General features: G+C 71.4%; 59 protein-coding genes and 3 tRNA genes (2 of these 62 only partly in view). 29 read left to right on the top strand and 33 right to left on the bottom strand.

Going from position 1 to position 55391, the window contains the following annotated elements; genetic code table 11:
- The 4 genes from EDF31_RS01910 to EDF31_RS01895 all read right to left on the bottom strand — a co-directional run.
- Nucleotides 1-117, bottom strand: partial view of an MFS transporter gene (locus EDF31_RS01910; protein ID WP_347812689.1) — the 5' end (the start) only. 1227 nt of this gene lie to the left of the window's left edge; the window shows 117 of its 1344 coding nt (coding positions 1-117); its start codon is at nt 115-117; its stop codon lies beyond the left edge, outside the window.
- Entirely contained in the window at nt 114-770 is a 657-nt protein-coding gene (locus EDF31_RS01905) for an HAD hydrolase-like protein (RefSeq protein WP_131844984.1), read from the bottom strand. The genes EDF31_RS01910 and EDF31_RS01905 overlap by 4 nt, the downstream gene beginning before the upstream one ends.
- A 213-nt stretch (nt 771-983) precedes the next feature.
- On the bottom strand, nt 984-1679 hold the full coding sequence (gene nucS, locus EDF31_RS01900; protein ID WP_111083752.1) for an endonuclease NucS: 696 nt from the start codon (nt 1677-1679) through the stop codon (nt 984-986).
- A 9-nt stretch (nt 1680-1688) separates the two neighbouring features.
- On the bottom strand, nt 1689-3083 hold the full coding sequence (locus tag EDF31_RS01895; RefSeq protein ID WP_243649806.1) for an MFS transporter: 1395 nt from the start codon (nt 3081-3083) through the stop codon (nt 1689-1691).
- A 118-nt stretch (nt 3084-3201) separates the two neighbouring features.
- On the opposite strand from EDF31_RS01895, the gene EDF31_RS01890 reads away from it, so the two are divergent.
- Both EDF31_RS01890 and EDF31_RS01885 read left to right on the top strand, forming a co-directional pair.
- Nucleotides 3202-4335 (top strand): LacI family DNA-binding transcriptional regulator, encoded by a 1134-nt coding sequence (locus EDF31_RS01890; protein WP_207896093.1) that lies wholly within the window; start codon nt 3202-3204, stop codon nt 4333-4335.
- A 280-nt stretch (nt 4336-4615) separates the two neighbouring features.
- Nucleotides 4616-5155 carry a hypothetical protein gene (locus EDF31_RS01885; protein ID WP_131844983.1) on the top strand — a complete coding sequence of 180 codons (540 nt, stop codon included), beginning with the start codon at nt 4616-4618 and terminating at the stop codon, nt 5153-5155.
- Nucleotides 5156-5253: 98 nt separating this feature from the next.
- On the opposite strand, the gene EDF31_RS01880 is transcribed toward EDF31_RS01885, so the two are convergent.
- The 3 genes from EDF31_RS01880 to EDF31_RS01870 all read right to left on the bottom strand — a co-directional run bounded on the left by EDF31_RS01880 (nt 5254) and on the right by EDF31_RS01870 (nt 9325).
- Complete coding sequence (locus tag EDF31_RS01880; protein ID WP_131844982.1) at nt 5254-6426, bottom strand: hypothetical protein; 1173 nt, start codon at nt 6424-6426, stop codon at nt 5254-5256.
- Nucleotides 6427-6494: 68 nt separating this feature from the next.
- Nucleotides 6495-7805: an MATE family efflux transporter gene (locus EDF31_RS01875; protein ID WP_131845184.1), complete on the bottom strand. Its 1311-nt coding sequence runs from the start codon at nt 7803-7805 to the stop codon at nt 6495-6497.
- A gap of 182 nt (nt 7806-7987) precedes the next feature.
- The gene (locus tag EDF31_RS01870; protein ID WP_131844981.1) at nt 7988-9325 is read right to left on the bottom strand and encodes a solute carrier family 23 protein; all 1338 of its coding nucleotides are present in this window, start codon (nt 9323-9325) and stop codon (nt 7988-7990) included.
- A gap of 81 nt (nt 9326-9406) precedes the next feature.
- On the opposite strand from EDF31_RS01870, the gene EDF31_RS01865 reads away from it, so the two are divergent.
- Nucleotides 9407-11371, top strand: coding sequence for a M13-type metalloendopeptidase (locus tag EDF31_RS01865; RefSeq protein WP_131844980.1), 1965 nt, complete (start codon nt 9407-9409; stop codon nt 11369-11371).
- Nucleotides 11371-12309, top strand: a complete 939-nt coding sequence (locus EDF31_RS01860; protein WP_131844979.1) for a serine hydrolase — start codon at nt 11371-11373, stop codon at nt 12307-12309. The genes EDF31_RS01865 and EDF31_RS01860 overlap by 1 nt, the downstream gene beginning before the upstream one ends.
- Nucleotides 12310-12318: 9 nt before the next feature.
- On the opposite strand, the gene EDF31_RS01855 is transcribed toward EDF31_RS01860, so the two are convergent.
- The 3 genes from EDF31_RS01855 to EDF31_RS01845 form a co-directional block, all read right to left on the bottom strand.
- Nucleotides 12319-13674, bottom strand: coding sequence for a hypothetical protein (locus tag EDF31_RS01855; protein WP_131844978.1), 1356 nt, complete (start codon nt 13672-13674; stop codon nt 12319-12321).
- 59 nt (nt 13675-13733) lie between these two features.
- Nucleotides 13734-14153 (bottom strand): GNAT family N-acetyltransferase, encoded by a 420-nt coding sequence (locus EDF31_RS01850; RefSeq protein ID WP_131844977.1) that lies wholly within the window; start codon nt 14151-14153, stop codon nt 13734-13736.
- A gap of 125 nt (nt 14154-14278) precedes the next feature.
- Nucleotides 14279-14986, bottom strand: a complete 708-nt coding sequence (locus tag EDF31_RS01845; RefSeq protein WP_131844976.1) for a DUF4232 domain-containing protein — start codon at nt 14984-14986, stop codon at nt 14279-14281.
- Nucleotides 14987-15087: 101 nt separating this feature from the next.
- Between EDF31_RS01845 and EDF31_RS01840 the strand changes: the two genes are divergently transcribed.
- Complete coding sequence (locus tag EDF31_RS01840) at nt 15088-15363, top strand: hypothetical protein (protein WP_123294504.1); 276 nt, start codon at nt 15088-15090, stop codon at nt 15361-15363.
- A gap of 3 nt (nt 15364-15366) precedes the next feature.
- On the opposite strand, the gene EDF31_RS01835 is transcribed toward EDF31_RS01840, so the two are convergent.
- Together EDF31_RS01835 and EDF31_RS01830 are read right to left on the bottom strand one after the other, a co-directional pair.
- On the bottom strand, nt 15367-15771 hold the full coding sequence (locus EDF31_RS01835) for an NUDIX domain-containing protein (protein WP_279388922.1): 405 nt from the start codon (nt 15769-15771) through the stop codon (nt 15367-15369).
- Nucleotides 15772-15803: 32 nt separating this feature from the next.
- Nucleotides 15804-17126 carry a glutamyl-tRNA reductase gene (locus tag EDF31_RS01830; RefSeq protein ID WP_123294506.1) on the bottom strand — a complete coding sequence of 441 codons (1323 nt, stop codon included), beginning with the start codon at nt 17124-17126 and terminating at the stop codon, nt 15804-15806.
- Nucleotides 17127-17164: 38 nt separating this feature from the next.
- Here EDF31_RS01830 and hemE point away from each other — a divergent pair, with 38 nt between their 5' ends.
- The 12 genes from hemE to EDF31_RS01770 all read left to right on the top strand — a co-directional run bounded on the left by hemE (nt 17165) and on the right by EDF31_RS01770 (nt 27344).
- Complete coding sequence (gene hemE, locus EDF31_RS01825) at nt 17165-18271, top strand: uroporphyrinogen decarboxylase (protein ID WP_131844975.1); 1107 nt, start codon at nt 17165-17167, stop codon at nt 18269-18271.
- Nucleotides 18268-19608 (top strand): FAD-dependent oxidoreductase, encoded by a 1341-nt coding sequence (locus EDF31_RS01820; protein WP_131844974.1) that lies wholly within the window; start codon nt 18268-18270, stop codon nt 19606-19608. Before hemE ends, EDF31_RS01820 begins: the two co-directional genes overlap by 4 nt.
- A 100-nt stretch (nt 19609-19708) precedes the next feature.
- Nucleotides 19709-19963 (top strand): hypothetical protein, encoded by a 255-nt coding sequence (locus EDF31_RS01815; protein ID WP_017887727.1) that lies wholly within the window; start codon nt 19709-19711, stop codon nt 19961-19963.
- On the top strand, nt 19960-20418 hold the full coding sequence (locus tag EDF31_RS01810) for a phage holin family protein (RefSeq protein WP_111083766.1): 459 nt from the start codon (nt 19960-19962) through the stop codon (nt 20416-20418). Before EDF31_RS01815 ends, EDF31_RS01810 begins: the two co-directional genes overlap by 4 nt.
- 32 nt (nt 20419-20450) lie before the next feature.
- On the top strand, nt 20451-20681 hold the full coding sequence (locus EDF31_RS01805; RefSeq protein ID WP_111083767.1) for a DUF3618 domain-containing protein: 231 nt from the start codon (nt 20451-20453) through the stop codon (nt 20679-20681).
- Between the two features lie 67 nt (nt 20682-20748).
- Nucleotides 20749-21492 (top strand): hydrogen peroxide-dependent heme synthase, encoded by a 744-nt coding sequence (gene hemQ, locus EDF31_RS01800; protein WP_243649804.1) that lies wholly within the window; start codon nt 20749-20751, stop codon nt 21490-21492.
- Complete coding sequence (locus tag EDF31_RS01795) at nt 21489-22724, top strand: ferrochelatase (RefSeq protein ID WP_131844973.1); 1236 nt, start codon at nt 21489-21491, stop codon at nt 22722-22724. The genes hemQ and EDF31_RS01795 overlap by 4 nt, the downstream gene beginning before the upstream one ends.
- Nucleotides 22721-23680, top strand: a complete 960-nt coding sequence (gene hemC, locus EDF31_RS01790) for a hydroxymethylbilane synthase (RefSeq protein ID WP_131844972.1) — start codon at nt 22721-22723, stop codon at nt 23678-23680. Before EDF31_RS01795 ends, hemC begins: the two co-directional genes overlap by 4 nt.
- Nucleotides 23569-24432 carry a uroporphyrinogen-III synthase gene (locus tag EDF31_RS01785; protein WP_131844971.1) on the top strand — a complete coding sequence of 288 codons (864 nt, stop codon included), beginning with the start codon at nt 23569-23571 and terminating at the stop codon, nt 24430-24432. The genes hemC and EDF31_RS01785 overlap by 112 nt, the downstream gene beginning before the upstream one ends.
- Nucleotides 24429-25484, top strand: coding sequence for a porphobilinogen synthase (hemB, locus tag EDF31_RS01780; RefSeq protein ID WP_260154506.1), 1056 nt, complete (start codon nt 24429-24431; stop codon nt 25482-25484). Before EDF31_RS01785 ends, hemB begins: the two co-directional genes overlap by 4 nt.
- Entirely contained in the window at nt 25481-26812 is a 1332-nt protein-coding gene (gene hemL, locus EDF31_RS01775; RefSeq protein WP_131844970.1) for a glutamate-1-semialdehyde 2,1-aminomutase, read from the top strand. The genes hemB and hemL overlap by 4 nt, the downstream gene beginning before the upstream one ends.
- 67 nt (nt 26813-26879) lie before the next feature.
- Nucleotides 26880-27344 carry a DIP1984 family protein gene (locus EDF31_RS01770; protein ID WP_123339224.1) on the top strand — a complete coding sequence of 155 codons (465 nt, stop codon included), beginning with the start codon at nt 26880-26882 and terminating at the stop codon, nt 27342-27344.
- Nucleotides 27345-27571: 227 nt separating this feature from the next.
- On the opposite strand, the gene EDF31_RS01765 is transcribed toward EDF31_RS01770, so the two are convergent.
- The 5 genes from EDF31_RS01765 to EDF31_RS01745 all read right to left on the bottom strand — a co-directional run bounded on the left by EDF31_RS01765 (nt 27572) and on the right by EDF31_RS01745 (nt 32112).
- Complete coding sequence (locus tag EDF31_RS01765; RefSeq protein ID WP_131844969.1) at nt 27572-28165, bottom strand: hypothetical protein; 594 nt, start codon at nt 28163-28165, stop codon at nt 27572-27574.
- Nucleotides 28166-28307: 142 nt separating this feature from the next.
- Nucleotides 28308-29138, bottom strand: a complete 831-nt coding sequence (locus tag EDF31_RS01760; RefSeq protein ID WP_243649803.1) for an ATP-binding cassette domain-containing protein — start codon at nt 29136-29138, stop codon at nt 28308-28310.
- Nucleotides 29139-29157: 19 nt separating this feature from the next.
- Nucleotides 29158-29865 (bottom strand): GntR family transcriptional regulator, encoded by a 708-nt coding sequence (locus EDF31_RS01755; RefSeq protein ID WP_123294516.1) that lies wholly within the window; start codon nt 29863-29865, stop codon nt 29158-29160.
- An 88-nt stretch (nt 29866-29953) separates the two neighbouring features.
- Nucleotides 29954-30931 (bottom strand): acryloyl-CoA reductase, encoded by a 978-nt coding sequence (locus EDF31_RS01750; protein ID WP_131844968.1) that lies wholly within the window; start codon nt 30929-30931, stop codon nt 29954-29956.
- A 152-nt stretch (nt 30932-31083) separates the two neighbouring features.
- Nucleotides 31084-32112 (bottom strand): 6-phosphofructokinase, encoded by a 1029-nt coding sequence (locus tag EDF31_RS01745; RefSeq protein WP_111083779.1) that lies wholly within the window; start codon nt 32110-32112, stop codon nt 31084-31086.
- A gap of 88 nt (nt 32113-32200) precedes the next feature.
- Here EDF31_RS01745 and EDF31_RS01740 point away from each other — a divergent pair, with 88 nt between their 5' ends.
- The gene (locus EDF31_RS01740) at nt 32201-33226 is read left to right on the top strand and encodes a DNA-3-methyladenine glycosylase 2 family protein (RefSeq protein ID WP_243649800.1); all 1026 of its coding nucleotides are present in this window, start codon (nt 32201-32203) and stop codon (nt 33224-33226) included.
- A gap of 96 nt (nt 33227-33322) precedes the next feature.
- Here EDF31_RS01740 and EDF31_RS01735 read toward each other — a convergent pair whose 3' ends face one another.
- Genes EDF31_RS01735 through EDF31_RS01725 form a run of 3 tightly spaced genes read right to left on the bottom strand, consistent with a single transcriptional unit; the run spans nt 33323 to nt 35773 of the window.
- Entirely contained in the window at nt 33323-34180 is an 858-nt protein-coding gene (locus EDF31_RS01735) for an NAD-dependent epimerase/dehydratase family protein (RefSeq protein WP_131844967.1), read from the bottom strand.
- Nucleotides 34181-34236: 56 nt separating this feature from the next.
- The gene (locus EDF31_RS01730) at nt 34237-34749 is read right to left on the bottom strand and encodes a GNAT family N-acetyltransferase (protein WP_131844966.1); all 513 of its coding nucleotides are present in this window, start codon (nt 34747-34749) and stop codon (nt 34237-34239) included.
- Between the two features lie 13 nt (nt 34750-34762).
- Nucleotides 34763-35773, bottom strand: a complete 1011-nt coding sequence (locus EDF31_RS01725) for a TerC family protein (protein WP_123294520.1) — start codon at nt 35771-35773, stop codon at nt 34763-34765.
- 116 nt (nt 35774-35889) lie between these two features.
- On the opposite strand from EDF31_RS01725, the gene EDF31_RS01720 reads away from it, so the two are divergent.
- Genes EDF31_RS01720 through EDF31_RS01710 form a run of 3 tightly spaced genes read left to right on the top strand, consistent with a single transcriptional unit; the run spans nt 35890 to nt 37795 of the window.
- Nucleotides 35890-36579, top strand: a complete 690-nt coding sequence (locus EDF31_RS01720; protein ID WP_131844965.1) for a YceI family protein — start codon at nt 35890-35892, stop codon at nt 36577-36579.
- A complete protein-coding gene (locus tag EDF31_RS01715; protein WP_123294523.1) occupies nt 36576-37091 on the top strand; it encodes a sigma-70 family RNA polymerase sigma factor in 516 nt (171 codons plus the stop codon). The genes EDF31_RS01720 and EDF31_RS01715 overlap by 4 nt, the downstream gene beginning before the upstream one ends.
- Entirely contained in the window at nt 37088-37795 is a 708-nt protein-coding gene (locus tag EDF31_RS01710; protein ID WP_123937209.1) for a zf-HC2 domain-containing protein, read from the top strand. Before EDF31_RS01715 ends, EDF31_RS01710 begins: the two co-directional genes overlap by 4 nt.
- A gap of 164 nt (nt 37796-37959) precedes the next feature.
- Here EDF31_RS01710 and EDF31_RS01705 read toward each other — a convergent pair whose 3' ends face one another.
- Entirely contained in the window at nt 37960-38436 is a 477-nt protein-coding gene (locus EDF31_RS01705; protein WP_131844964.1) for a MarR family winged helix-turn-helix transcriptional regulator, read from the bottom strand.
- 153 nt (nt 38437-38589) lie between these two features.
- Between EDF31_RS01705 and EDF31_RS01700 the strand changes: the two genes are divergently transcribed.
- Nucleotides 38590-38850, top strand: coding sequence for a DUF4190 domain-containing protein (locus EDF31_RS01700; RefSeq protein WP_165901299.1), 261 nt, complete (start codon nt 38590-38592; stop codon nt 38848-38850).
- Nucleotides 38851-38929: 79 nt separating this feature from the next.
- The gene (locus tag EDF31_RS01695; protein ID WP_131844962.1) at nt 38930-42502 is read left to right on the top strand and encodes a bifunctional proline dehydrogenase/L-glutamate gamma-semialdehyde dehydrogenase; all 3573 of its coding nucleotides are present in this window, start codon (nt 38930-38932) and stop codon (nt 42500-42502) included.
- Nucleotides 42503-42517: 15 nt separating this feature from the next.
- On the opposite strand, the gene EDF31_RS01690 is transcribed toward EDF31_RS01695, so the two are convergent.
- From EDF31_RS01690 to EDF31_RS01675, 4 genes are read right to left on the bottom strand one after another with little or no spacing between them, the layout of a single operon-like run.
- Complete coding sequence (locus EDF31_RS01690) at nt 42518-42715, bottom strand: hypothetical protein (RefSeq protein WP_123339214.1); 198 nt, start codon at nt 42713-42715, stop codon at nt 42518-42520.
- Between the two features lie 10 nt (nt 42716-42725).
- Entirely contained in the window at nt 42726-43268 is a 543-nt protein-coding gene (locus tag EDF31_RS01685; protein ID WP_131844961.1) for a dihydrofolate reductase family protein, read from the bottom strand.
- Nucleotides 43269-43326: 58 nt separating this feature from the next.
- Nucleotides 43327-43668, bottom strand: coding sequence for a hypothetical protein (locus tag EDF31_RS01680; RefSeq protein WP_131844960.1), 342 nt, complete (start codon nt 43666-43668; stop codon nt 43327-43329).
- On the bottom strand, nt 43665-44660 hold the full coding sequence (locus EDF31_RS01675; RefSeq protein WP_131844959.1) for an SDR family oxidoreductase: 996 nt from the start codon (nt 44658-44660) through the stop codon (nt 43665-43667). Before EDF31_RS01675 ends, EDF31_RS01680 begins: the two co-directional genes overlap by 4 nt.
- A 91-nt stretch (nt 44661-44751) precedes the next feature.
- Between EDF31_RS01675 and EDF31_RS01670 the strand changes: the two genes are divergently transcribed.
- Entirely contained in the window at nt 44752-45489 is a 738-nt protein-coding gene (locus EDF31_RS01670) for a hypothetical protein (protein ID WP_131844958.1), read from the top strand.
- Here the strand turns inward: EDF31_RS01670 and EDF31_RS01665 are convergent.
- From EDF31_RS01665 to EDF31_RS01650, 4 genes are read right to left on the bottom strand one after another with little or no spacing between them, the layout of a single operon-like run.
- Nucleotides 45461-46234, bottom strand: coding sequence for a DUF2071 domain-containing protein (locus tag EDF31_RS01665; RefSeq protein ID WP_207896094.1), 774 nt, complete (start codon nt 46232-46234; stop codon nt 45461-45463). The two genes, EDF31_RS01670 and EDF31_RS01665, sit on opposite strands and share 29 nt — an antisense overlap.
- Nucleotides 46231-47064: a nitroreductase family protein gene (locus EDF31_RS01660; protein WP_131844957.1), complete on the bottom strand. Its 834-nt coding sequence runs from the start codon at nt 47062-47064 to the stop codon at nt 46231-46233. Before EDF31_RS01660 ends, EDF31_RS01665 begins: the two co-directional genes overlap by 4 nt.
- A 22-nt stretch (nt 47065-47086) precedes the next feature.
- Nucleotides 47087-47461 carry a hypothetical protein gene (locus EDF31_RS01655; protein ID WP_131844956.1) on the bottom strand — a complete coding sequence of 125 codons (375 nt, stop codon included), beginning with the start codon at nt 47459-47461 and terminating at the stop codon, nt 47087-47089.
- A 10-nt stretch (nt 47462-47471) separates the two neighbouring features.
- On the bottom strand, nt 47472-47909 hold the full coding sequence (locus EDF31_RS01650; RefSeq protein WP_111083794.1) for an Lrp/AsnC family transcriptional regulator: 438 nt from the start codon (nt 47907-47909) through the stop codon (nt 47472-47474).
- A gap of 246 nt (nt 47910-48155) precedes the next feature.
- Between EDF31_RS01650 and ddaH the strand changes: the two genes are divergently transcribed.
- Together ddaH and rocD are read left to right on the top strand one after the other, a co-directional pair.
- A complete protein-coding gene (ddaH, locus tag EDF31_RS01645) occupies nt 48156-49058 on the top strand; it encodes a dimethylargininase (protein WP_131844955.1) in 903 nt (300 codons plus the stop codon).
- Nucleotides 49058-50287 (top strand): ornithine--oxo-acid transaminase, encoded by a 1230-nt coding sequence (rocD, locus tag EDF31_RS01640; protein ID WP_131844954.1) that lies wholly within the window; start codon nt 49058-49060, stop codon nt 50285-50287. Before ddaH ends, rocD begins: the two co-directional genes overlap by 1 nt.
- A 105-nt stretch (nt 50288-50392) precedes the next feature.
- Here rocD and EDF31_RS01635 read toward each other — a convergent pair whose 3' ends face one another.
- Entirely contained in the window at nt 50393-51385 is a 993-nt protein-coding gene (locus tag EDF31_RS01635; protein ID WP_131844953.1) for an SDR family oxidoreductase, read from the bottom strand.
- Nucleotides 51386-51763: 378 nt separating this feature from the next.
- Here EDF31_RS01635 and EDF31_RS01630 point away from each other — a divergent pair, with 378 nt between their 5' ends.
- On the top strand, nt 51764-52774 hold the full coding sequence (locus tag EDF31_RS01630) for an aldo/keto reductase family protein (protein ID WP_131844952.1): 1011 nt from the start codon (nt 51764-51766) through the stop codon (nt 52772-52774).
- Nucleotides 52775-52842: 68 nt separating this feature from the next.
- Here the strand turns inward: EDF31_RS01630 and EDF31_RS01625 are convergent.
- The 3 genes from EDF31_RS01625 to EDF31_RS01615 form a co-directional block, all read right to left on the bottom strand.
- Nucleotides 52843-52915, bottom strand: a tRNA-Phe gene (locus tag EDF31_RS01625).
- A gap of 1 nt (nt 52916) precedes the next feature.
- A tRNA-Asp gene (locus EDF31_RS01620) sits at nt 52917-52993 on the bottom strand.
- A gap of 53 nt (nt 52994-53046) precedes the next feature.
- Nucleotides 53047-53119 (bottom strand) — tRNA-Glu (locus EDF31_RS01615).
- A 258-nt stretch (nt 53120-53377) separates the two neighbouring features.
- On the opposite strand from EDF31_RS01615, the gene EDF31_RS01610 reads away from it, so the two are divergent.
- Both EDF31_RS01610 and EDF31_RS01605 read left to right on the top strand, forming a co-directional pair.
- Complete coding sequence (locus EDF31_RS01610; RefSeq protein ID WP_131844951.1) at nt 53378-54655, top strand: M23 family metallopeptidase; 1278 nt, start codon at nt 53378-53380, stop codon at nt 54653-54655.
- Between the two features lie 33 nt (nt 54656-54688).
- A protein-coding gene (locus EDF31_RS01605; protein ID WP_131844950.1) for an NlpC/P60 family protein crosses the window boundary here: on the top strand, nt 54689-55391 show its 5' end (the start). It continues 755 nt past the right edge of the window; the window shows 703 of its 1458 coding nt (coding positions 1-703); the start codon lies at nt 54689-54691; the stop codon falls past the right edge of the window.

The raw sequence follows: 55391 nt of genomic DNA, 5'->3' as shown, positions 1-55391 counted from the left end.
GACGATGGCGGCGGGCAGCACCCACGCGGCGGCACGCAGCCCCTGCCGCGTCGCGCCGGTCCGGCCGCGCCCGCTCGTCGCGTCGGTCCCGCCCGTCGCGTCGGTCCTGCCCGTCACGGCAGCAGGATCGGGAGCAGGTCCAGCGGGGTGGCGGCCGTGGCGATGGTGCCCTCGGCCTCGGCGGGGGAGCCGTACCCCCACTCGGCGAAGACCACCGGGACACCGTGCACCGTGGCGCCCTCGACGTCGTGCACCCGGTCGCCGATGAGTACCGGACGGCTGATGTCGAACCCTCGGGCGTCGAGGCGGCGCAGGGCTTCCTCGACGACGTCGGCCTTGCTCGATCGGACCTCGTCGTCGCTGGCGCCCGTGATGATGTCGATGTCCCCGGTGAGCCCGTAGTGCTCGAGGATGTACGTCGCCGGCGTCTCGGGCTTGCTCGTCGCGGTCGAGATCGGCAGCCCCGCGTCGTGCAGCGTCCGGAGCACGACGTCGATGCCGGGGAACATCGTCGAGTCGAGGGCGCCGTGCGAGAAGTAGTGCTCGCGGTACACGGCGAGGGTGTGCTCCGCCTGCGCCTCGTCCATGCGCATCGCGACCCGGAACGTGTCCATGATCGGCGGGCCGACGAACGACATCAGGGTGTCGTGGTCGGGCACCGGCACGCCCACGGTGCGGAAGGTGTGCGTCAGGCTCTCGAGGATGCCCGGCGCGGAGTCGCTGATGGTGCCGTCGAGGTCGAACAGGATGGCGGAGAACGGGCTGGTCATGTCCTGCCCACCCTACCGGCGGTGGTCGACGGGACCATCCTGGTGCCGCGCGCGACGGGGCGGACGTGCGCCGGGCCTCCCGGTCGGGCGGCGGCGGCGGTCGGGCCGTCGGGCGGAACCAGGTTCCGGACACAGCACCACGCGATTCCGCGGTTCCGTGTCCGGAACCTGGTTCCGGCGGCAACGCACCAACACGCACGCGCCGCACCGCACTCAGAACAGGCGGGTGTGCCCGCCCTCGATACCGCGCATCGCGTCGTAGTCGAGCACGAGGACGCGGATGCCGCGGTCCTCGGCGAGGGTGCGCGCCTGCGGCGCCACGGTCTGCGCCGCCAGCACGCCCTGCACCGGACGCAGGTGCGGGTCGCGGTTCATGAGCTCGAGGTACCGCGTGAGCTGCTCGACCGCGTCGATGTTGGCGTTGCGCTTCATCTCGACGGCGACGCTTGCCCCGGCGTCGTCGCGCGCCAGGATGTCGACCGGCCCGATGGCGGTCATGTACTCGCGGCGGACCAGCGTGTGGCCGTCGCCGAGCAGTTCGATCTGCTCCGCGAGGAGCTGCTGCAGGTGCGCCTCGACCCCGTCCTTCACCAGGCCCGGGTCGACGCCGAGGTCGTGGGTCTGGTCCGCGATGACCTCGTGGATGGACACGATCAGGCGGTCCTGGGTCTTCTTCTGCGTCACCGTCCAGACCTCGGTGATGCCACCGACGGTCTGCTCCTCGTCCGGCTCGCTCATCTCGATCGAGCACGGCGGGCTCATCCAGTTCAGCGGCTTGTAGCTGCCACCGTCGGAGTGCACGAGCAGTGAGCCGTCCGCCTTGAGCATGAGCAGACGGGTCGCGAGCGGCAGGTGGGCTGAGAGCCGTCCGGCGTAGTCGACGGAGCAGCGGGCGATGACGAGACGCACCCGGGAAGCCTAACGGGCGTCGCGTCCCGACCCGGACGGCGCGCTCGTCGCGTCAGCAGTGCTGGTTGCGTCGGCAGCGTTCGTCGTGTTGGCAGCGTTCGTCGCGTTGTCGGCGCTGCCGGCGTTGTCGGCGCTGCCGGCCGGGAGGCGCGGCTCGCCCCCGCCGTGTCCGTCGCCGCTCCCGCGGGTCGGCCGGGCGGCGGCGCCGGTCTCACGGGCAGCACCCGACGCGAGTCCCGCCGCGATGATGAACACGAAGACGACCAGGAGCGCACCGAGCAGTCCGACGTGCTCGCCGAGGAACCCGATGAGCGGAGGACCGGCCAGGAATGCCACGTACCCGATGGTCGCGACGGCGCTGACCTTGGCGGCGGCTGTGCGGGGGTCGTCGGCGGCGGCCGACATGCCCATCGGGAAACCGAGGCTGGCACCGAGGCCCCAGAGCACCACACCCACAATCGCGAGCGGCACGTTGTCGATGAAGATGAGCATGCCGAGTCCGACCACCGCGACGGCGGCGCTGATCCGCAGGATCGGGACGCGCCCGAACTTGTCGATGAGGGGGCTGCCGGCGACCCGGCCGACGGTCATCGCGGCGAGGAACACCGTGAGCACGCCGGCACCGGCGGCGTTGTCGAGGCCGTGCCCGTCGATCATCGCGAGCGGCAGCCAGTCGTTCGCGGAGCCCTCGGCCAGGGCCATACCGAGCACGATCACACCGATGAGGATCGTGGACGGCTGCGCCCAGACCTGCATGCGGGTGAGCGGCGTCGCGACCGGGCTGGTGTCGGTGGAGACCTGCTCGGCGAAGCGGTGCTCGTCCTGGAACTTCGTGACGGCGACGAGCATCACGGCGCTCGTGATGACGACCAGCACGATGAAGTGCACGGACACCGGGATCTCGAGCCGCTCGGCCAGCGCTCCGAGCCCGGCGCCCGCCAGCGTTCCGAGGGAGAACGCTGCGTGGAACAGCGGCATGATCGTGCGCCCGCCGGCCTTTTCGGCTGCGGCACCGGACACGTTCATCGACACGTCGCACAGGCCGTTGCCGAACCCGAAGGCGATCAGGGCGATCCAGATGGCGGCGAAGCCCCAGCCGAGCGTGACCGCGATGCCAGCGAAGACCATGCCGAGCGCCAGGCAGGCGGCGGCGATCTGGATCCCGCGCCGCGCGCCGAGCTTGGCGACGATGTGGCCGGCGAAGGTCAGGCCACCGATCGAACCGACGGCCATGCCGAGCACGAGCAGCCCCATCTCGAACGTGCTCGCGCCCAATGAGTCGCGGACGCTCGGGATCCGGCCGAGCCACGTCGCGATGTCGAGCCCGGACAGGGTGAACACCACGAACACCGCGATGATCCAGGCCCTGGTGGTCGGAACGGTGCGGGTGGACGGCGTCGTCATGGTGGTCCCATCGTGCTTCGTTGCTGGTGGTCGTGGTGCGGGTCGCGCTGCGCGTTTTGTTCGGTGTCGGTCGTTATCGAATCGATTCGACCGCTTGTTCCCGCTACGCTAACCGGCGATGGACGAACCGGCAACAGCACTCGGCGCGTCGCCTTCCCGCGGCGGCGGCACCCGTCCGTCGCGCCCGACGCTGGCCGCGGTCGCCCGTGCCGCCGGTGTCGCGCCGTCGACGGCCTCGCTCGCGTTCAGCGGCAGCGGCCCGGTGTCCGAGGACGCCAAGGCCCGAGTCCTCGCCGCCGCCGCAGAACTCGGCTACGGCGGCCCCGACCCCCGTGCGCGTTCGCTCCGCCGAGGGCGTTCGGGCGTCATCGGTGTCGTCATGGACGAGCGTCTGAGCGATGCCTTCCGTGACCCCGTCAACGTCCTGACGCTCGACGGCATCGCCGAGGTCGCCGGGGCTGCGGGCGCTTCGCTCTTGCTCGTCCGGAGTCCGCTCGATGACGAACAGGGAGCCGGCCCCCTCGTCGATGCCCCGATGGACGCCGTCGTGCTCGTCGGGTGCAACGTCCGGATCGACCCGGCCGTGGCGGTGCTGCGGCGCCGGCAGATCCCCGTCGTCGCGATCGAGGCGGACGAGATCGAGGGTGCCGTCCCTGTTCAGCTCGACAACCGGGATGCCTCGCGCCGTGCTGCTGCGTACCTGCAGGACCTCGGGCACACTGCGGTCACGGTGGTGACGCTGCCGCTCGACGCTGCTCGTCGGCGGGGGCCGATCGACGACGACCGGTTCGCCTCGGGCATCGCGTTCACGACGCTCGAACGGCTCCGGGGCGTGCGCGAGGTCTACCCCGCCGTCGTGGCGGTCGAGACGGCGGGGAGCTCGGTGGAAGAAGGACGCCTGGCCGGCGTGGAGCTGTTCGCGGCGGACGGGCCACGGCCGACCGCGGTCATCGCGCAGAGTGACCTGATCGCCGTCGGGGTGATCTCGGCTGCCCTCGACGCCGGGCTGCGGGTGCCCGAGGAAGTCAGCGTCGTCGGGTTCGACGGCATCACGGTGGACGACAGCCTGCTGCACCGGACCCCGATCCGGCACCTGACCACACTCGTGCAGCCGTTCGTGCAGAAGGGCCAGGCTGCCGCTCGTGCTGCGCTGGCGATGCTCGAGGGGGCGGAGCCGCAGCCGGCGTCGTTCGTCTCGGAGTTGCGGGTGGGGGACACGACGGGGCCGCCGGCCCATGCTGGTACCTACTAGCGACGGCATCTCGCCCGCCGGCCCGAGGCATCGGGTCTAGACCTCTCGATCGGTCGGGCGCTCTGCGCATCACGTCGGGTCTGCAGTGGGTGATCAACGCGTACACGCTGCTGTTTGCTTCACTGATGTGCAGGGTGCCGGAGGGGGCGACCATGGCTAGAGGTGTTGCCGGAAGGCCCGGCCGTCACAGCGGCAACGCTTCGAGGCGCTCGATCGGTCAGAATAACAACGTGGACGGTGATATACAGAAGGTCACTATTGTCTGTGAACGGAGTTCTCCATGTCACGATTGCCCACCATCATCATCACCTCCACACTGACCGGCGCATTGCTCGCAGGGGTGTTCGCCGGTCCAGCGCAGGCCGCTCCGGCCTCGCCGAACTGGACGGTTGACGGGATCACGATCACCGGGATTCCAGCCCTGTCCGCGAAGTCAGCGGCGACGAGGTCCGACGTGTTGGACTACGTCGCAACTCACCAGACTGCGGTCACCTCGCACGCCGAGTCGGGTGAGCTCATCGCAGTCGCACCCGTTGGTGCGGCGACCGGCCGCATCAGCGAACGCAACACCTGCAAGAGCGGGGATGCCTACTGGGCGGCTGCGGCGACCCCGTACACGAACAACTGCTTCTACGGTTCTGCCGGCAAGTGGACCTTCTCATCGAAGGGTACGAAGTCGTACCGCTTCCGGACTGGGAACTACTCTGCGCGCGGCGCGTGGTTGATCGACGGAACGACGAAGTGGGGTGTCCGCCAGGCGCCCGGGTCGGTGAACACCCTCACGGGTACCGCCTGGGTGAAGGGCGCTCAGATCTACTGAGCGCCCGTCGTTTCGCGGACGGCCCCGTTCCCCTGTAGGGGCCGGCACCGCGTTGAACGAGGGGTGCGGTAGCGCTTGCGGACGACTCTTGAAGGCGGTCAGCGCCGCCGCACCCCGAGCCCCACCACCGCAACCAGGTTCACCGCACTCCCCACCAAGAACCCCGTCGTCCCACCCGCGACGCCAGCAACGGGTCCGAGCACCGCCATGAGCACCGCCCCGACGACGAACCCGGCGACCGAGGCCAGCGCGACCTGCCGCGACCTCCCCGACGCGAGCAACAGCGCAGCCGGCACGAGCCCGACGGTGAACACCCACACCCCGACCATCAGGTACCGCAGGTCGTCCACGGCAGCAGCCCCCTCGGCGGGGTAGACGATCGGCAGGAACCACCCGGCGAGCAGCGCCACCAGTCCGAACACGACGGCAGAAGCAGCAGCGAACCCGACGACGAGCAGGAGCGCCCCACGCGAGCGCAGCGATCCGCCGTCGGTCCGGTGCGCGAACGCCGGCACGAGCACCTGCCCCAACGCCTGCCCGAGCATCGACGCCGGCGTCGCCAGGGTGAACGCCGCCGCGTAGACCCCTGCGTCGTGCGCCGACGAGGTCACCTGCGCCGAGATCATCGTCAACTGCAGCAACCCGTTCGAGGTCACCACCGCCAGCACGTTCCACGCCGCGAACCCGAGCACCCCGGCAGCGGGTTCGCGCGAAGCAGACGCGAAGCCGTTGCCCCGCGGCCAGCACGCGATCGCGAACACCGTGTACCCGATGGCCAGGGGCAGCAGCACGAAGGGCTCGAGCCGAGCGACGCACGCCACCACGAGCATCCCGAGCGCGAGCACGCTCGTCACCGAGTCCCAGAGCGCGACCCGCGGTGCCCGACCGTAGCCGAGCTGCGCTCCGCGGGCGTAGCAGTACAGGCCGTAGCCGACGACGACCCCGACGCCACCGAGCACCATGCCGGGGCCGTTGCCCCAGGCGACCGCGACCGGCACGGTGACCGCGGCGAGCACCACGGTCGACACCAGCATCGACAGCCCGAGCACCCGGTTCACCGCGGCGTCCGACCGCCGACCCCGCAGCGCGATCGCCAGGTACCGAGAGGCGGTGTTGCCCGCGGCGTTCGGCCAGAGCAGCGCGACGAACACCGACAGGGACAACAGTGCAGTGGTCTGCCCGAGGGTCTCGGTGCCGAACGCCCGCCCGACGACGACGGTCACGAGCAGCTTCGCGACGCCCTGCACCCCGATCCCGACCGTGGCGAGCACGGCCGACGACGCCACAGAAGACGACGGAGCCACAGGCACAGAAGCCCCGCTGGAAGGACCAGGCCCGCTCACCGCGCCAACGCCTGTTCCACCCATCCACGCCGATGCGCGCGCACCCCGAGCGTCATCGCCCGGACCCCGATGTACCCGAGGGCGAACGCCGCCCACAGCCCCGCGAGCGTCCCGCCGGCCCACCACAGCAGCGGCAGGTACACGACCAGGTTCACGCCGCCCGCGATCGCCAGGTACCGCGCATCCCCGGCCCCGATCAGCACCCCGTCGAGCACGAAGACGTACCCGGCGACGGGCATCCCGACGGCGATGAGCACCAGCACGAGCGGCAGCGCGTCCCGCACCGCGGACGAGTCGGAGAACACCGGCCCGAGCACACCACTGACAGCCAGGGTCACCACGCCGAGCAGCGCCCCACCGACGATCCCGAGCAGCACGAGCCGCCGCGTCACCAGCCGTACCCGGACCGGGTCCCGCGCCCCGAGGCCGTGCCCGACGAGCGCCTGCCCGGCGATCGCCAGGGCATCGAGCGCGAACGCCAGGGTCGAGAACACGGTCAGCCCGACCTGCGTCGTCGCGAGTCCTGCCGTCCCGAGTCCGGCGGCCGCGCCGACGGTCGCGAGCATCGCGATCCGCAACGACGCGGTCCGCAGGAACAGCCAGGTCCCGGACCGCAGTGCCCGGACGACGCCCGAAGCGCCGGGGCGAAGCGGCGCTCCCGACGACCGCGCGGCCCGCACCGCGATCCGGACGTAGACGATCGCCATCGCCCACTGCACGATGACGGTGCCGGCGGCGGACCCCTCGACGCCCCAACCCGCCCCGTAGATCAGGAGGGCGTTGAGCAGTCCGTTCGCGACGAACCCGATGGTCGCGACGACGAGCGGGGTCTTCGTGTCCTGCAGCCCGCGCAGCAGCCCGGTCGAGGCGGTGACGACCAGGATCCCGGGCAGCCCGATGAGCGAGACCGTCAGGTACGCAGTCGCCGCCGCTGAGACTTCGGGCGACGCACCGAACAGGTCGACGAGCGGCCCGGCGAGCGGCCACCCGACGAGCGCGAGCACCACTCCCAGCACGAGCGCGAGCCACATCCCGTCGATGCCGGCGTGGACTGCGCCTCGTCGGTCACCACCGCCGAGCGCGCGGGCCACGGCCGGCGTCGTCGAGTACGCCAGGAACACCAGCAGCCCGGTCACGGTCGACAGCACGGCACTCGCGAGTCCGACGGCCGCCAAGGGTGTCGCACCGAGGTGCCCGACGAGTGCGGTGTCGGTGAGCAGGAAGAGCGGCTCGACCACGAGCGCACCGAGCGCGGGTACCGCCAACCGCACGATGTCGCGATCGACCGCACGCCGTTCGCTGGTCACTGCGGGTCGCGTCGGTCGGGGCACCGGCCCATTCTGGCGGCGATGCGGACCCCGCGCGGCCCACGCACGCAGTCGACGTGGCGACAGGGCGGACGGGAGGCCCGTGGCGGCGCCGCCACGGGCCTCCCGTCCGGTGGTCCCACGTCGTCAGGCCGGACGCGCGTTCCGGCCGACCACTCGCGTCAGTCGGCGCGTGGTTCGGCGGGGACACCGCCGGTGGCGGCGTGCGCGTCTTCGGAGGCGACGGGCGTCGCCTCGTCGGTGCCGCGCGCCCGCCCGATCAGGTCCATCAGGTGGTAGACGACGATCGCGGCGATGGTGCCGAGGATGATGCCGCCGAAGCTCGCCTGGCCGAACGCGAACGTGAAGTCCGCGATGCCGATGATGAGCGCGATGCCAGCGGTCAGCTGGTTCTTCGGCTTCGAGAAGTCGACCCGGTTCTCGACCCAGATCCGGATGCCGATGACACCGATCAGGCCGTACAGGGCGGTGGTCGCACCGCCGAGCACGCCGGCGGGGACCGAGGAGATGACGGCACCGATCTTCGGGGAGAGGCCGAGCAGGACGGCGGCGATCGCGGCGACCCAGTACGCGGCGGTGGAGAAGACGCGGGTGGCGGCCATGACGCCGATGTTCTCGCCGTAGGTGGTGGTGGCGGAGCCGCCGCCGGCACCGGCGAGCACGGTGGAGATGCCGTCGGCGAAGAGCGCCCGGCCGGTGAGGGGCGTGAGGTCGCGTCCGGTGAGCTGTCCGACACCCTTCACGTGGCCGACGTTCTCGGCGACGAGCGCGAGGACCACCGGCACGAACGCCAGGTAGATCGCGAGCTGCGACGGGTCGAACGCGGGAGCGGTGAACGTCGGCAGGCCGATCCAGGCGGCGTCGCCGACCTTCGAGTAGTCGACCTGGCCGCCGATCAGCGCCGCCACGTAGCCGACGAGCACGCCGATGACGATCGACAGGCGACCGATCAACCCCTTGAACAGGACGGTGACCAGGATGATCGCGGCGAGGGTGATGACCGCGACGACCGGGGCGGCCGTGAAGTTGTCCTTCGCCGCCGGAGCCAGGTTGAACCCGATCAGGGCGACGATCGCACCGGACACCACAGGCGGCATCAGGCGGTCGATCCAGCCGGCGCCGGCCAGGTGCACCACGAGCCCGACGATCGCGAGCAGGGCGCCGACGACGATGATGCCGGACAGGGCGAGCGGGATACCGCCGATCTTGGTGGCAGCACCGATCGGTGCGATGAAGGCGAACGACGACCCGAGGTAGCTCGGCAGCCGGTTGCCGGTGATGAGCAGGAACAGGATCGTGCCGATGCCGCTGAACAGCAGGGTCGTCGACGGCGGGAACCCCGTCAGCAGCGGCACCAGGAAGGTGGCGCCGAACATCGCGACGACGTGCTGCACGCCGAGACCGATCGTCCGGCCCCAGGTCAGTCGCTCGTCCGGTGCCACGATCGTCGTCGCGGAGACGGTCTTGCCGTCGCCGTGCAGCTTCCACGGAAGTCCCATGCGATGACCGTACCGGCAGCCGTGCGCAGGTGACGACGTACACCGACCTGCTGCATGGCGTCGGTGGCTATCGTGGACCGCATGACCGACGTCGCACGTGCCTCCGGCATCCACACTGACGAACTCGACCCCGCGGTGCGCCCCCAGGACGACCTGTACCGCCACGTGAACGGCACCTGGATCGCCGAGACGCCGATCCCCGACGACAAGGCCCGCTACGGCTCCTTCACGGTGCTGGCCGAGGCCGCCGAACTCGCCGTCCGCGAGATCATCGAGCGCTCGCAGCAGGCCGCCCCCGGCACCGAGGAACGCAAGGTCGGTGACCTCTTCTCCTCCTTCACCGACGAAGCACGGCTCGAGGAGCTCGCCACCGCGCCGATCGAGCCGCTGCTCGCCGAGATCACGGCCATCGAGTCCGTGCCGGAGCTCATCGCCACCGTCGGACGCTTCGAGCGCCTGGGGCTGCCGAGCTTCCTGCAGCTCTTCGTCGACAACGACCCGGGCGACCCCGAGTCCTACGTCGTGTTCCTCGAGCAGTCCGGTCTCGGCCTGCCCGACGAGTCCTACTACCGTGAAGAGCGCTTCGCCGACATCCGGACGAAGTACCGCGAGTTCGTCGCGGCGATGTTCCCGCTCGCCGGGTTCGAGGACGGTGGCGACCGCACCGAGCACGTCATCGCGCTCGAGACCGCTCTGGCGTCGAAGCACTGGGACAACGTCACCACCCGCGACAGCCAGAAGACCTACAACAAGCTGCCCTGGGCCGAGGTCGCGGCGCTCGCCGAGGGCATCGACCTGCAGACGTGGTGGGAGGCCATCGACGCACCGGCCGGCGCGTTCGAGACGGTCGTGGTCCGCGAGCCGTCGTTCATCACGGGCCTGGCCGAGCTCCTGCGCGACCAGCCGCTCGAGGTCTGGAAGGACTGGTTGCGCTGGCAGGTCATCCGTGGCTCAGCCGCGTACCTGACGAGCGCGTTCTCGGCCACGAACTTCTCGTTCTACGGCACCGCCCTCACCGGGGCGCCGAAGCAGCGCGAGCGCTGGAAGCGCGGCGTCTCCTTGGTGGAGGGCGCAATGGGCGAGGCCGTCGGCCGGATCTACGTGCAGGAGCACTTCGACGAGACCTCGAAGGCCGCGATGGACGACCTCGTCGCCAACCTGGTCCAGGCGTACCGGCAGAGCATCACGGCGCTCGACTGGATGACCGACGAGACCCGTGCGCGTGCTCTCGACAAGCTCGACAAGTTCACGCCGAAGATCGGGTACCCGGTCAAGTGGCGCGACTACTCGGCGCTGCCGGTCGTGCCCGACGACCTCGTCGCGAACGTCCGCGCCGTCGCGTCGTTCCAGGTCGACCGCGAGCTCGGCAAGATCGGCAAGCCGATCGACCGCGACGAGTGGTTCATGACCCCGCAGACGATCAACGCGTACTACAACCCCGGTTTCAACGAGATCGTGTTCCCCGCGGCGATCCTGCAGTTCCCGTTCTTCGACGCCGACCGCGACGCCGCAGCCAACTACGGTGCGATCGGTGCCGTCATCGGCCACGAGATCGGGCACGGCTTCGACGACCAGGGCTCGCAGTACGACGGCGACGGCAAGCTCGAGAACTGGTGGACCGAGGCGGACCGCACGGCGTTCGAGGAGCGCACGAAGGCCCTCATCGCCCAGTACGACGCGCTCGTCCCGACCGAGGTGCCGGACGGCCACGTCAACGGTGCCCTGACGATCGGCGAGAACATCGGCGACCTCGGTGGCCTGTCGATCGCGTGGAAGGCGTACCTGCTGTCGCTCGACGGCCAGGAGCCCCCGGTCGTCGACGGCCTGACCGGTGCCGAGCGGTTCTTCCTGAGCTGGGCGCAGGCCTGGCAGATGGCGATCCGTCCGGAGGAAGCCGCGCGCCTGCTGTCGATCGACCCCCACTCGCCGAACGAGTTCCGGTGCAACCAGGTCGTCCGCAACATCGACGGCTACTACGACACGTTCGGCGTGACCGAGAAGGACGCGATGTACCTCGACCCCGCCGAGCGCGTCGCGATCTGGTGATGGTGGAGCCGGACGCGGCTCGGTCGTCACGCCGTCGGCGGCCGGAGGACCGCTCGGGTGGTGGCGGTCGGGCGCGCGGCCGGCACAGCGGTCGGCCGGACGACCGCTTCGGCGCCACGACCGAGGCTCTCGGCGCGCTCGCCCTCGACGGCGCCGGGGTCAGTGCCTCGGTGATCGACACCTCGACCGGCAAGGCCCTGCTCGCGATCGACGACACCGTCGTGCAGCCCGTCGCGAGCCTCGGCAGGGTGCTGCTGCTGATCGAGGTCGCGGCGCAGCTCGAGGACGGCCGCCTGCACGGCGACCGCCTCCAGCGCATGGCACGGGACACCGCGACCGGCGCTGGCCTGTGGCAGTTCCTGCAGGAACCGACGATGCAGGTGCCCGACCTGGCGACCCTGGTCGGTGCCACCGGTGACACCTGGGCGATGAACGCACTGTTGTCGACGGTCGGCATCGACGCCGTCCGCGAGCGTGCCGAATCGCTCGGCATCGAACGGACCGCGCTGATCGACCGGGTACGCGACCGTCGTGGTCCCGATGACGCCCCGGACGCCTCGGTGGCCCCGACGGGTGAGCTCGCGTGGGTGATGCGCGGCCTGGCGCTCGGTGAGGTCGTGGACGAAGCGGTCTCGAACCGGGTGCTCGGCTGGCTGTCGCTGGCGAGCGATCTGAACCTGGTCGCCGGCTCGTTCGGCCTCGACCCCCTGGCACACCGTGCGCTCGACCACGGGTTGCAGGTCGTCGCGGTCACCGGGTCGAGCACGGGCGTCCGTGCCGAGGCCGGGATCCTCCGGGGTCCGGGGTCGTCGGTCAGCTACGCCGTGACGGTGACGTTCGACGACGCCTCGTTGCAGCGGCGCCTCGCGGTCATCGAGGCACTGCGGACCATGGGCACCGAACTGCTCGAGGCAGTGCACGCCCCGGCGCGCCGCTGACCGGGTCGCTCAGTTCCCCTCGGACGTTGCGTCGGGTGGCGGCACGCAGGCCGACTCGGCGGTGAGGCTCAACCCGTCGACGGTGCCGCGGATGCTGGCGGTGGCCGGGTCTGCGCCGGAGGAAGACGACCAGGAGTCGCGGCCCATCGCGCGGTCACTGACCCTGAGGCCCTCGGACGTCCAGAGCGCGGTCACGGCGTCGAACGGCTCCTGGGCGTCGTCGACCACGTCGAACACGGGCACCACGCTGAGCGCCGTCGCCCGGGTGCCGGTCGGGTCGGACGACCCGGACGTCGCGCACTGTTCGGTGCCCGTCGTCACGGTCGCCGGGACCCCGGCGGCGGCTGCTGACCGCTCGAGGAACGCGCGGAGCACGGTGGCGCGGTCGTCGACGTCTGCAGGGGCCCACGGGGTCGGCGTGGGACTCGTCGGTGCGTCGCCGTCCGGACCGGCATCCCGCGGCTTGGGTGCGTCGAGGGGGAGCCCGAGCCACCCACTGACCGCGCCGCTGCCCAGGTCGAAGGCGGTCCGCGGTGCGCGGTGTGCATCGGCTGCCTCGTCCGTCGTCGCGGCGAGGGTCTCGGCGACGTCGCCGAGCGGACGCACGCCGATCGACAGGGACGGCCGATCGGCCACTGCCGGGAGGCCGGAAGCGTCGTCGGGGGCCCGCGCCGCGTCTGCGTACGTCGTCCCGGGCGAGTAGTAGAGGCGCTCCACGTGGTGGTCGTCGGCGAGTGTGTCGATCATGCGCATCAGGGCCCGGCCGGGGTGCGTGGCCGTGACGTCGACGGACACGTCGCCGCGGCTCAAGGTCGTCGTCCTCGTCGTACTCGTGTTCGTCGGCTCTGGACCGGTGATCGTCCGCACACGTTTCGCTGCATCGCTGAAGCTGACGTCCCGCACGAGCCCGATCCTCGAACCGGTCGGGGTCATCCACAGCTGTCGCACGAAGGTCCGCGTGCGCAGCCGACCGGCCAGGCCGACGACCCTGCGGTCCATCGGATCGAGGCTGACCGGAGCGGTCTTCCGCGCAGACGGCACGTCGAGTGTCACCTGCAGCGTCGTGCCGGTGACACCGCGCTCGGCCGTCCGCCGGACCCGCTCGGCGACGGCGAGGTCGGCGGTGTCCGCGGTGACCCGGAGCGACGTGAGCCAGTTGTCCGGGTCGTCCTTGGCGTCGAACTGGCGGATCTCGCCCTCGGTCGAGCCCACGCCGGGCAGCCGATCGACGTCCGCGATCAGGTCCGCGAGCGCCGACTCCGACCCGTGCGGCGGCGGTGGCATCGTGCACGCTGCGAGTGCCAGCAGGGCCCCGAGTGCGGTCGCGATCGCTGCCGCGGACCGTGTTCGTCTTCGAGCCCCCATGCCGTGAGTCTAGGAACGGGCCGTCGCAGTGCGGTATCGGTCGCGAGACCCATCGGTGCTCAGCGGAGGACCACGAACGACCGCAACGGCTGCGGGGCGACGTCGTGGACCTCGACGAAGCCACGTGACTCGTAGAACGCGCGCTGACCTGGCTCCGCATCGGTGAGCAGGACCGTCTGGCGGACACCCGCGTACCGCTCGAGGACGGCGTCGAGCAACGCGCCGCCGACGCCGGACCGGTGCGCTTCCGGCACCACGAGCAGGTCCTGGACGTAGACGATCGTCACGCCGTCGGACACCGTGCGGACGAGCCCGAGCAAGCGGTCGTCGTCGTCGCGTGCGGTCAGCACGGTGTCGGAGCCCGCGATCGCCCTGGCGAGGGCGGCGGGGTCCTGCGTGTACGAGGTCCACCCGACGGCTTCGTAGAGGGTGAGGAGTTCGTCGGTCCCCGGTCGTTCGTCCCTGATGGCGAAGGTCACCGGTCCATCGTGCACGAGGCCCGAGGCGGCCAGGCCGAGGTCGACACCGCCGCCGGGCGTCCGGTGAACCCTCCGTGGGCATCACGGTGATCCGGCTGCCCGACGAGCCAGCCGTCACCCACCCGCTACGACGTCGCCTGCCCCTCCGGCACGAGCGCCTGCACGGACAGCAGCGACGCATCGGCGGACGAGCACGCCTGGTAGTCGGCGTCCTTCACGAACAGCGACTGCTTGGATCCGGGCGGGTACACACGGAAGCCGTCCGGGGTCTTCGGCGAGCAGTCGGCCTTCGAGTAGTTCCCGGCCTGGACGATCTTGAGCGGTGCCACGGCGGTCTGCCCGGCGGCCAGGGTCACGGTCGGGTGCGGTGAGCTCTTCTCCTGCGTCGCCGCAGCACCGATCTGGGTGCCGTTGCCGCCGCCGACGAACGAGACGCCCGGCCAGCCCTGCAGGGTGCAGGTGGTCGACCCGGTGTTCTGCAGGGCGAGGTGCACGATGACGCTGCCGGCCGCACCGCCGCTGCCCGGCTCGATGCTGGCGGCGAGCGAGGACGCGGCACAGCGACCGCCAGCGGCCGACCCGGACCCCGACGACCCGGACCCCGACGAGCCGGATCCGGAAGACCCGGAACCGGTGCCGGCCGACGCCGACGAGCCGGACGACGGGGTCGCGGACGACGACGACGCCGACGAGGACGACGACGGCGACGGCGCGGGTGCGGTCACCGTCTCGGTGGCGGAGGGCTCCCCGCCGGAGGCGCAACCCGCCAACGCCCCGACTGCGACGAGCCCGGTGACGGCGAGCAGGAACTTCGATCGACTGCTGCGTTGCATGGTGCACAGGCAACCACCACCGGGAGATCGCGGTTCGGTCGGCATCCAGGGACCGCGAGCACACTCCGGAGCAAGGAACCCGAGCAGCGGAGGTCGGACACATGACGGGCAAGCACGAACAGGCACGTGGCGACGAGGGCCGCGCGGACGGGGTCGAGACCCGCGCAGGTGCCTTCACGGACAGCGACATCCCCGGCGAGGAGCGCGTCACGACGACGGAGCCCGTCGGCGAGTTCGTCGCGAGCGACATCCCGGGCGAGGCCCGCCCGGAGTCGAGCGGACCCGACGGCGAGTACGTCGAGTCGGACATCCCCGGCGAGGCCGAACCGACGCAGGACGGTGAGACCGGCCACTACGTCGACAAGGACCAGGCCTGACGACTAGTCGATGCGCTCCGCCGCCACCAGGCGGCGGAGCGTCTCCACGCCCGCTGGCGGGCAGCGACCGGCATCCTCCGAGGTGACCCACTCGACCTCGTCCACCTCGGCCGAGGCGACGGGCGTGGCGGAGTCCAACGGGCCTCCTGGTCGGACCAGGAACAGGGTCATCGCGACCATGGTGCCTGGCGCCTGCCCGTGGGCCGGCTCGAGGACGACACCGAACGGGTCGACGTCGTCGGCGGTCACCCGCAGGCCGGTCTCCTCGTGTGCTTCGCGGATGGCGGCGTCGAGGTCGGTCTCGTGCGGCTCGGCCTTGCCGCCGGGCAGGTAGAGCACGTCGCGCGCTCGCGCACGCACCATCAGGACGCGTCGGTCCCGCACCAGCAGGAGCGCGCTGACCCGCAGCGTGGGTGGCTGGGTCGTGTCGGCCGGGAGGCTCAGCTCGCGTCCGCCTCGTCGGCGCGCTTCGAGACGGTCGGGTCCAGGGCGGTGCGGTCGGCGAGCGGGACGACGGGCGCCGGCAGCTCTGCCTCGGGCTCGGGCCGCACGCCGAACAGGGCGTCGATGGCCCCCACGAACTCCTCGCCACGACCGGCGCGGCCGAGCTCACGGGCCCGGACGGAGGGGCGGTGCAGCAGGACGCCGACCAGGTGCCGGAGCGCCCGCTCGGTGTGCTCGGCGGACTCGCCGTCGGCGTCGCCGCGGCGCTTGGCGCGGTCGATCTCGTCGTCGAGGATGTCGAACACGTGCTTGCGGAAGGCGACGAGGGCCGGGGTGGTCGACTGCTCGAGCGCCTGCGCCCGGAAGCGGGACACGGCGTCGTCGACCATCGCGCGGGCCTCGGACTCGGCGTTCAGCTCGGAGATCGGGGCGTGCAGGCTGATGGTCTCGAGGTCGAGCAGCTCGACGCCGTCGACACCGGCAGCGGCCGGGTCGACGTTGCGGGGGAGTCCGAGGTCGATGACGATGCGGCGGATGCCGTCGTCGAGGTCGGCCGGTGCGACGACCGGGAGCTCGCTCGACGTGCAGGTGATCACGACGTCGCTGGTGCCGATCGCGTGGCGCAGGTCACGGGCGGCGACGAGGTCGTGCTTCGCGGCGAACCAGGCGGCACGGCCCGAGGGCGAGAACACCTGGATGTGCACGGCGCCGCGGTCGCGCAGGGCCGCGATGGTGGTGGCCGCGTAGCTCCCGGTGCCGATCAGCAGCACGCGGGTGTGGGCCCAGTCGGTGACGCGCGACGACGCGAGCTGCAGGCCGAGGCGCACGAGCGAACGACCGGCGGCACCGATCCGGGTGCGGGTCTTGACGCCGCGCGAGGTGTGGGCGGCTTCCTGGAACAGCCGCTCGAGGTCCGAGGTGGTGGTGCCGTTGCTCCGGGCGTCCTCGAGCGAGCGGCGGACCTGGCCGGAGATCTCGGTCTCGCCGACGACGACGGACTCGAGCCCGCTCGACACGGCGAACAGGTGCTGCACGACGTCCTTGCCGCCGAGCACGTTGACCGAATCACGCAGTTCGGTGGCGTCCAGGTCGCTCGCAGCGGCCACGGCCTGCACGGTGGCGGCGACGGCGGAGTCGCGGTCGTCGCCGGCGATGTCGAGGTAGGCCTCGAAACGGTTGCAGGTGGCGAGGACGACGGCGCCGTCCAGGACGTCGGAATCCGTCACGAGGTGGCCTGCTGCGGCCGGGGCAGCGATGCTCAGTCGCTCCAAGAGGTCGAAGCTGGCGTTGCGATGCGACGCCGTGAGACAGATGAGCACGTAGCCAATGGTAACGCGCTCGATGGGACAATCATCCGGTGACCGACGCGACGACCACATCCCTCCCCGACTCCCACCCCCTGGCATCAGGGCGGACGAGCGGGTCCCGCCTCGTCCGGGCCCTGCGGGGTGACCGTCCGGAGACGCTGCCGGTGTGGTTCATGCGGCAGGCCGGTCGGTCGTTGCCCGAGTACCGCGAGCTCCGGGTGGGCACGGCCATGCTCGACGCGTGCCTCGACCCCGAGATGGCGTCGGAGATCACGCTGCAGCCCGTCCGCCGGCACGGGGTGGACGCCGGCATCTTCTTCAGCGACATCGTCGTGCCGATCAAGCTCGCGGGCGTGGACGTCGAGATCGTCCCCGGTCGCGGCCCCGTGCTCGGCTCACCGATCCGCACCGCGGCGGACGTCGACGCTCTCGAGCCGCTGGACCCGGCGGCCCTCGAGCCGATCCGGCAGGCGGTCGCCCGCACGGTCGAGCAGCTCGGCGACACCCCGCTGATCGGATTCGCAGGCGCACCCTTCACGCTCGCCGCGTACCTGGTCGAGGGCGGCCCGTCGAAGGACCACATCCGCGCACGGACCCTCATGCACGCGGAGCCGGAGACCTGGTCGCGGCTGCTGGCCTGGGCGGCCGAGGTGTCGGGGGCGTTCCTCCGGGCCCAGGTGCTCGCCGGGGCCTCGGCCGCACAGCTCTTCGACTCGTGGGTCGGGTCCCTGTCGCGCGCCGACTACGTCCGGTACGTCGCACCGCACTCGGCGCAGGCGCTGTCCCACGTGACCGACCTGGGCGTGCCGCGCATCCACTTCGGCGTCGGCAGCGGCGAGGTCCTCGCCGACATGACCACGCTCGGCACCGACACGGTCGGGGTCGACGCGGTCGGGGTCGACTGGCGGCTGCCGCTCGACGAGGCCGTCCGCCGTGTCGGCACCGGCGTCAGCGTGCAGGGCAACATCGACCCGGCGATGCTCGCGGCCCCGTGGGAGGTCCTCGAAGCGCACGTGCGCGAGGTCGTCCGCCGCGGTGGCGCCGCCCGCGCCCACGTCGTGAACCTCGGCCACGGTGTGCCGCCCGAGACCGACCCGACGGTGCTGACGCGCGTCGTCGAGCTGGTCCACTCGCTCGGTGACGGGTCTGCCGCGTGACCGACGTCGTCGTGGTCGGCGGCGGGATCGCCGGACTCGTCACGGCCCGTGACCTGGCGAAGGGCGGCGCGGACGTCGTGCTCGTCGAGTCGTCCGGCGTGCTCGGCGGCATGATCCGGCGGCACACGGTCGGCGGCCTCGACGTCGACATGGCGGCAGACTCGTTCGCGACCCGCACGGACGCCGTCGGCCGCCTGGCGATCGAACTCGGGCTCGGCAACGACGTCGTCGCCCCGGACCCGCGCGGTGCCTGGTTGATGACCCGTGACGGCCGGACGTCGCCGATCCCCGCGACCGGGCTCCTCGGCATCCCGAGCACCCCGATGGCCGCCGACGTGCTCGCCGTGGTCGGGCAGAAGGGCGGGCTCCGTGCACAGATGGACTCGCTGCTGCCCGGACCGGTCGGCGCCAAGGCGGAGTCCCTGGGCGAACTCGTCCGGCGGCGCATGGGGGAGCGGGTCCTCGACGACCTGGTCGTCCCGATCGCCGGCGGGGTGCACTCCACCCACCCGGACCAGCTCGACCCGGAGCGGGTGGCTCCCGGCCTCCGTGCGGCACTGCTCCGCGAGGGCTCGCTGGCCCGCGCGGTCCTGGCACTCCGGGCCCGCGCGGCCGCCGGTACCCCGGTGCAGGGGATCCGGGGCGGGATCGCCCGGCTCGTGGACGAACTCGTCGCCGACATGGAGACCTACCGCGTCGACGTCCGGCTGCACACCCGGGCGACCCGGATCGAGGCGCACGCGGTCGAGGTCGTCTCCGCCGACGGCACGGTCGAACGCCTGCCCGCGCAGCACACCCTGTCGTCGGTGCCCGATCCCGAGCGCACCGTGGCGCCGGACCGGACCGGGATCGAGCTCGTCACGCTCGTCGTCGACCAGCCCGAGCTCGACGCAGCCCCCCGCGGGACCGGGATGCTCGTGCACCCGGACGCGCAGGCCGTGTCGGCGAAGGCCCTGACGCACGCGACGGTGAAGTGGCCGTGGCTCGCCGAGGCGGCTGCCGGCCGCCACGTGCTACGCCTGAGCTACGCGACGCCCGCCGACGCGACCAGCGCACCGGGCGCGAGCGGTCCCGACGACGCGGCCACGAGCCTCCCGGTCGACCCGGACGGACCCGTCGGCACCCGAGCGCTGCACGACGCGGCCACGCTGCTCGGCGTCCCCCTGACGGCGACGCACGTCGTGGGCGCTGCGCGCGTGCGCTGGCACGGTCCGGACCTGACCGCTGCCGGCCTCGGAGCAGGGGTCATCGGCATCGGTGAGGTCGCGACCGGACGGGGCCTGGCCGGGATCATCGCGGCCGCCCGCACCGCCGCTGGACAGATCCTGGATTCCTGAGCGGACCCCAGACCGCCCGGGGGCTACTGTTGGTGAGACCGTCGGACGTATTCCGTTCGGCGCATGACCACCGCACACTGAACCAACGGAGGAATCGCACATGCGCGGAAAGCTCCTGTTCGTCGCCGGCGCCGCACTCGGGTACGTCCTGGGATCGCGAGCCGGACGGGCGCGGTACGAGCAGATCAAGACCGTCAGCGGCAAGGTCTGGAACAGCAACGGCGTCCAGAAGGGCGTGCACGTCGCCGAGGACTTCATCGCCGACAAGACCCCGGACGTCGCCGAGTTCATCGGTGAGACGACCAAGAAGGCCGTCCGCAAGGTCGGCCAGAAGAAGGACACCACCACCTCATGACCGACACCCGCGACCGCAAGTCGCGTTCGCTGTTCGGTCTGGTGGGCGACGTCCCGAAGCTCGTCAAGGGCCTGGTCAAGGGTGAGATCGACCTGCTCAAGGCCGAGATGCTCACGAAGGCCAAGATCTTCGGGCTCGCCGCGGGGCTGCTGGTCGGTGCACTCGTCATCGTGCTCTACGCGATCGGCGTGCTCCTGACCGCCGCCGTGATGGGCCTGGCGACCGTGATGCCGGCCTGGCTCGCAGCGATCGTGATCGCCGTGGTGATGCTGATCGTCGCCGCCATCCTCGGGTGGATCGGCTGGAAGCGCCTGAAGAAGGGCCTCCCGATCACGCCGAAGCGCACGATCGACAGCGTCAAGAACGACATCAACGCGGTGAAGGGGATGGGCAAGAAGCCCACTCCGCCGAGCCAGTACGGCAGCCGCAAGCCGGACGTCGGCGGCCGGTTCTGAGCCCCGACAGCCGCACCACCGACGGAGGAACCGTGACCGATCCGCACGACGATCTCGCAGACCGCGTCGCCGCGACCCGCGCCCAGCTGTTCGACACCCTCGACGCGATCGAGGACAAGCTCAACGTGCCGAAGCAGATCGGCATCGCGGCGTCGAAGGTCAAGCGCGGCATCGACGAGAAGCCGGTCCCGTACCTGGCCGGCCTCGCAGCCGGAGTAGCGGTGGTCGGGGGTATCGTCGTGATGGTGCTCCGACGGCGGTAGACCGCCCGAGCGCGGTCCACCGGGTGCGGGGCGGCCACAACCCTGGCAACCGATAGGACAAGGACCCATGAGTTCCGACGCGCCCGCTCCTGCATCCGCGCACACCTCTCCGCACGAGACCGACCCCGCGACGGGGATCGATCCCAACCTCATGACGGCGTACGCCCTCTGGGCCGTGTTCCGCAGGCCACTCGGCCCGGTCCACCGCGTCGGTGACGACGCCGTGGCCGAGCTCGACGCCGTGGTCGCGTCCGCCGCCGAGCGCGGGGTGACCGTCCGTGGCTTCTACGACGTCTCAGGCTTCCGCGCCGACGCCGACGTCATGATCTGGCTGCACGGCGATGACGCGCAGGTCATCCAGGCCGTGCTGCGCGAGATCCGCCGCACCGGGCTGTTCCAGGACACCGAGCCGGTGTGGCACGTCATGGCGATGCACCGCGAAGCCGAGTTCAACAAGCGGCACACCCCGGCGTTCCTGCGTGGCAAGGACCCCGAGGCGTGGATCACGGTCTACCCCTTCGTCCGCTCCTTCGAGTGGTACCTGCTGCCCGAGGACGAGCGCTCGAAGATGCTGCGCGACCACGGGATCGCCGGTGCCAAGTACCGCCGCGTCCTGACGAACACCATCGCGACCTTCGCCCTGAGCGACTACGAGTGGATCCTGCCGCTCGAGAGCCCCGAGCTCGTCGACCTCGTCGACCTCATGCGCGACCTCCGGGCCACCGAGGCCCGTCTGCACGTGCGCGAAGAGGTCCCCTTCTTCACGGGTCGTCGCATGACGACCGCCGAACTCCCGGAGGTGCTGTCATGACCGACACCAGCCTGATCACGAACGGTCAGCCCGTCCTCGCCGCCACCCCCGCGGCCGCTTCCGGCCCGGAGCACGTCGAGGTCCCGACCGCCTACGACGCGATCCTGCTCGCCGGCTTCGGTGGCCCCGAGGGCCAGGACGACGTCATCCCCTTCCTGCGCAACGTCACCCGCGGCCGCGGCATCCCCGACGAGCGGCTCGAAGAGGTCGCGCACCACTACCGGCACTTCGGCGGCGTGAGCCCGATCAACGCGCAGAACCGCGCGTTGAAGGCGGCGCTCGAGGCCGAGCTGGCCTCGCGTGGCATCGACATGCCAGTGCTCTGGGGCAACCGCAACTGGGAGCCCTACCTCGAGCAAGCCTTCACCGATGCCGCCGACAAGGGCTACAACAAGCTCATCGCGATCGCCACGAGCGCTTACTCGTCGTTCTCGAGCTGCCGCCAGTACCGCGAGGACTACGCACGCGTGCTCGACGAGACCGGTCTGCTCGGCACCATCGAGATCGACAAGATCCGGCAGTTCTTCGACCACCCCGGCTTCGTCCGCCCGTTCGTCGACGGCGTCCGTGACGGCATGGCGAAGGCCATCGCCGAGAACGACGGCCTCGAGGTCGCGACCGAGCTGCACGTGCTGTTCTCGACGCACTCGATCCCGTCGACCGACGCTGCGAAGTCCGGCCCGGACTACCGCGGCTTCGACGAGCACGGTGCCTACGAGGCCCAGCACCTCGCCGTCGCGCAGGTCGTCCTCGACCAGGCGTGGGCGGAGCTGCTCGAGCAGCCCGAGCACGCGCACCTGCAGGGCACGTCCAAGCCCGCGTGGAAGCTCGTCTACCAGTCGCGCTCCGGCCCCCCGACGCAGCCGTGGCTCGAGCCCGACATCAACGACTACATGAACGAGGAGCTCAAGGGCGGCCCGACCCGCGCCGTGCTCATCGTCCCGCTCGGCTTCGTGAGCGACCACATGGAGGTCATGTGGGACCTCGACGAGGAAGCCACCGAGACCGCGCAGGAGCTCGGTTTCTGGTCGGTCCGCACGCAGACCCCCGGTGTCGACCCGGCCTACGTCTCCGGTCTCGTCGACCTGGTGCTCGAGCGCGTCAACGGCACCCCCACGAGCGAGCGTCCGCACCTGACCGACATCGGTCCCTGGTACGACGTCTGCCGCCCGGGCTGCTGCGAGAACGTCCGCGCCGGCTTCAAGCCCGCCGCCGCCGGCGTCGCACCGTGACCGACGCACCGACCCCGATCCGGCTGGGCACCCGCGCCAGCCGGCTCGCGGTCGCGCAGTCGCAGGACGTCGCCGACCGCCTGGCAGCGGCGTCCGGTCGGCCCGTCGAACTTGTCACGGTCACGAGCGAGGGCGACACGAACCGCGCCTCGCTCGCGTCGCTGGGGGGCACGGGCGTGTTCGCCAGCGCCCTTCGCGAAGCCCTGGTCGCCGGCGAGGTCGACGTCCTGGTGCACTCGCTCAAGGACCTGCCGACCGCGCCGTACCCGGGCCTGACGATCGCTGCCGTGCCGAAGCGTGCCGACGCCCGCGACGTCCTCGTCGCGCGGAACGGCGCCACGGTCGAGAGCCTGCCCGAGGGTGCGAAGGTCGGCACGGGTTCACCGCGTCGCGTCGCGCAGCTCAGGGCGAAGCGCCCCGACCTGGACGTCATCGACATCCGCGGCAACATCGACACCCGCCTGGGCCGGGTGGACGACGACCTCGACGCCGTCGTGCTCGCCGCCGCCGGGCTCACCCGCATCGACCGCCTGTCGGCCGCCACCGAACTGCTCGACCTCGGTTTCTGGCCGAGCGCTCCGGGGCAGGGCGCCCTGGCGATCGAGACCCGTGCTGCTGAGACCGACACGAACCTGCTCGCCGCGCTGCGCAAGATCGAGCACGCCCCGACCCGCCTGACGGTGTCGGCCGAGCGCGAGGTGCTGGCGAAGCTCGAGGCCGGCTGCTCCGCCCCGATCGGTGCGACCGCGGTCGTGGACGCCGAGCTCCTGCTCGTCTCCGCCACCGTCTACAGCCCCGACGGCGCCGAGTACCGCACGGCGTCGCACGCGGCCGTGCTCGAGGGATCCGCGCAGGACCGTCTCGCCGAAGCACTCGAGGTCGGTGGCCGCGTGGCCGCCGAGCTGCTCGAGAACGGTGCCGGCGACCTGGCGGACCTCGCCGACTCGGTGAAGTAGAGCCCGTCACGGACACGCCCGCTCCCGTCGTCGTCATCCCCCGGGGTGGCACGTGGGGCGAGCGCGTCGCGACGGCGGCTCGGCAGCGCGGGCTCGACCCGAAGGTCGTCCCGCTCATCACGACCGAGCGGCCGGTCGACGGCGGCCCGCTCGACCGTGCCGTCGCCCGCGTGGCCGGGTACGCGTGGGTGGTGGTGACCAGTGCGACGGCCGTGACGGTGCTCGCAGAACGCATGGCGGGCCTCCCGTCCGGTGTCCGCGTTGCGGCGGTCGGTGAGCCGACCGCCCGTGCCGCGCGTGCTGCGGGCTGGGTCGTCGACCTCGTGCCGGAGCAGGCCTCGGCCGCTGCCCTCGTCGACGCGCTGCCGGATACCGACGGCACCGTGCTCTTCCCGCGCTCCGAGATCGCCGCGCCGACCCTCGTCGACGGACTGCGGGCCCGCGGCATCGACGTGGACGACGTGGTCGCGTACCGTACCGTGGGGACCGGCGACGAGCCGATCACCCTCGACGCGGTGCCCGACGCGGTGCTCGTGACGAGCGGCAGCGTCGCCCGCGAGATCGCCCGCCGGATGACCCCGCTCGACCCCCGCACCCTCGTGGCCTGCATCGGCCCCGGAACCGCCGCGGACGCGCGCGCGACCGGACTGCCGGTCCACGTCGTCGGACCCACCCGGTCCGCAGAAGCCCTGCTCGACGCCGTCGTCGAGGCCCTGAACCCCACCGCCCCCGAACAGGAAGGCCACCCGTGACCGGCCGTTTCCCCCAGGTCCGCCCCCGTCGACTCCGCGCCACCCCCGCGATGCGACGGCTCGTCGCCGAGACCCGGCTGCACCCAGCCGAGCTCGTGCTGCCGATGTTCATCCGCGAAGGCGCCACCGACGCCGTCGACATCTCGAGCATGCCGGGCGTGCAGCAGCACTCGCTCGACTCGTTCCGTCGCGCCCTGGTGTCGGCCGCGGAGGTCGGGATCGGCGGCGTGAACCTGTTCGGCGTCCCGACCACGAAGGACGCCACCGGTTCCGGCGCGACCGACCCCGACGGCATCCTCAACGTGGCCATCCGCGTGGCGAGGGAAGAGGTCGGTGACGACCTGGTCGTGCAGTCCGACCTGTGCCTCGACGAGTTCACCGACCACGGCCACTGCGGCGTCCTGGCGGCGGACGGCTCCGTCGACAACGACGCGACCCTGCTGCGGTACCGCGACATGGCGGTCGCGCAGGCAGAGGCCGGCGCCGAACTGGTGTGCCTGAGCGGGATGATGGACGGCCAGATCGCCGCCGCGCGTGACGCGCTCGACGTCGCCGGGCACACCGGCACCGCGCTGCTGGCCTACGCGGCCAAGTACGCCTCCGCCTTCTACGGCCCCTTCCGCGAGGCCGTGTCGTCGTCGCTCGTCGGCGACCGGCGGACCTACCAGATCGACGCCGCCAACGGTCGACAGGGGCTGCGCGAGGTCGCGCTCGACGTCGACGAGGGTGCCGACGTCGTGATGGTGAAGCCCGCGATGAGCTACCTCGACGTGCTCGCCGAGACCGCTGCGACGTCGCCCGTGCCGGTCTGGGCCTACCAGATCTCCGGCGAGTACGCGATGATCACGGCAGCCGCGCAGAACGGCTGGATCGACCGTGACGCCGCCGCGATGGAGTCGCTCATCGGCATCAAGCGTGCCGGCGCCGACGCGATCCTGACCTACTTCGCCGTCGACATCGCGCGGAAGCTCAACCAGGAGGCCGGCCTCCGCACCTCCGGCACCACCGCCGCAGTCGCCGGCATCGCCTCGACCGGGAAGGCCCCCGAATGACCACGAACGACCAGCTGTTCGGCCGCGCCAAGAACGCGATCCCCGGCGGCGTGAACTCGCCCGTCCGCGCCTACGGTTCGGTGGGCGGCACCCCGCGCTTCCTGGTGTCGGCGAAGGGCGCGTACGTCACCGACGCCGAGGGACGCGAGTACGTCGACCTCGTAGCGTCGTGGGGTCCGGCGATCCTCGGGCACGCCCACCCCGGCACCGTCGAGGCCGTGCAGCAGGCCGCCGCGCGCGGACTGTCCTTCGGCGCCTCGACCCCGGGCGAGACCGAGCTCGCCGAGCTCGTGAAGCAGCGGGTGTCGGTCGACGGCGACGGCCCCATCGAGAAGCTCCGCATGGTGTCGACCGGCACCGAGGCCACGATGACGGCGATCCGGTTGGCCCGCGGCTACACCGGCCGCGACCTGCTCGTGAAGTTCGCCGGGCACTACCACGGGCACTCCGACTCCCTGCTCGCCGAGGCCGGTTCGGGTGTCGCCACCCTGGCCCTGCCGGGCAGCGCGGGCATCACCGAGGAGACCGCGGCGCAGACCCTGGTGCTGCCGTACAACGACCTCGACGCCGTCCGCCGCGCGTTCGACGAGCACTCCGAGCGCATCGCCGGCGTCATCGTCGAGGCCGCCGCGGCGAACATGGGCGTGCTCGCTCCCGAGCGCGGGTTCAACCGCGCGCTCGCGCAGATCGTGCAGGCGCACGGGGCGCTGCTCATCGTCGACGAGGTCCTGACCGGGTTCCGCGTCGGGTCGGCCGGCTGGTGGGGCCTCGAGGCGTCGAAGGTCGTCCCCGACGGCGCCGGGTGGAAGCCCGACCTGATCACGTTCGGCAAGGTCATCGGTGGCGGCATGCCCCTCGCCGCGCTCGGCGGCCGACGCGAGGTCATGGACTTCCTCGCCCCGCTCGGCCCCGTGTACCAAGCGGGCACCCTGTCCGGCAACCCGCTCGCGGTCGCCGCCGGCATCGCCACGCTCCGGGCTGCGACGCCGTCGGTGTACGAGTCGCTGAACCGCACGGCCTCGGTCATCTCCGCGGCCACGTCGGACGCACTGTCGGCCGAGGGCGTCGCCCACACCGTGCAGCGCGCCGGCAACCTGTTCTCGTTCGCCTTCACGGACACCGCACCGCGGAACTACGACGACGTGCGGGCACAGGACGTGTTCCGGTACGCCCCGTTCTTCCACGCGATGCTCGACGCCGGGGTGACCCTGCCGCCGAGCGTGTTCGAGGCGTGGTTCGTCACGGCCGCCCACGACGACCGGGCCGTCGGACGGATCCTCGACGCCCTGCCCGCGGCGGCGAAGGCAGCGGCCGCCGCGGCGGCGTAGGCAGGAGCCGCCGCGGCGGGATAGGGTCGGCGCGCCGTGCCGGAGCCTCGGCTGGTTGACTGGCCGCATGCAACTCGCCGAGGCCCTGATCGAGCGCGCCGACCTGCAGAAGCGCATCGAACAACTGCGCGGCCGCATCGCCGCGAACGCCCGTTACCAAGAGGGCGAGGAGCCCGACGAGGACGCCCGCGAGCTCCTCGCCGAGGCCGAGCGGTCGATCGACGCGCTCGAGGTCCTGCTGGCCCGCATCAACGCGACGAACGCCAGCACCACCGTGGCGTCCGGGCAGACCGTCACCGCACTGCTCGCCCGACGCGATGCCCTGCGGCTGCGGCACGCGCTCGTCACCGGAGCGGCGGACGCCACGGCCGGCACGAACGGCGGCTACCGACAGCTCCGCAGCGAACTCCGCACGTTCGCCGCGCTGCCGACCGCCGAGCTCCGGTCGCGGGCCGACGCCCTGGCGAAGGAGATCCGCGAACTCGACGCGGTCGTCCAGCGCACCAACTGGGAGGTCACCCTGGTCGACTGAACAGCGGGGCGGTGCGTCGGTAGACGGACCGGGGCGGGTACGGACCCGACGACCGGCGGGCAACCCGGTCACCTGTCGGCGCAGTGGGCAGCGCCATGGCGAGAGCCGTGCACATCGCAGCCCAGCACGTCGCACCAGGTACGGTGCACACCGCACCACGCACAACCGCGTACCGACCGGACCGACGAGGGCGGGACAGGGGACAGCACCGCCCCACCCTCGACGGGTCAGGAGCAGTCGGCCTTGGTGAAGGTCGTGTCGAGCGTCTTCGAGGTGCCGTCGAACGCGTAGGTGTACCGCATGTCGACGCCCTCGTCGAGGAGGTCCTTGGTGTCGCTGTTCGAGCAGAGCGTCGGGCCGACCGAGTCGCGGATGGCGCTCTCGGTGATCGACGCCGGGTCGACGCTGGACGACACCGTGTAGTCGTAGTGGATCGCGTTGCCCTCGGCCTCGACGCCCGTCCACGACGTCACCGAGTCGACCTGCTTCGGCAGGTCGCTCTGCTCGCGGATCTGCACGACGGCCTTCGAGACCTTCTCCTCCGTCGAGTCGCTGAACGCGGCGGTGAGCGCCTGGCGGACCAGGAACGCGACGACCACGGCGACGACGACGCCGAGCAGTGAGATGAGGACGCGCTTGCCACGGGACTGCTTGGGCGGCGGGGCGTACGGAGCGCCGGCGGCAGCGGGCTGCGCGTACGGCTGCTGGCCGGGCTGCTGCTGCGCCCAGGGCTGCTGGCCCGGCTGCTGCGGACCGGGTTGCTGCGGGCCGGCGTTCGGCTGCGGCTCGGACCCCGGGTAGGGCGGCGGCGTGTTCGTCATGGTGTTCCCCCTCGTTGCGGTGCGCGGCCTGACACCGTCGTCCGGCATCGGGTCCCTCCCCGACACGGGCCGCGGACACCTGAGCAACCATCCAAGCACAGGCCGGAGCGCCGCAACGCGCCTGTCCGGCCCCCGCGACGGGTCAGGCGGAACGGCGTGCGGCCCAGCGGCCCTCGGAGCGCAGGATCGCGAGCGGGAAGTCGAACGCGTGCGACACCGCCGACGACGTGATGACCTCGTCCGCCGTGCCCTGTGCTACCACGGCACCGTCGCGGAGGAGCATCGCGTGCGAGGTCGACACCGGCAGGTCCTCGAGGTGGTGCGTGACCATGACGCTCCCGAGCTCGGGGTGTCGGTGCCGCAGGGCGTCGACCGTCTCGAGCAGGTGCTCGCGCGCGGCGACGTCGAGCCCGGTCGCCGGTTCGTCGAGCAGCAGCAACTGCGGCTCGGACATCAGTGCCCGTGCGATGAGGGTCCGTCCGCGTTCGCCCTGGGACAGCACGGGCCAGCGTGCGTCGCGTCGTGCGGCGAGCCCGACGTCGGCGATGTGCTGCTCGGCCAGTGCGACCTGCGCGGCCGTGGGCTCCCACCGCATCATGAGGTCGGTGGTGCCCGTCAGTCCCGTCAGCACCGTCTCGAGCACGGTGAGCGGGGAGAGCATCCGGTGCCGCGGGTCGACGTGGCCGATGTGCTCACGCAGCTCGCGGACGTCGACGCGTCCGAGGCGTCGGCCGAGCACCTCGACCGTGCCCGCCGTGGGGTGGCCCGTCGCCCCGAGCACCGCGAGCAGCGTCGACTTGCCGGCGCCGTTCGGTCCGAGGAGCGCCCAGTGCTCACCGCGGCGGACGATCAGGTCGACCTCGTGCAGCAGGTCGCGGCCGGAGCGCGTCACACGGACGCCCTCGGCACGGAGCAGGACGTCGTCGGCGCGGAACTGGGCGCCCGCGGCGCGGAACTGGTCGGTGTCGGTCACGACTCCATCGTGGCCGACGTCAGCGCCGTTCGGTGCCGTCGGCCAGCGCGCCGCCCTCGGCGACGAAAGCGCGGGCCTGCACGGTGTGCTCCTCGACGGTGCTGCTGAGCGAACGGATCACCGCGGCCGCTGCTTCGCCGTCTCGCTTCGAGATCGCCGCACGGAGCGGGTCGACGAAGTGCTTGACGTCCCAGAACATGCCGCTCTGGTGGGTCAGGGCGAGGAAGTTCGCGCGGGGCAGCAGCGAGGTCGACAGCTGGACAAGCAGGTCGTTGTCCGCCGCACCGATCAACTGGGTGACGACCGCGCCGACCTGCGTCGAGACGTCGCCGGCGCGCTCCTGCTCGGCGGCAGTGCGCAGGGCTTCCAGCGTGTCGACGAGGCGCGTGGCCGCTGCGTCGTCGAGCTTCGGGACGGCCCAGCGGGCGGCGAGCTCCGTGACGCCGGCGAGCACCTGGATGGTGTCGTCGAACTGCTTGGCGGTGGGCGACGCGACCCGGGTGTACCGGTTCGCCTCCATCTCGACCAAGCCGTAGTCGACGAGCTTGGCGATCGCCTCACGGATGGGCGTGCGACTGACGCCGAGCCACTGGACCAGTTCGTCGTCGTTGAGCCGTTCGCCGGCCTGCAGCGTGCCGTCCTGGATCGCGGCCAACATCTTCTCGAGGACCACGTCGCGGAGCAGCTTGCGCGGCGAGTTCTCGACGGTCGACTTGGGTACCGGCATGACGGACTCCTCGTGTCACGGACGTTTGGTATCCAAACCCTAACGTGTCAATATGCAATCGTTTGCGGAATAACAGCATCCCAGAACATCAGCCACGCACGTCGACCACCGTGCGTCCGTGCACCCGACCGGCGACCACCTCGGCGCCGATCTCGATCGCCTGCTCCGGGGTGACGGTCCGGGTGACACCCGCCAGCAGCGCCGGGTCGAGGTCGGTCGCCAACCGCTCCCACGCTCGGTGCCGCAGTTCCGACGGGGCGTCCACCGAGTTGATGCCGAGCAGCGACACCGCACGCAGGATGAACGGCAGCACCGTCGTGGGCAGGGCGGAGTCCTGCGCAAGCCCGCACGCCGTGACGGCTCCACCCCACCGGGTGCCGGCCAGCACGTTCGCCAGGGTGGCCCCGCCGACGCTGTCCACGGCGCCGGCCCACGCGGCACGCTGCATCGGCTTGCCGGGCTCGGACAGGGCACCCCGGTCCACGACCTCGGTCGCGCCGAGGCGTCGGAGGGAGGCCTCGTTGGTGCTCCGGCCGGTCGACGCGGTCACCTCGTACCGGCGCGCGGCGAGCAGCGCGATCGCCACCGTCCCCACCCCGCCGGACGCTCCGGTCACGAGCACCGGCCCTGCACCGGGCTCGACGAACCGTTCGAGCGCGAGCACGCTGAGCATCGCCGTGAACCCCGCCGTGCCGATCGCCGCCGCGAACGAGTCCTCGATCGCCTCGGGCAGGACCACGAGGGAACCGGACGGCACCACCGCGTGCTGGGCCCAGCCACCGTGCCGGTTCTCGCCGAGTCCGGCACCGTTCAGCACGATGCGGTCGCCGATCGCCACGTCGTGCACCCCCGGTCCGAGCGCCGACACGGTGCCGACGACGTCGATGCCGGGCACGAGCGGGTCGATCCGCGCGACGCCGGGGTTCCTGGCGAGGGCGAGGCCGTCCTTGTAGTTGACGCTCGAGTACGTGACGTCGACGAGGGCTTCGCCCTCGGTCGGATCGGGCAGGTCGACGTCGGCGACGGTGGGCGGGGCTGAACTGGACACGACTACGGCGCGGGTCATGCGCCGGACGCTACCCCGGGCCTCCCGGCTGGCGGTCCGTTCTTTCCCAGAACGCGCGCGATCCCTGGCGGAATCGGGCGTACCGGGCCGGAAAAATGGACCAGGTACGCCCGAAACGGCCAGGTACGCCCCGGCCAGCGCCCCGACCAACCTCATCCGAACATGATGGCGGCTTCGTCGAAGCGCGCCTGCGGCACGGTCTTCAACTCGCCGAGCGCCTCGTCGAACGAGACGTGCACGATGTCGGTGCCCTTCAGGGCTACCATCCGGCCCCACCGCTCCTCGACCACCGAGTCGATGGCCGCCAGGCCGAGCCGCGTCGACAGCACCCGGTCGTACGCGGTCGGCGTCCCACCGCGCTGGATGTGCCCGAGGGTCGTGGCGCGCGTCTCGATGCCCGTCATCTCCTCGATGAGGGGTGCGAGGCGCTCGCCGATTCCACCGAGCCGCGGACGCCCGAAAGCGTCCAGCCCGCGCTCGGTGTGCGCGTTGTCCTCGTGGTCGGGGACGAAGCCCTCGGCCACCACGACGAGCGGTGCGCGCCCGCGGTCGTAGGCGGCACGCACCCACTTCGCGATCTGCTCCATGCTCGTCTTCTGCTCCGGGATCAGGATCGCGTGCGCGCCCGCGGCCATGCCGGAGTGCAGGGCGATCCAGCCGACGTGCCGGCCCATGACCTCGGCGACCATGCAGCGGGAGTGCGATTCGCCGGTGGTGCGGAGGCGGTCCATCGCCTCGGTCGCGATCGCGACGGCGGTGTCGAAGCCGAACGTGTAGTCGGTGGCGCCCAGGTCGTTGTCGACCGTCTTCGGGACACCGACGATCTTCAGCCCGGCGTCGGTCAGGCGCTTCGCCGCGGCGAGCGTGCCCTCGCCACCGATCGCGACGATGGCGTCGATGCCGTGGCGGTCCAGGGTCTTCGAGATGTTCTCGACGCCGCCGTTCGGCCCCTCGAAGGGGTTCGTGCGGCTGGTGCCGAGGATCGTGCCGCCCTGCTTGGCGATGCCCTGGATGTCCTTGCGGCCGAGCGGGACGATGTCGCCGTCGACGACGCCGCGCCAGCCGTCCCGGAACCCGACGAACTCGTGGCCGTGGATGGCGATGCCCTTGAGGACGATCGCGCGGATGACCGCGTTCAGACCGGGGCAGTCGCCTCCGGAGGTGAGGATGCCGATGCGCATGGGAACTCCGTCGTCGGGTGGTGCGGGTGGGGGTCGTGGGGGACTGCGACCATCATGACTGACGGTGGTTGCGCATTACCATCCCGGTGTGACCCTGCTCGACTCCGCCTCGTCGTCCGCTGGTGCGTCCGGCGACGCGTCCGGTGCTTCCGCTGGTGCGTCCGGCGACGCGTCTGGTGCTCCTGGTGCGTCCGTCGATGCGTCTCGCGTCGACACCGTGTACCGACCGGGAGGCCCGGTGAACGTCACGTCGACCCTGCGGCCCCTGCAGCGCGGCTCCGCCGACCCCGCCTACAAGGTGGTCGGGTCGGTCGTGTGGCTCGCCCTGAGGACGCCCACCGGCCCCGCTGCCGTGGCGATCCGGCCGGCTGGCGTCACCATCGCGGTCTCGGCCTGGGGCGACGGCGCTGCGTGGGCGGTCGAGCACGCGCCGGAGCTGCTCGGCCGCGGCGACGACTGGGACGGGTTCGACGTCTCCGGGCACGCGTTCCTCGCTGCCGCCCGACACCGGCAGCCCGGACTCCGGCTGCTCCGGACGAACACCGTCGTCGCGATGCTCGTGCCGGCGATCATGGAGCAGAAGGTGACCTCGCGGCAGGCGTGGGGCGCGTGGCGGTACCTGCTCCGCCGGTACGGCACGCCCGCGCCGGGTCCCGCGCCGGACGGTCTCATCGTGCCGCCGACGGCCGACGAGTGGGCGCGGATCCCGAGCTGGGAGTGGCACAGGGCCGGCATCGAGCCCGGACGGTCGGCGACGGTGATGCGCGCGGTGCGTGTGGCTCCGGCGCTCGAACGGACGCTGACGCTCGGTCGCGGCGGTTCGGTCGTGTCAGCGCGGCTCCAGTCGATCCCCGGCATCGGGAAGTGGACGGCTGCCGAGACCGCGCAGCGCTCCCACGGCGACCCCGATTCGCCGAGCGTCGGGGACTTCCACGTCCCCGCGCTGGTCGGGTGGGCGCTGACCGGGGGACCGGTCGACGACGACGGGATGCTCGAGCTGCTCGAGCCGTGGCGGGGGCACCGGGAGCGGGTCGTGCGGCTGATCGGCGGCTCGGGGTTCCGGAAGCCGTCGTTCGGGCTGCGGCTCACGATCCAGGACCACCGCGGGCACTGAGCGGTCGCGCGCTGCTCGCTTTCGTCCGCACCTGTTTCGCGACACGACACCAGGTGATCACGTGGTGTCGTGTCGGAGAACCGGTGTCGCGCCGGGTCAGGGGTGACGGACGCCCTCGCCGGCCAGCACGGCGCGGTAGCCCTCGCGGAACGTCGGGTACTGCGGCGCCCAGCCGGTGGACCGGAGCAGCGCGTTCGACAAGCGCTTGTCACCACCGGACTGCCGGGCACCGCCGTCACCGGTGACGGGCTCGGGAACGCCGAGCTCGTCGGCCAGGAACCGCAGCACGTCGTCGAGGCGGCTCGGTTCGTCGTCGGTGCCGAGGTACGTCGGCGCCGGGTCCTCCACGGTCGCCAGGTGCACGAGCGCGGCGGCGGCGTCGTCGCGGTGGATCCGGTTCGTGTGCGGCGAGGCACCCGGAGCCAACCGGGCCGAACCGGAGCGGACCTGGTCGATCAGACGCTCACGACCCGGACCGTAGACACCGGACAGCCGCACGAGCACGGCGTCGGGAGCACGGTCGCGCAGCAGTGCCTCGGCCTCGACCAGGACCTCCGCGGTCGGGGTCGCACCGTGCGCCGGGGTGTCCTCGGTCACCTCGCTGCCGTCGTCGACGTCGTACACCGCGGTCGACGACACCACGAGCAGGCGTGGATCGGCGTCCGAGGCGTCGATGCCGTCGAGCACGTTCCGCAGGCCGTCGACGTAGGTGGCGCGGTACTCGTCGACGTCACGGCTGCCCGCGGCGAAGGCCACGACGACGACGGTGGTGTCGGCGGGGATCTCGGGGACCTCGTGCCGCAGGTCGGCGCTGCGGCCGGTGAGCGGCGCCGGGACCAGCTCGGCGCGGCGTCGGAGGCCGATCACGTGGTGTCCTTGCTGCGCGAAGCGGATGCCGGCTTCGGTCCCGAGGTCGCCGCAGCCGGCGATCACGACGGTGTCGTTGTTGTGCACCCGTCGACCTTGGCACGGGCAGCTGGTGGACGCTCCAGCGCCCGGTCTGCTGCCGCTCAGAGCACCTTCCGCAGCAGCACGGAGTCACCGTGCGCCTGGTCGCGCTCACGCTGCCCGGTGTCGACGAAGCCCAGCTTGCCGAGCACCCGGAGCGACGCGGTGTTCCAGTCGCGGACCGTGGACGCCAGGTGGCGGTACCCGAGCTCGCGTGCCGCACCGATCACCGCGCCGGATGCCTCGGTGGCGTACCCGCGGTTCCACGACGCCTGCAGGAACTCGTACGCCAGCTCCGGTTCGTCGGACACACCGACGCTGTTCGCGACGAGGCCGCAGTAGCCGACAGCAGCACCGGTGTCCCGGCGCTCGACGACGAGCAGACCGGGAGCCGGCGTCTGGTCGTACCCGCGCGCCCACTCCTCGAGATCGGCCACGGTGGGGTGCCCGTCGGCCGCGAGCCGTCGATGCGGTGGCACGCGTGGATCCCGTTCGGCCCAGAGCCGACGGTGGAACGCGGCGTCGGTACTCCGCCAAGGCCGCAGGAGCAGCCGTTCCGTCTCGAGTGCCGCCACGTGCCCGCCGCCGTCAGTCCGAGGTGCGAGCGGGTTCTTCGTCCTTCGCCTCCACGCCGTCGTGGCGCATCCGCACGACGCTGGCCAGGGTCGACAGCGCCATCGCGGCGATGATCACGATCAAGGAGACCCAGGTGTTGATCTCCGGTGCCCACTCGATGTGCTCGCCACCGTTCAGGAAGGGCAGCTCGTTGTCGTGCAGTGCGTGCAGGACGAGCTTCACACCGATGAACGCGAGGATCACCGCGATGCCGTACTTCAGGTAGACGAGCCGCTCGAGCAGCCCACCGAGCAGGAAGTACAGCTGCCGCAGACCCATCAGGGCGAAGACGTTCGCGGTGAACACGATGAACGGGCTCTCGGTGATGCCGAAGATCGCCGGGATCGAGTCGAGTGCGAACAGCAGGTCGGTGGTGCCGATGGCGATCAGCACGATCAGCAACGGGGTGAAGTGGCGCACGCCGTCGTGGGTGGTCCGGAACTTCATGCCGTCGAACGTGTCGGTGAGGCGGACCCGTCGGCGGAGCAGCCGGACGATGAAGCTGTCCTTCTGGTCGTCGGCATCGTCCTCGCCGCGGAGCTGCTGGATCGCCGTCCAGATCAGCCAGGCGCCGAAGATGTAGAAGATCCACGAGAAGTTCTCGATGAGCTGGGCGCCGACGAGGATGAAGATGCCACGCAGCACGAGCGCGATGATGATGCCGAGCATCAGCACCTCTTGCTGGATCTTCTTCGGCACCGAGAACCGCGCCATGATGATGACGAAGACGAACAGGTTGTCGATGCTCAGGCTGTACTCGGTGAGCCAGCCTGCCAGGAACTCACCCGCCGAGTCGCCGCCCGCGAACACGAGCATCAGGACCGCGAAGACCAGCGCGAGCCCTACGTAGACGCCCACCCACGTCGCCGACTCGCGCAGCGTCGGCACGTGCGGCCGGCGCGCGACGATGAGCAGGTCGGCGAGCAGGATCGCGACGATCGCGATCAGCGAGCCGACTTCGAACACGACGGGGAGTTCGGGCATTGCGGCCTTCCTGGCTGCGGGGGATCGGGTGGATGAACAGCCTGACAGATCCGAACGCATCCGGCAGCCGGATCGTTCCGGGTGAACGATCCGCCCCACCACCTCGTTGACCGGGTATGGGACTCCGCACACGCACCAAGGTCATCATCGGCATCTCCACCGGCGTCGTGGTCATCGCGGCCGCCGCCGTCATCGCCGGTCCGTCCATCTACGCGAACACCGTCAACGGGCAGGCCGCCGCGGCGCCCTCGCTGCAGGCGACGTCGTCCGCGAGCCTCGCAGCGTCCGACGCCGACGGCACCTGGACCAGCCAGAGCAGTTCGTACGCCGGCTACCGGGTGCACGAAGTCCTGCAGGGGAATGATGTGAACGTGGTCGGACGCACGAAGGACGTCGAGGGCACCGCCGAGGTCGACGGCGGTTCCCTCGCGAAGGCGACCGTCACGGTCCAGGTGGCGAAGATCACCACCCCCGAGTCCGCCCGCGACGCCTACTTCCGGGACACCGCACTCGAGACGGACAAGTTCCCGACGGCGACGTTCACGCTCACCAAGCCCGTCGACGTCTCGAAGGCGCTCGACGGCAGCACGCAGGACGTCACCCTGACCGGCACGATGGACCTGCACGGCGTCACGAAGTCCGTCACCGCCGACGCGCAGGTGGCGGTCGGCAAGGCCGGCACCGTCCAGGTCGCCGGCTCGGTACCGATCACGTTCGCCGACTACGGCGTGCAGGCACCCTCGCTCGGCTTCGTCACCGTGGACGGGAAGGGCTCCGTCGAGTTCTCCCTCGACCTGCAGAAGTGACCGTGTCGAGTCGTTCCGCCGACGAGCTGCTCGCGACGCTGTACCGCGAGCACGGTGACGCGCTCACCCGGTACGTCCGGCACCTGACGCGGGACGGCTCGGCGGTCGAGGACGTCGTGCAGGAGACCATGGTCCGCGCCTGGCAGCGCCCGGCGGTGCTGGAACGCGCGCCGGACAGCGCCCGTGCCTGGCTGTTCACGGTCGCGAGGAACCTGGTCGTCGACGACGCGCGATCGGCTCGGAACCGCCGGGAGTTCGGCACCGAACACCCCGTCGACCGGGCCGAGTCGGACCGCACCGACGCCGTGCTCGACCGCATCGTCGTGGCCGACGCGCTCGCATCGCTCTCCCCGGACCACCGCCGCGTGGTCGTGGACGCCTACTGGCTCGGCCACACGGTGCCGGAGATCGCACGACGACACGACATCCCCGAGGGCACCGCGAAGTCGCGGCTGCACTACGGGCTGCGAGCCCTGCGGCTCGCACTGCAGGAACGAGGAGTGACCCGATGAGCGACGACCGGTACGCAGAGTGGGACGCGGCGTACGTGCTCGGGTCCCTGAGCCCGGACGAACGGCTCGAGTACGAGCAGCACCTGGAGACGTGCGACCGCTGCACGGCCGCCGTCGCCGAGCTGGTCGGCCTGCCCGGTCTGCTCGCCAAGCTGCCGGCCGACCAGGCGATCGAGATCGCCGAACCGGACGGGAGGCCCGACACCGGTTCCGAGAGCACCCTCGCCTCCGTCGCGCACCGCGTTCGACACCGTCGCCGTCGTCGCCGGGTCTGGGTCGCCGCCACCGCGGGGCTCGCGGTGGTCGCTGCCGTCCTGGGCGGACTCGCCGTCGGCACGGCGGGGGACCGTGGCTCGGTGCAGGCCGGACGTGACGTCTCGGCATCGGCGACCGCGGACCGCTACGACATGACCGGCGCCCAGGGACTCGACGTCGACCTGGCCGTCAGCGGTGAACAGTGGGGCACCCGCTTCGACTGGGGCTGTTCGTACGGCGGCAAGGAGTGGGCGGCGGACGGCTCGGTCATGTACGACCTGGTCGTGGTGCGGTCCGACGGCACCGCGCAGATCGTCGGCTCGTGGACGGCCGCGGGCGAGGACGCGAAGGGACTGTCGGCGTCGACGGACATCCCGCGCGACGACATCGCGAGCGTGCAGGTGCGGCTCCGCGGCGAACAGGGAGCCCTCGCCGTCGTCGACCTCTAGCTCACGCCCGCCCGCCGCGCCGCCCGCCCCGCCGCCCGCCCGCCCCCGAGCCCCCGAGGTTCCGAAATCTCGGCATCTGGGCGCAGCTCAGGGGCGTTCGTGGAACCTCGGCGCTCCTCGGACGGCGAGTCGTGGAACCTCGGCGGGCGGACGTGCGGGGGCAGCTAGCCCGAGACGGCCTCGTCCGACACGTCGGGGCCGATCGCGTCCTGGACGCGCGCGCTGACGGACCGGAGGGTGTCCGCGTCGGTCCCCACGGGCCTCCAGAACAGGTCTTCCAGCGCACCGGTGTGCGCGCGGATGCCGGCGAGCACCGCGCGGCGGCCGTCGGTCGTCATCTCCACCCAGCTGCCGCGGCCGTCGGTCGGGCAGTCGGCGCGTCCGACCAAGCCGCGGGAGACCATCCGTGTGACCTGGTGGCTGACGCGCGACTTCTCCCAACCGATGCCGGCGGCGATGTCGCGGACGCGCAGCCGGTGGTCCGGCTCGCGCTGCAGCCCGATCAGGATCTCGAACTCGGGGATGGAGATGCCGGCGCCAGCCTGGACGGCCTGGTCGAGCGCTCGGTCGAGGCGTCGCCAGACGTCGTGGTAGGCGTCCCACGTCGCCCAGTCGTGGCCATCGTTGCCCTGCGTCGACATGCCGACCAGCGTATCCACCGTGGGGACCGACCGACCCCGCCGCCGCGTCTTTCATCCGTCCGGATGACCCGAACGGGGCGCTGCGGAGCGATCCGTCCGGCCCGTACGATGACCGGGCCGTGCAGCGCCCGGCGCGACGAGACAGGAACCCGCATGACGAACCCGTACGCACAGCCGCCGATCACACCGGTCCGCCCGACGAACACCCTGGCGATCATCGCGCTCGTGCTGGGGTTCGTGGTGCCCATCGGCGGGGTCGTCGTGGGGCTCATCGCGCTGCCGCAGCTGCGGCGGACGGGCGAGGCCGGGCGCGGTCTCGCGATCACGGGCATCGTCGTCGGCGGGGTCATCTCCGTCTTCACGGTGCTGCCGGTGCTGCTCATGCTGCCGGAACTGATCCGGGTCTTCGGCTGACGTCATCCCCCAGGACGGTTCCGAGCCGACGTGCGGCGCGCTCCAAGGTGAGGTCGGAGGTGCGGCATACGATCGGAGCATGCCGAGCGCCCGCCTCCAGGACTGCACCGACGATGCCGTTGCGCTGGTCCGCAAGTGGCTGGCGGCGTCCGCCGGGGCGAAGCCGGACGCCGGTGCCGCCCGTCTCGCCGAGGCCCTGCGCGACGAGCGTGGGCTCGACTTCACGCGCAGCTTCGTCGACAAGGTCATCCGCCCCGAGGACCCCCGGGTCGCCGCCCGCAACCTCGAGCAGGTCAGCCGCGACGTCCCCGACTTCCTCGCCTGGTACCTGCGCGGTGCGGTGACGCTCGGCGGTGGGTTCGCGACGATGGCGCCGTGGGCGGTCATCCCGACCGCTCGCCGGATCCTGCGCCGGATGACGGGTCACCTGGTCATCGATGCGAGCACGGCGAAGCTCGGTCCGGCGCTCGCGAAGGTCGGCGGACCGGGCACCCGACTCAACGTGAACCTGCTCGGTGAAGCCGTGCTCGGCAGCGCCGAGAGCGACCGTCGGCTGCAGGGGACGATGGACCTGCTCGCTCGCGACGACGTCGACTACGTGTCGATCAAGGTCAGCTCGGTCGTGCCGCAGATGTCGATGTGGGCGTTCGACCAGACGGTCGAGCGGGTCGTCGACCGGCTCGTGCCGTTGTACCGGCTCGCGGCGGCTCCGCTGGCGTCCGGCGGCCCGGCGAAGTTCATCAACCTCGACATGGAGGAGTACCGCGACCTCGACGTCACCCTCGCGGTGTTCCGGACACTGCTCGACCGTGACGAGTTCGCGGGGCTGCAGGCCGGCATCGTGCTGCAGGCCTACCTGCCCGATGCCGCCGGGGCGCTCGAGTCCCTGACGACGTGGGCGCAGGAACGCCGGGCCCGGGGTGGCGCTCCGATCAAGGTGCGGCTCGTCAAGGGCGCGAACCTGGCGATGGAGCACGTCGACGCGATCGTGCACGACTGGCCGCTCGCGACCTGGGGCAGCAAGCGCGAGACCGACTCCGCCTACCTGCGGATGCTCGACTCCGCGCTGACCACGGAGCGCACCGACGCCGTGCGCATCGGGGTCGCCGGGCACAACCTGTTCGACCTGGCAACCGCGTGGGTCCTCGCCCAGCGCCGCGGGGTGACCGATGCGGTCGACGTCGAGATGCTGCTCGGCATGGCATCGACGCACGCCGACGCCGTCCGCGCCGACGTCGGACAGATCCTGCTCTACACACCCGTCGTCCAGCCGGACGAGTTCGACTCCGCGATCGCGTACCTCGCCCGCCGCCTGCAGGAGAGCGCGAGCCCCGAGAACTTCATCGCCGCGGCGTCCGACATCGACCACGACGCCAGCGTGTTCGACCGCGAACACGGCCGGTACCTGGCGTCGGTCGCGGCGCTCGACGAGCCGGTGCACGCGACGCACCGCACCCAGGACCGCCACCGGGCGCTCGGCGAGCCCGTCCTGCGCGACGCGTTCCGGAACGCCCCGGACACCGACCCCGCCGTCCCCGCCAACCGTGCGTGGGCGCTCGACGTCCTGCGCCGGGTGCCGCGCTCGCAGCTCGGCGCGCAGACGATCCGCGGGGCCAAGGTGGCCGACCGCTCCAAGCTCGAACGGATCATGGCCCGTACCGCGCAGGCCGGCGTCAACTGGGGGCGGCAGGACCCCTCCGACCGTGCTGAGCTCCTCGACCTGATCGGGCACGAGCTCGAGACCCGCCGCGCCGACCTGATCGAGGTGATGGCGGCGGAGACCGGGAAGACGTTCTCCGAGGCTGACACCGAGGTCACCGAAGCCGTCGACGCCGCCCGCTACTACGCCGAGCGCGCCCGCCGCCTCGGCGACGTCAAGGGTGCCCGCTACGTCCCGCCACGCCTGACCGTCGTCGTGCCGCCGTGGAACTTCCCCGTCGCGATCCCCGCCGGAGGGGTGCTGGCGGCGCTCGCCGCGGGCAGCGGAGTCGTCCTCAAGCCGGCACCCGAGGCGAAGCGCAGTGGTGCGCTGCTGGCCGACGTGCTCTGGGACGCCGGCGTGCCGCACTCGCTGCTGCAGCTCGTCGACCTGGCCGAGGACGAACTCGGCCGTGACCTGGTCGGGCACCCCGCCGTCGACCGCATCATCCTGACCGGCTCGGCCGACACCGCGCGATCGTTCCGCTGGTGGCGCGCCGGTCTGCCGCTCAGCGCTGAGACGAGCGGCAAGAACGCGATCGTCGTCACGCCGAGCGCCGACATCGACCTCGCAGTGCAGGACATCGTGCAGTCCGCCTTCGGCCACGCCGGCCAGAAGTGCTCGGCGGCGTCCCTGGTCGTCCTGGTCGGCACGGTCGGCGAGAGCGAACGCTTCCGTCGGCAGCTCGTCGACGCCACGCGCACGCTCCGCGTCGCCTGGCCCGACGACCCCACCGCCCAGGTCGGCCCGGTCATCGCCGAGCCCGAGGGCAAGCTGCGGCAAGGGCTCACCCAGCTCGGGCCGGGGGAGTCCTGGCTCGTGCAGCCGACGGCCCTCGACGACTCCGGGCGGCTCTGGTCACCCGGCATCCGTGACGGCGTCCGCCCGGGCAGCGACTTCCACCAGACCGAGTACTTCGGCCCGGTGCTCGGGATCATGCGCGCCGAGACGCTCGAGCAGGCGATCGCGATCCAGAACGGCACGGACTACGGCCTGACGGCGGGGATCCACTCGCTCGACGCCGACGAGGTGGCGGACTGGCTGGCGAGCGTGCGCGCCGGCAACCTGTACGTGAACCGCGGCATCACCGGTGCGGTCGTCGGCCGGCAGCCGTTCGGCGGCTGGAAGCGGTCGTCCGTGGGCACCGGCACGAAGGCGGGCGGACCGATGTACGTCGCGACGCTCGGCCGGTGGGAACCGGTGCCGCGCACGGTGCACAAGAGCATCCAGCTGCACGGTCTCCCGCCGCGCGTGACCTCGGTGATCGAGGCCGCACGCAGCGGCTTGTCGTTCGAGGAGTTCGACCAGGTGCGGGCCGGTGCGCTCAGCGACGTCCGTGCGCGCGAGGAGCTGTACGGCGGCTCGCACGACCTGTCGGGGCTCGTGGTGCAACGGAACGTGCTGCGCCACCGACCGCAGTCCGTCATCGTGCGGCAGGCCGAGGACGCCTCGGCGGGTGACCTGGTCCGCGCGCTCGTCGCTGCCACGGCTGCACGCGCCCACGTCCTGCTCAGCACCGCCCGCCCGTTGCCCGGTCCACTCAGCCAGCTGCTGGCCTCGAGTCGGTCGCCGCTGGACGTCGTCGACCACCTGGTCGAGTCCGACCAGGACTTCCACGCCCGCGCGTCGTCCGGCGCCGTGTTCCAGGCGAACTGGACGAGTGGTGAGGACGACGAACCCGTCGACGCGCTGGGGGACATGCTCGCGCAGGGGCAGGACCGACCCGTGCACACGGCGTTCGGCGGCCCCGGGGCACGGATCCGGCTCATCGGTGGCGATGCCCTGGCGCTCGAGGAAGCCCTCGGGGCGAGCATCGACGTCGCGATCCACGACGCGCCGGTGGTCGAGGCCGGGTTGATCGAGATGCTCCCTTTCATCCGTGAACAGTCGGTCTCGATCACCGCGCACCGGTTCGGGGACGTCGACGCGGACTTCGCTGACCTGCGCGTCTGACGTCCCCGGCTCGGGTCAGTCCTCGGTGTCGCCTGCTTCTTCGTCCTCGACGCCGGTCTCGTCCATCCGGTCACGCAGGTGGTCGGCCATCGCTCCGGCGCCCTCGCCGTGGTGGTCGTGGTCGACCTGTTCGATCAGGCCGTGCAGCTTCTCGTGGTTCGTGGCCTCGTTGGCGCCGTCCATGACGGGCTCGGTCTGCTCGTTGTCGCTCATGGCTCGGACGCTACGCCGGGGTGGCTGCGGACCGGTAGTGCAGCTCGACGGCACCGCCGGTGAACGGCGTCGTCCCGACCAGCTCGAACACCGGGGTCGGTGCCGCGACCGGTAGCAGCGGCGCACCGGCGCCGAGCGCCACCGGCATCACGGTGACGCGGAGCTCGTCGAGCAGCCCTGCCTGCTGGTACTGCGCCGCGAGCAGTCCGCCGCCGACGACCCAGACGTCGCGCTCGCCGGCGGCCCGTTCGAGGTCGGCCTGGTGGTCCGCGACCTCGCCCGACACGAAGTGCACGTCGGCGCCGTCCGGCACCGGCAGGTCACGCGTGGTGAACACCCACGTCGCCAGGTCCGGGTACGCCCACGTGTCGTCGTGCTCGAGCAGCCACTCGTACGTGGTCGAGCCCATGACGATCGCGCCGATGCCCGCGAAGAACCGGTCGTGGTGCTCCTGGAACGGCTCGAAGCCGAACTGCAGCAGCCAGTCGAGGTCGTCGTCCGGTGCAGCGACGAAGCCGTCCAGCGCGGACGCGACGGAGTAGGTGGTACCCATGCCCCGGACGCTACCGAGCACCCCCGACAGATGTCAGCGCCGCCCGCCGTCAGCGCCGTCAGCGCCGGCTGCCCCGACCGACGACGGCGACCTCGGCGACGGTGAGCACCGTGGCGATCCACACCTGCTGCAGGGCGAACCCGCGGCGTCGTGGGTCGAGGGCGAGCGGCACCATCGTCACGCCGTGCACCGCGTCGACGGCGGCGCTGAGCGTGTGCGCGTTCCCGGTGCCCGTGCGTGCGACGAGGGCGGCCTGCACGAGCTGCCGGACGCCGAGCACGCCGTGCAGCACGGCCTGGTCGCGACCACGAGCAGCTCGGCCCAGGTGCCACAGGCCGAGTCCGGCCCGGCACAGCTCGACAACGGCCGCACCCCGCACCGACGATCCGTGGCGGCTCATCGTCGTCGTCCGGCCACGAGTGCGACGGCCCCGGCCGCGCCGAGTGCCGCCCCGATGATGCCGTTGCCGATCCGTCGGTGTTCCACCCACCAGGTCTGCGGCGACCAGGCGTGCGCGGACTCGTCGAACACACCGTGCGCGCCGTGGTCGCCCGGCACCGGCTCGTACAGGTTGTCCTGCAGCTCCTGCCCGTCCTTGTCAGGCGCCTGCTGCCCGGAGACGAGCGTCTTGGCGGCGTACCAGTCGGCGAAACGCCCGCTGATGCGGCTGCCGAGGATCGTGTAGACGGTCGACTCGCCGACCCAGGTGCGACGGCGCGGCCGCTCGGCCACGGCAGCGATCGCGCGGGCACCGACCTCGGGCTGGAAGATCGGTGCGACCGGCTGCGGGTGGTGCGGCAGCTTCGACTTCACCCACCCGAACTGGATCGTGTTCAGGGCGGGCATGTCGACCCGCGACACCTTCACCTTGCTGCCCTGTTCGAGCAGCTCGGAGACGACGGACTCGGTGAACCCGACGATCGCGTGCTTCGCGCCGCAGTACGCGGCCTGCAGCGGGATGCCCCGGAAGCCGAGTGCCGAACCGACCTGGACGACGTGCCCCTGGCCGCGGGGCACCATCCGGGAGAGCGCGGCACGGGTCCCGTTGACGAAGCCGAGGTAGGTCACGTGCAGCGCTCGCTCGAAGTCCTCGGGCGCGGTGTCCAGGAACTTGCCGAACACCCCGACCATCACGCCGTTCACCCACAGGTCGATCGGCCCGAGTTCCTGCTCGACGCGGTCGGCCGCGGCCTCGACGGCCTCGCGGTCGGACACGTCGGCGACCAGGGCCAGCCCGCGACGCCCCGCGGCCTCGACCTCGGCGACCGCGGCGTCGACGCCGTCCCGTCCACGGGCGAGGACGGCGACGTCCCACCCCCGCGCGGCGAGCTCCCGGACGGTCGCACGCCCCAGTCCTGCGGATCCACCGGTCACCACTGCCACTCGAGTCATGGCTCACTTGTACCTGCGGCCGACCATGCACCACTCAGCCGGTGTCCCCCGACGGCCCGTGCCTGCGGACGGTGGCGAGCATGATGGTCGCGTGGACACGCGAGACGACCCGGTGGAACCCGAGCCGGACGCGGAGCCGCAGCCGCGCTGGATCCGCCGGGCGCCGATCCTCCCCGAGCAGTGGTGGGGTCCTCCGATGGCCCAGGCAGTCGGGGCGCTGGCGGTCGTGGCGATCGGCATCTGGCTGCAGCGTCCCGCCCTGCCCGTCGCGGTCCTCGTCGGTGTCGTCGGGCTGGTCGGCGCGGTCGTGCTCGCGTTCGCCGGACGACGGGCGTACTGGTACCCGAGTTGCACGACGGCTTGGCGCTTGCACCGCACGCGTGTCGTCGTCTGGAGCGCCGCCGGAGTCGCGTTGGCGGTGTTCGCCCTCGCGGTGGGCGCGCAGACGCTCCTGATCGGCTACCTGGCTGCCGCGACGGGCCTGTACACGGTGCGGCGGGACGAGCCGACGCGGTTCGAGCTGTGGGGGCGTTCGGCGGCGTCGGCTGCTGTCGCGGTCGTGTCGGCTGTGTACGCGGTCGTGGCGTTGACGGTCCCGAGCGTCGACGAAGCACACTCATCGCGGTGGATCGGGTGGAGCATCGTCATCGTCCCGGTCGCTGTCGTCACTGCGGTCCTGCAGTGGCGAGCCGCCTCTGGGACGGCCGACCCCGACCAGAACGGAGCGGCGGCGGACGCCGGCGAACCGGAACCGGGACCAGAACAGCGACCGGGACCGGAGCCGCCGGCCGACGACCCGCTCAGCGCCCCCGACCGAACCGCGTCGTGACCCCCGCCGAGTAGAGCACCGAGTCCGGCTCCAACTCCGTCAGCCCGAACGGCAGCCCCGCGGCGCCGACCAGGTCGTCCCGCAGCGACACCACCGAGGCCCGGTGCAACGGCCACGCGTCGTGCTCGTTCGGCCAGAACCGGGTCCGCCCAGCCCGGTGCACGTGCATGCCCCACCGCGCGGTCAGGAACGTCTCGAGCGGCCCTGGCTCGTCCAGTACCTCGCCCACGCGGACGTCGAGCATCGACCGCAGGTGCGTCCCGTGCCGCCGCATCGCGTACCCGACGCGGCCGTCGCCGCTCCGCGACTCGGCGTCCGCCCACCAGTAGGGCAGTCCGGTGGCCACGCGTGCGCCGAGGGTCGGCAGCAGCTTGCCGGCGTCGAGCGACAGGAACACGACACCGTGCTGGCCCTGCTCGTCGACCGTGTAGACGCGGACGTTCACCTCGACGAAGTCGCCGATCGAGCCGGTCCGCCCCAGCGCCCCGAGGGGCGGGAACCGGGTGTCCTCGAACCGGAACCCGATGAGGCCCACCCAGGTGGTCACCCCGTCGTCCGTCCCTTCGAGCGCCATCGTGTCGGGTCGCGTTCCGGCTGGCAGCAGCGGGGCCACCGCCGACACGTCGACGCGCCAGTGCACGAAGACGACGTCGAGCCAGTCCTGCGAGATCCAGGGGCGGCCCGGCAGGCCGGGGGCGGTTCCCGGGAGGCCCGGGGCACTCTGGGTGGGTCGGGTGTCGGTCACGATGTGGTCGCCTCCGGTTCGATGTGGCCCGCGACGGGCGCGTCGTCCCACCCCTGCTGCGGGGTGTCGCAGGTGTCGCGGAACACGTACTGCGAGGGCCGCTTCCGCTCGCTCGACGTCCAGTCGATCGCGGGGCGGCGTCGTTCGGGCGGCAGGTACCCGATCCGGTAGACGGCCATGAGTTCGAGCGACTCGGGCACCCGGAGCAGCCCCTCGATGTCCGCCCAGGCACCCGGGGTCTCCATCGGGAAGGACACGAACTGGATCCCCAGCCCGAGCTCCGTCGTCGCGAGCCAGATGTTCTCCATCGCCGCGCCCATGCTGAACACGGAGTAGAAGCCGGACAGCTCCTGCTGCCGGTACTCGTGGCGGTCGAGCATCACGCCGAGCAGCAGCGGCGACCCGGCGACGAGCTTCCGGTTCTCCTCACCCAGGCTCTGCGGCACGCGGAGGGTGTTCATGAGCAGCTGCCCACGCTTCGTGAACACCTGCTTCGTGAACGGCCGGAGCGGCCCGGGCAGCTTGTCGAACAGCATGCCGTCGCGCCGCTCGTCCATCTCGGCCTTCGAGAACCGGAAGTACGGCTTGTACCGCTCGAAGAACGTCCCCTCGGCCATGGTGCGGGTCATCGAGCTGCCGCTGATCGCGGCGACCCGGTCGATCGTGTCGCGCTCCTCGACCAGCACGAACCGCCACGGTTGGCTGTTCAGCTGGGACGGGGCCCGGCCGGCGAGTTCCATGAGCAGCCGTTGGTGCTCCTCGGACACCGGGTCGGGCAGGAACGCCCCGTTCGTGGTCCGGCGGCGTCGGATGGCCTCGAAGAGCTCCACTGCTTCCCCTCGTGTCTCGTCGTCACGGTCGACGCCGCACCAACAGCGCCCCCAGGTAGGACGGCGCAGCGGCCACCGCGATCTTCCAGTGTGCTCCGGAGCGCGGGTTCGTGCGGGGCGCGAGTGCGAGGGGCACGAGCGCGGGCAGCAGGAACAGCGCCGAACGGTCCCGGGTCCACAAGGGCGTCGTCGCGGCGGCCCCGGTGAGCGTCGCCGTCACGACGAACAGCCCGTGGTGCACGACGCGGAGCTTCTTCGTCCGGATCAACCGGACGGCGACGGCCGTGCCCCAGAGGCAGTTCGCGACGTAGGCGACGCTCGCAGCGGTGACCAGCTGCCGGGTCGGGCGCGATCCCGTGGGTGCCGAGCCGCGCCTCCAGACCGCCTTCCGTCCCATGCGTGGGACGTTACGCGGTGTCGCGACTGACCAGCTTGGAGAGCACGATCGCGGACCGCGTGTGGTCCACCTGCGGTGCGAGGCGGACCTTGTCGAGCGCCTCCTCCAGCGCGGACAGGTCCTTGGAGCGCATGTGCACGACGGCGTCGGCGCTCCCGGTGACCGTGCCAGCGTCGATGACCTCGGGCACGGTGTCGAGCAGCGCACGGAGCTCGTCGGGGGAGACGGTGCCGCGGCAGTACAGCTCGACCCAGGCCTCGGTGCCGCGGTCCTCGACGGCGGGGTCGACCTTGATCGTGAACCCCTGGATGACACCATCGCCGACGAGTCGGTCGACGCGGCGCTTGACGGCCGATGCCGAGAGTCCGACCACCGACCCGATGTCGCCGTAGCCGGCGCGGGCGTTGTCCCGGAGTTGATCCAGGATGCGGTGGTCGAGCGAATCCATTGCACCCATCGTACGCGGACTTCTTGCGAGGTCGGCGGGTCGGACGCACGAAACGTGCGTCACCCGAACGGGTGCCACGGCGCTTCGCTCCCGATACTGCACTTGCCGGACGGTCTGTGTCAGGATCGACGTGGCGTCGACCTGGTCCGCTACGGCGAGTGAGCCTGCATCTCGCCGGAGCACCTCTCCTTCGTTCCGTTTCGGTTCCTGGCAGGCTCGGGCCCCGGTCCCTTCTCAGGAGGACTGATGTCGAACACCGCACCCTCGACCACCCACGCACCGGCCCGCACCGCCACCAAGCGGACGATCCTGATGTGCAAGCCGGACTTCTACACGGTGAGCTACCGGATCAACCCGTGGATGCACCCGGAGGAGCCGACCGATACGTCGAAGGCCGTCGCCCAGTGGCAGACGCTCGTCGACGTGTACGAGCAGCTCGGCTTCGACATCTCGTACATCGACCCCATCGACGGCCTGCCGGACATGGTCTACGCGGCCAACGGCGGGTTCGTGCTCGACGGCATCGCCTACGGCGCGAAGTTCCAGTACCCCGAGCGCCAGCCCGAGGGCCCCGCGTACATGGACTGGTTCCGTCAGGCCGGACTGACCGTCGCCGAGCCCGAGCAGACCAACGAGGGCGAGGGTGACTTCCTGCTCATCGGAAACACCATCTTCGCCGGCACCGGCTTCCGGTCGGACAGCACCTCCCACGACGAGCTCGCGACGATCTACGGCCGTGAGGTCGTCACCCTGAAGCTCATCAACCCGAGCTTCTACCACCTCGACACCGCCATCGCCGTGCTCGACCCGGAGCCCGACGCTTCCGGCCGGTCGAACATCGCGTACCTGGAGAGCGCCTTCGACGAGCCGTCGCTGGCGATCCTGCGCGAGCGCTTCCCCGACGCGATCATCGCGACGGAGGAGGACGCCGCGATCCTCGGCCTGAACTCCTACTCCGACGGGTACAACGTCGTGATCGCCGCGCGGGCTGTGCGGTTCGCCGAACAGCTCAGGGAGAAGGGGTACAACCCGATCGGCGTCGACCTGTCCGAGCTGTTGCTCGGCGGTGGCGGCGTGAAGTGCTGCACGCTCGACCTGCACCCGGTCGGCACCGGCAACTCGGTCGCCCGCTCGCTCGGGGTCAGCTGATGTCGGCGGCAGCGTCGCTCGGGGTCAACACCGCGGCGGCGCTCGCCGTCGAGGACCGCGCCCTCGCGCACAACTACAGCCCGCTGCCCGTCGTCATCGCGTCGGGGGCCGGAGCGACCGTCACGGACGTCGACGGCAAGCAGTACCTGGACGGCCTCGCCGCGTACTCCGCGGTGAACTTCGGCCACGGCAACCCGCGGCTGCTCGACGCCGCCCGGGCGCAGCTCGACCGGGTGACGCTGACCAGCCGTGCGTTCGTGAACGACCAGCTCGGGCCGTTCGCCACGGCACTGGCGGCGTTGACGGAGACCGAGATGGTCCTGCCGATGAACACCGGTGCCGAGGCCGTCGAGTCCGCGATCAAGGTGTCCCGCGCCTGGGGCTACCGCGTCAAGGGGGTCCCCGCGGACCGCGCGACGATCATCGTGGCGTCCGGGAACTTCCACGGCCGCACCACCACGATCATCTCGTTCTCGGACGACCCCTCGGCCCGCGATGACTTCGGTCCGTACACCCCGGGGTTCCGCACGGTGCCGTACGGCGACGCCGCTGCCCTGCGCGCAGCGATGGACGAGACCATCGTCGCCGTGCTGCTCGAACCCATCCAGGGCGAGGGCGGCGTGGTCATCCCGCCCGCTTCGTACCTGCCTGCTGTCCGGGAGCTCTGCGACGAGTTCGGCGCGCTGTTCATCGCCGACGAGATCCAGTCCGGCCTCGGACGCACGGGCCACACGCTCGCCGTGCAGCGCGTCGGGGTCCGCCCCGACCTCATCACGCTCGGCAAGGCACTCGGCGGCGGCATCGTGCCGGTGTCCGCGGTCGTCGGCTCGCGCGCTGTCCTGGGGGTGCTGCGTCCCGGTGAGCACGGTTCGACCTTCGGTGGCAACCCGCTCGCCGCTGCCGTCGGCGCCGAGGTCGTGGCGATGCTCGGTGAGGGCACGTTCCAGCAGCGCGCACTCGACGGCGAACCGTTGCTGCGCGGGCTGCTCGACGACCTGCTCGGCAAGGGGGTCGTGTCCCACCGCGTCGCCGGACTCTGGGCAGGGATCGACATCGACCCGGCGCTCGGCACCGGCAAGGAGATCTCGAAGGACCTGGCCGACCGCGGGCTGCTCGTGAAGGACACCCACGGTTCGACGATCCGCTTCGCTCCGCCGCTCGTCGTCACCGACGACGAGCTGCGCACGGCGATCGGCACGCTCGCGTCGGTCCTGTCCGCGCGCGCCTGAGCCGCGCGCTCGGCGCCGCGTGCTCGGCGCCGCGCGCTCGCTTCGTGAGCAGAAATGGTCGGGTCGCCACACGGCACCCGACCATTTCTGCTCACCAAGTGCGGCTCACACCGCCCAGCGCGCCGCCAACTCGTCCATCAGCGCATCGAGGCGCTCGTCGACGACCTGCGCGTCGGGGTTGGCCTCGAACCAGGCGATGACCTCACGCACACCCTGCCGGTAGGGCGTCCGCGGCCGGTACCACGGCACGAGCGACCGGACCTTGCTGTTGTCGAACACCGAGCTGTTGGCCTTGTCGCCGAGGAGCGCCGCACCCCACTCCGGGTCCACGGCGTTGATGGCGTCCGCCGGCACGTGCACGATCTGCAGGTCGGACACCCCCGCCGCCGCCGCGATCTCGTGCGCGATGGCGTTCCACGTCGGCGCCTCGTCGCTCGTGATCGTGAAGGCCTCACCGATCGCCGACGCGTTGTCGAGCAGCCCGGTGAACCCGACCGCGAAGTCACGGCTGTGCGTCAAGGTCCACAACGACGTGCCGTCACCGGTGATGATGATCGGCTTGCCGGCGCGCATCCGCGCCACCGCAGTCCAGCCACCGGTGAGCGGCAGCTTCGTCTCGTCGTAGGTGTGTGACGGCCGCACGATCGTCACCGGGAAGTCCTGCTCCCGGTATGCCTCCATGAGCAGTTCCTCGCACGCGATCTTGTCGCGCGAGTACTGCCAGTACGGGTTCTTCAGCGGCGTCGACTCCGTGATCGGCAGGTGCGTCGCCGGCGTCTGGTACGCCGAGGCCGAGCTGATGAAGACGTACTGCCGCGTCCGTCCCGCGAAGAAGCCGATGTCGGCCTGCACCTGGTCCGGCGTGAAGGCGATCCAGTTCACGACCACGTCGAAGTGGCGGTCGCCGAGTGCGTCCGCCAGGGCGCTGCGGTCCGACACATCGGCCTGGAGGCGCGTCACACCCTCCGGGATCGGCCGGCCCCCGGTGGTCCCCCGGTTCAGGACCGTGACGTCGTGGCCCTGTTCGGTTGCCTCCCGCACACAGGAGGCGCTGATCACGCCGCTCCCGCCGATGAACAACACGCTCGCTCCGGTCATGGATGCTCCCTCGCTCTCCGCGGCACCGCTCCGTGCCGCCACTTCCCTCCGATCCTGCACCTCGGCGGCTTGGCCACGTCGCGGATGCGGTTGGGTTTCCTGGGTCGCACGGCCCTTGAGCGCGCGAGTACTCAACCCGATGAGATGGATCGTCGGAGGGATGAGTCGAAAAAGGTCGTCTGCTGCGTACAGCCATTGGTCGGTCATACCCTGCATGTGCATCGATTCCGAGAAACCTCGGTCATCGCGCGGGCACGGCTAAATCCCGTGGGTCCGAAGCGTGAACTTTGTGAACGCCGCTGTGTCCCGGCATCGACCCGCGGACTACCGTCACGGGTCGAGCCGCACCGACGCGGCCACGACAGGAGTGACACGCACATGGAGTACCGCTACCTCGGCAACTCGGGCCTCAAGGTCTCCGAGATCACCTACGGCAACTGGCTCACCCACGCATCCCAGGTCGAGAACGACGCGGCGATCGCCTGCGTCAAGGCCGCCCTCGAGGTCGGCATCTCGACGTTCGACACCGCCGACGTCTACGCCAACACCGGCGCGGAAACCGTCCTCGGCGAAGCCCTCAAGGGGGAGCGGCGCCAGTCGCTCGAGATCGCCACCAAGGTGTTCGGGCCGACCGGGCCGAAGGGGCACAACGACACGGGGCTGTCCCGCAAGCACATCCTCGAGTCGATCGACGGCTCGCTGACCCGCCTGCAGACCGACTACGTCGACCTGTACCAGGCGCACCGCTTCGACCACGAGACCCCGCTCGAGGAGACGATGCAGGCCTTCGCCGACATCGTGCGCCAGGGCAAGGTCCTGTACGTCGGCGTGAGCGAGTGGACCGCGGAGCAGCTCCGTGCGGGTGCCGCGCTGGCCAAGGACCTCGGGTTCCAGCTCATCTCGAACCAGCCGCAGTACTCGGCGCTGTGGCGGGTCATCGAAGAAGAGGTGGTGCCGACCTCGAAGGAGCTCGGCATCTCGCAGATCGTCTGGTCCCCGATCGCCCAGGGTGTCCTGACCGGCAAGTACAAGCCGGGTCAGCCGCTGCCCGAGGGCTCACGCGCCACCGACGACAAGGGCGGTGCGGACATGATCAAGCGGTTCATGCGCGACGAGGTGCTGTCCTCGGTGCAGGAGCTCGAGCCGATCGCGCAGGAGCTCGACCTGTCAATGGCACAGCTCGCCGTCGCCTGGGTACTGCAGAACGAGAACGTCGCGAGCGCCATCATCGGGGCGTCGCGTCCGGAGCAGGTGCACGACAACGCCGGCGCTGCCGGTGTCACGATCCCGGCGGAGCTGCTCAGCCGGATCGACGATGCCCTCGGTGCCGTGGTCGAGCGTGACCCGGCGAAGACCAACGACAGCAGCCCGAAGACCCGCGAGGCCTAGCGCCGACCCGGGCCAGACGGCTCAGACAACGGAAAAGGCCCCCTGCCGAAGCAGGGGGCCTTCACCGGTGGCTGGACACGGCATCGATCCGTGGACCTTTCGATTTTCAGTCGAACGCTCTACCAACTGAGCTATCCAGCCGTGGCGACCCTGACGGGACTTGAACCCGCGACCTCCGCCGTGACAGGGCGGCACGCTAACCAGCTGCGCTACAGGGCCATGTTGAATTGCTGTGGTGTTGCTCAGTACTACTTGCTCGCTCACTCGGAGAGTGACCCCAACGGGATTCGAACCCGTGCTGCCGCCGTGAAAGGGCGGTGTCCTAGGCCACTAAACGATAGGGCCGCAAGTGGTGCTTCGCGCTACCGATGGACAAGCATACGGATGCCCCCGGAGGTTCGCAAATCGGGCCGCGTTCCCGCGGAATCCCCGGCGTGTCGCGCCCGCCCGGCACCGGGTGTCGAGGTTGCGGTGCGAGCATCGTCGTCGGCTCCACGCCCCTCGTCCGAGGGGCTGTGGGGTTGCGACACCTGTTGTTACTGTTGCGTCTGTTAACAGTGTTACGTGCGTGAGCCTTGCCGCGCTGTTACGAAATCGAGATACATGTCGACCTCACCTTCGCTCTCCCTCCGCAACCGCAGCCGCCTCGTCGCCGCCGCGGTCGCCGTCGCGCTCGCCGGAAGCACCCTCGCGGTCCTCGCCCCGGCGACGTCGGCCAGTGCCGCGAGCTACCCGAGCTGGTCCGAGGTGCAGAAGGCCAAGTCCTCGACGAGTGCCCAGCAGGCGAAGGTCACCGAGATCAAGTCGCTCATCTCGACCCTGAAGTCCGAGGCCGCTGCGAAGCAGAAGGCCGCACAGGCCGCCGGCGAGGCCTACCAGGCGGCACAGAACAAGTACGACGAGGCGACCCTCGAGCAGAAGACGCTCCAGTCCCAGGCGGACGACGCCGAGCAGACCGCCGCACAGTCCGAGGAGCAGGCCGGTCAGCTCGCCGCGCAGCTCGGTCGGGCCAGCGCCAACGACGTGACGACCGACATCCTCACGCACCCCTCGGACTCCGGTGACCTGCTCTACGAGCTCGGCGCCATGTCGAAGCTCAGTGAGCAGGCCGACGGCATCTACTCGCAGGCGTCGCAGGACCGGGGCACCGCGCAGGCGCAGGCCGACAAGGCGGACAAGGCCAAGGCGGCGCTGGGCGACCTCGCCGACGCGGCCCAGTCGAAGATGCAGCAGGCGCAGGGTGCTGCCGACGCGGCGCAGACCGCCGTCGACGCCCAGAACGACAACGAGTCGCGGCTCGAGGCCCAGCTGACGGCCCTCACCACGAAGCAGCGCGGTGTCGAGGCCGACTACCGCAAGGGCGTCGCCGCCGAGAAGGCCCGGCAGGCCCGCATCGCCGCTGCTGCGGCCAAGGCAGCCGCGAAGGCCGCGGCGACGAGCCAGGGTGGTACCGGTGGCGGGACGGCCAACTCTGCTGGGTGGGTCCGTCCGGCCGGCGGCTTCCAGACCAGCGGCTACGGCATCCGCGTCGACCCGTACACGCACTACACGGCACTGCACGCCGGGGTCGACCTCGCTCCCGCCTGCTACGCCCCGATCTACGCGGCCCACGACGGCACCGTGACCTTCGCGGGCAACGGCGGCGGCTACGGCAACGAGGTCATCCTCGACAACGGCGGCGGCATCTCGACGGCCTACGGCCACATCGTCGACGGCGGGATCATGGTCGCCAGCGGCCAGCACGTCACCGCCGGGCAGCAGATCGCCAAGATCGGTTCGACCGGCTGGTCGACCGGGTGCCACCTCCACTTCGAGACCCGGGTCAACGGTGCTGCCGTCGACCCGGTCCCCTTCATGGCAGCGCGGGGGATCTCGGTATGAGCATCAGCGCAGCCGGGATGCGTTGACCCCGCCATGACCCTGTCCGCTCGCTCGTTCTCCTGCGGGATCGCCACCGTCGCCGTGCTCGGCATCGGACTGTCGGTCGTCATCGCCGGACCCGCCCAGGCCGCGCCGTCGGCACCGTCCTGGGACGACGTCAAGGCCGCGAAGTCGGATGCCGCCGACGCGCAGCAGACGGTGGACGAGCTGAGCGACCGGCTGACCTCGCTGCAGGCCGCCGCGGACCGCGCCGGCATCGTCGAGCAGCAGGCCGGGCAGGCGTACGCCCTCGCCGCCTCGCAGCAGCAGGAGGCGAAGGACACCCTCGCCGACCTGTCCGCGCAGTCGAAGCGGGCCAAGGGCAAGGCGGACGACTCCGCGGGCCAAGTGGCCGCGCTCGTCGTCGAGCTGTCCCGCACGGGCGGCGGCGACCTGTCGACGACGATGCTCACGGACGCCTCGGACTCCGGCGACCTGCTCTACCGCGTCGGCACGATGTCGCACCTGTCCGAGCGATCGGCGACGATCCTGGCCCAGGCCCGCTCCGACCAGAAGACCGTGGACTCGCTCGCCGACCAGCAGTCCGTGGCCACGACGGCACTGAGCAAGGCGACCGAGGCGACGAAGACCGCCTTCGCCACCGCCAACGACGTCTCCGCCGACGCCCAGGCCCGGGTGCAGAAGCAGCAGGACCAGCAGGACGAGGTCCTCCGCCAGCTCGCGTACCTCAAGGGCA

The organism is Curtobacterium sp. PhB142, from assembly GCF_004341255.1.
Classification (GTDB): domain Bacteria; phylum Actinomycetota; class Actinomycetes; order Actinomycetales; family Microbacteriaceae; genus Curtobacterium.
This window is presented reverse-complemented; position numbering and strand designations above follow the sequence as displayed.

Coding starts and splice junctions, on each gene's coding strand:
- EDF31_RS01905 (WP_131844984.1), bottom strand. CDS start 770: ATGACCAGCCCGTTCTCCGCCATCCTGTTCGACCTCGACGGCACCATC.
- EDF31_RS01895 (WP_243649806.1), bottom strand. CDS start 3,083: ATGACGACGCCGTCCACCCGCACCGTTCCGACCACCAGGGCCTGGATC.
- EDF31_RS01890 (WP_207896093.1), top strand. CDS start 3,202: ATGGACGAACCGGCAACAGCACTCGGCGCGTCGCCTTCCCGCGGCGGC.
- EDF31_RS01885 (WP_131844983.1), top strand. CDS start 4,616: ATGTCACGATTGCCCACCATCATCATCACCTCCACACTGACCGGCGCA.
- EDF31_RS01870 (WP_131844981.1), bottom strand. CDS start 9,325: ATGGGACTTCCGTGGAAGCTGCACGGCGACGGCAAGACCGTCTCCGCG.
- EDF31_RS01865 (WP_131844980.1), top strand. CDS start 9,407: ATGACCGACGTCGCACGTGCCTCCGGCATCCACACTGACGAACTCGAC.
- EDF31_RS01860 (WP_131844979.1), top strand. CDS start 11,371: ATGGTGGAGCCGGACGCGGCTCGGTCGTCACGCCGTCGGCGGCCGGAG.
- EDF31_RS01855 (WP_131844978.1), bottom strand. CDS start 13,674: ATGGGGGCTCGAAGACGAACACGGTCCGCGGCAGCGATCGCGACCGCA.
- EDF31_RS01845 (WP_131844976.1), bottom strand. CDS start 14,986: ATGCAACGCAGCAGTCGATCGAAGTTCCTGCTCGCCGTCACCGGGCTC.
- EDF31_RS01840 (WP_123294504.1), top strand. CDS start 15,088: ATGACGGGCAAGCACGAACAGGCACGTGGCGACGAGGGCCGCGCGGAC.
- EDF31_RS01815 (WP_017887727.1), top strand. CDS start 19,709: ATGCGCGGAAAGCTCCTGTTCGTCGCCGGCGCCGCACTCGGGTACGTC.
- EDF31_RS01810 (WP_111083766.1), top strand. CDS start 19,960: ATGACCGACACCCGCGACCGCAAGTCGCGTTCGCTGTTCGGTCTGGTG.
- hemQ (WP_243649804.1), top strand. CDS start 20,749: ATGAGTTCCGACGCGCCCGCTCCTGCATCCGCGCACACCTCTCCGCAC.
- EDF31_RS01795 (WP_131844973.1), top strand. CDS start 21,489: ATGACCGACACCAGCCTGATCACGAACGGTCAGCCCGTCCTCGCCGCC.
- hemL (WP_131844970.1), top strand. CDS start 25,481: ATGACCACGAACGACCAGCTGTTCGGCCGCGCCAAGAACGCGATCCCC.
- EDF31_RS01770 (WP_123339224.1), top strand. CDS start 26,880: ATGCAACTCGCCGAGGCCCTGATCGAGCGCGCCGACCTGCAGAAGCGC.
- EDF31_RS01765 (WP_131844969.1), bottom strand. CDS start 28,165: ATGACGAACACGCCGCCGCCCTACCCGGGGTCCGAGCCGCAGCCGAAC.
- EDF31_RS01755 (WP_123294516.1), bottom strand. CDS start 29,865: ATGCCGGTACCCAAGTCGACCGTCGAGAACTCGCCGCGCAAGCTGCTC.
- EDF31_RS01750 (WP_131844968.1), bottom strand. CDS start 30,931: ATGACCCGCGCCGTAGTCGTGTCCAGTTCAGCCCCGCCCACCGTCGCC.
- EDF31_RS01745 (WP_111083779.1), bottom strand. CDS start 32,112: ATGCGCATCGGCATCCTCACCTCCGGAGGCGACTGCCCCGGTCTGAAC.
- EDF31_RS01725 (WP_123294520.1), bottom strand. CDS start 35,773: ATGCCCGAACTCCCCGTCGTGTTCGAAGTCGGCTCGCTGATCGCGATC.
- EDF31_RS01720 (WP_131844965.1), top strand. CDS start 35,890: ATGGGACTCCGCACACGCACCAAGGTCATCATCGGCATCTCCACCGGC.
- EDF31_RS01710 (WP_123937209.1), top strand. CDS start 37,088: ATGAGCGACGACCGGTACGCAGAGTGGGACGCGGCGTACGTGCTCGGG.
- EDF31_RS01705 (WP_131844964.1), bottom strand. CDS start 38,436: ATGTCGACGCAGGGCAACGATGGCCACGACTGGGCGACGTGGGACGCC.
- EDF31_RS01700 (WP_165901299.1), top strand. CDS start 38,590: ATGACGAACCCGTACGCACAGCCGCCGATCACACCGGTCCGCCCGACG.
- EDF31_RS01695 (WP_131844962.1), top strand. CDS start 38,930: ATGCCGAGCGCCCGCCTCCAGGACTGCACCGACGATGCCGTTGCGCTG.
- EDF31_RS01690 (WP_123339214.1), bottom strand. CDS start 42,715: ATGAGCGACAACGAGCAGACCGAGCCCGTCATGGACGGCGCCAACGAG.
- EDF31_RS01685 (WP_131844961.1), bottom strand. CDS start 43,268: ATGGGTACCACCTACTCCGTCGCGTCCGCGCTGGACGGCTTCGTCGCT.
- EDF31_RS01680 (WP_131844960.1), bottom strand. CDS start 43,668: ATGAGCCGCCACGGATCGTCGGTGCGGGGTGCGGCCGTTGTCGAGCTG.
- EDF31_RS01675 (WP_131844959.1), bottom strand. CDS start 44,660: ATGACTCGAGTGGCAGTGGTGACCGGTGGATCCGCAGGACTGGGGCGT.
- EDF31_RS01655 (WP_131844956.1), bottom strand. CDS start 47,461: ATGGGACGGAAGGCGGTCTGGAGGCGCGGCTCGGCACCCACGGGATCG.
- EDF31_RS01650 (WP_111083794.1), bottom strand. CDS start 47,909: ATGGATTCGCTCGACCACCGCATCCTGGATCAACTCCGGGACAACGCC.
- ddaH (WP_131844955.1), top strand. CDS start 48,156: ATGTCGAACACCGCACCCTCGACCACCCACGCACCGGCCCGCACCGCC.
- rocD (WP_131844954.1), top strand. CDS start 49,058: ATGTCGGCGGCAGCGTCGCTCGGGGTCAACACCGCGGCGGCGCTCGCC.
- EDF31_RS01635 (WP_131844953.1), bottom strand. CDS start 51,385: ATGACCGGAGCGAGCGTGTTGTTCATCGGCGGGAGCGGCGTGATCAGC.
- EDF31_RS01630 (WP_131844952.1), top strand. CDS start 51,764: ATGGAGTACCGCTACCTCGGCAACTCGGGCCTCAAGGTCTCCGAGATC.
- EDF31_RS01610 (WP_131844951.1), top strand. CDS start 53,378: ATGTCGACCTCACCTTCGCTCTCCCTCCGCAACCGCAGCCGCCTCGTC.